The following is a 57,671-nucleotide window of genomic DNA, read 5'->3' as shown; positions in this document are numbered from 1 at the left end:
TGTACGCCAAGCGCCCGCGCATCCATCGCCTGAACGCCGCGTCGACCATGCGCGACAAGGGCGCCTGGTACAAGGAAGAGTGGCGCAAGAAGGTCGAGCGCGTGGGTAACCTGAACTACCCCGATGAAGCACGCCGACAGCAGATCTACGGCAATTTGCGCATGATGGTGTCGATCAACCGCGATGGCTCGCTGTACGAGGTGCTGGTGCTGGAATCGTCCGGGCAGCCCGTGCTGGATCAGGCGGCGCAGCGCATCGTGCGGCTGGCCGCGCCGTTTGCACCGTTTACCGGTGATCTGGCCGAGTTCGACCGGCTGGAGATCATCCGCACCTGGCGCTTTGCCCGTGGGGACCGTTTGTCCAGTAATTGAGTTCAGCCTTGGTGTAGGGCTTTCGGTGCGTGCTAGCGCGGATATCGAGCGCCGCGCGGGCGGCGCTCGATCTCAAAAGCGCCAAAAACCTCAAGCCAAGCGCCAACCTGACGACACAAATCCGCACCTTGTCAGTCTCGCCACCTGGCGCCACACTATCCCCCATGAAAACCCTCGCACCCAGCTACCTCAAGCACCAGTTCCTGATCGCCATGCCGCACATGGCCGATCCGAACTTCGCCCAGACCCTCACGTATATCGTCGAGCACAATGAGCATGGCGCCATGGGCCTGGTGGTCAACCGACCACAGGAACTGAGCCTGGCCGACATCCTCGAGCAGCTGCGCCCGGACGAAACGCCGCCGGCCAGCACCTTGCAGGTGCCGATCTACCAGGGTGGCCCGGTACAAACCGACCGCGGCTTCGTGCTGCACAGCAGCGAGTGCAGTTTCCAGGCCAGCGTGGCGCTGGAAGGGCTGTCGCTGACCACGTCACAGGACATATTGCTGGCTATCGCCGCCGGTGTGGGGCCGAAACAGAGCCTGATCACCTTGGGCTATGCCGGTTGGGAAGCGGGCCAACTGGAAGCGGAACTGGCCGACAACGCCTGGCTGAACTGCCCGTTCGACCCGGAAATCGTCTTCGGCATGGCCAGCGACCTGCGCCTTGAGGCTGCGGCCGCCAGCCTGGGGATCAACCTGCACCTGCTGACCAGCCAGGCGGGCCACGCCTGATGGCTGAACTACGCCTGCTGCTGGGCTTCGACTATGGCAGCAAACAGATCGGCGTGGCCGTCGGCCAGGTGATTACCGGCCAGGCCCGCGAACTGTGCACCCTGAAGGCGCAGAACGGCGTACCGGACTGGGCCCAGGTGGAAAAGCTGATTGCCGAATGGAAGCCAGATGCCATTGTCGTCGGCCTGCCGCTGAACATGGACGGTACGCCCAGCGAGATGAGCGCCCGCGCCGAAAAGTTCGCCCGCCGCCTAAACGGCCGCTTCAACCTGCCCGTGCACACGCACGACGAGCGCCTGACCACCTTCGAGGCCAAAGGCGAGCGCATGGCCCGTGGCGGCCAGCGTGGCAGCTACCGCGACAATCCGGTCGATGCCATTGCCGCTGCCTTGCTGCTGCAAGGCTGGCTGGAGGCCAATACCTGATCATCTTTGCCGCCGGGTCCACCCGGCGCACCCTTCCAAGGAGCCCGCAATGAGCCTACCCAATCCCGCCGAGCTGATCCGGCAGATGGCTGTCGACCTTCGTGCCCACCTGGCGCGCCGGGCAATCACCGAGCCCCGTTATATCGGTATCCGCACCGGCGGCGTCTGGGTTGCCCAGGCCCTGCAGGATGCCATGGGCGACACCAGCCCAATGGGCACCCTGGACGTGTCGTTCTACCGCGACGACTTCAGCCAGAACGGCCTGCACCCACAGGTGCGCCCGTCCGAGTTGCCGTTCGAAGTCGAAGGCCAGCACCTGGTGCTGGTGGATGACGTGCTGATGAGCGGTCGTACCATCCGCGCGGCGCTCAACGAACTGTTCGATTACGGCCGCCCGGCCAGCGTCACCCTGGTCTGCCTGCTGGACCTGGATGCCGGCGAACTGCCGATTCGCCCGAACGTGCTCGGCGCCACCCTGTCGCTGGCCGCCCATGAACGGGTAAAATTGACCGGACCCGCACCGCTCGCCCTCGAGCGCCAGGACCTCGCCTCCGCTTCCGCCCTTTAAGAGTCCCCCGCGATGACGCCAATCGACGCCAAGCGCCCGCTGCAGCTCAATGATCAGGGCCAGCTGCGCCACTTCCTCTCGCTTGACGGTTTGCCTCGCGAACTGCTCACCGAGATCCTCGACACCGCCGACTCCTTCCTGGAAGTCGGTGCCCGGGCTGTGAAAAAAGTCCCGTTGCTGCGCGGCAAGACTGTGTGCAACGTGTTCTTCGAGAACTCGACCCGTACCCGTACCACCTTCGAACTGGCAGCCCAGCGCCTGTCGGCCGACGTGATCAGCCTGAACGTGTCGACCTCCTCGACCAGCAAGGGCGAAACCCTGTTCGACACCCTGCGCAACCTCGAAGCCATGGCCGCCGACATGTTCGTCGTACGCCACTCCGACTCCGGCGCCGCGCACTTCATCGCCGAGCACGTGTGCCCGGAAGTGGCCGTGATCAACGGCGGTGACGGCCGCCACGCGCACCCGACCCAGGGCATGCTCGACATGCTCACCATCCGCCGTCACAAAGGCAGCTTCGAAAACCTGTCCGTGGCTATTGTCGGCGACATCCTGCACTCGCGTGTGGCCCGTTCCGACATGCTCGCGCTCAAAGCGCTGGGTTGCCCGGACATCCGTGTGATCGGGCCGAAAACCCTGATCCCGATCGGTATCGAGCAGTACGGCGTAAAGGTCTACACCGACCTCGCCGAAGGCCTGAAAGACGTCGACGTGGTGATCATGCTGCGCCTGCAGCGTGAGCGCATGGCCGGTGGCCTGCTGCCCAGTGAAGGCGAGTTCTACCGCCTGTTCGGCCTGACGACCGCGCGCCTGGCCGGGGCCAAGCCTGACGCCATCGTCATGCACCCGGGCCCGATCAACCGTGGCGTAGAAATCGAGTCGGCGGTAGCCGATGGCAAGCACTCGGTGATCCTCAACCAGGTCACCTACGGTATCGCCGTGCGCATGGCCGTGCTGTCCATGGCCATGAGCGGGCAGAACGCGCAACGTCAATTGGACCAGGAGAACGCCCAGTGACCATCAGTATTCTTGGCGCCCGGGTGATCGACCCCAACAGCGGCCTGGATCAGGTCACCGACCTGCACCTGGACGGCGGCCGCATTGTCGCCATCGGCGCCGCACCGGCCGGCTTCAGCGCCAGCCGCACGATCCAGGCTGATGGCCTGGTCGCTGCGCCCGGCCTGGTCGACCTGGGCGTGTCCCTGCGCGAGCCGGGTTACAGCCGCAAAGGCAACATCGCCAGTGAAACCCGCGCTGCCGTTGCCGGCGGTGTCACCAGCCTGTGCTGCCCGCCACAGACCAAGCCGGTGCTGGACACCTCGGCGGTAGCCGAACTTATTCTTGACCGCGCCCGTGAAGCCGCCAACAGCAAGGTCTACCCGGTCGGCGCCCTGACCAAGGGCCTGGAGGGCGAGCAACTGGCCGAACTGGTGGCCCTGCGTGACACCGGTTGCGTAGCGTTTGGCAACGGCCTGAAGGAAATCCCCAACAACCGTACCCTGGCCCGCGCCCTGGAGTATGCCGCCACCTTCGACCTGACGGTGGTGTTCCACTCCCAGGACCGCGACCTGGCCCAGGGCGGCCTGGCCCACGAAGGTGCCATGGCCAGCTTCCTCGGCCTGCCGGGCATCCCGGAAAGCGCCGAAACCGTGGCCCTGGCGCGCAACCTGCTGCTGGTGGAACAGAGCGGTGTGCGTGCGCACTTCAGCCAGATCACCAGCGCCCGTGGCGCGCGGCTGATCGCCCAGGCCCAGGCTTTGGGCCTGCCTGTGACCGCCGATGTAGCGCTGTACCAGCTGATCCTCACGGACGAGTCGCTGCGCGAGTTCTCCAGCCTGTATCACGTGCAGCCGCCGCTGCGCACCGCTGCCGACCGTGACGGATTGCGTGAGGCGGTGAAGTCGGGGGTGATCCAGGCCATCTCCAGCCACCACCAGCCGCACGAGCGCGACGCCAAGCTGGCCCCGTTCGGCGCCACCGAGCCGGGTATCAGCAGCGTCGAGTTGCTGCTGCCACTGGCCATGACCCTGGTGCAAGACGGCCTGCTCGACCTGCCGACCTTGCTGGCCCGCCTGAGCAGCGGCCCGGCTGCCGCCCTGCGCCTGCCGGCTGGGGAGCTGAAAGTGGGTGGCGCGGCCGACCTGGTGCTGTTCGACCCGCAAGCGTCCACCGTTGCTGGCGAACAATGGTTCTCCCGTGGCGAGAACTGCCCGTTCATCGGCCACTGCCTGCCGGGTGCGGTGCGTTATACCTTGGTCGATGGCCACGTCTGCCACGAGGCCTGAGTAACATGCTTCGCGGGCACGCCCGCTCCCACAGGATCACCACAATTCCAAGGCATGTGGTAACCCTGTGGGAGCGGGCATGCCCGCGAATGCCTTCACATAGTCCCCCCGCCAAGCGCGACCATTCATCCCCCCCGGTTGAAATCCTTCCCCCCACCCCCATATGAGTCTGCATCAGGCACTTTCGCCCCGCTGCGTGGAGACTCTCCCCTTGACCACAATCGTTTCTGTCCGCCGTAACGGCAAAGTCGTCATGGGCGGCGACGGCCAGGTATCCCTTGGCAACACCGTGATGAAAGGCAACGCCAAGAAGGTGCGCCGCCTGTACCACGGCCAGGTCATCGCGGGCTTCGCCGGCGCCACTGCCGACGCCTTCACCCTGTTCGAGCGCTTTGAAGGTCAGCTGGAAAAACACCAGGGTCACCTGGTACGCGCCGCCGTCGAGCTGGCCAAGGAATGGCGTACCGACCGCTCCCTGAGCCGCCTGGAAGCCATGCTGGCCGTGGCCAACAAGGATGCATCCCTGATCATCACCGGCAACGGTGACGTGGTCGAACCCGAAGATGGCCTGATCGCCATGGGTTCCGGCGGCGCCTATGCCCAGGCCGCAGCCCGTGCCCTGCTGAACAAGACCGACCTCTCGGCCCGCGAAATCGCCGAGACCGCCCTGAACATCGCCGGCGACATCTGCGTGTTCACCAACCACAACCTGACCATCGAGGAGCAGGACCTGGCCGACTGATTCAGCTGTTCTGGCGCCCCTTCCCGGTGAAGGGGCTTTTCCACGCTGACTCACCTGCCCAAGGACCGTATTGATCATGTCCATGACCCCCCGCGAGATCGTCCACGAACTCAACCGCCACATCATCGGCCAGGACGACGCCAAGCGCGCCGTGGCCATTGCCCTGCGCAACCGCTGGCGGCGCATGCAGCTCCCAGCCGAGCTGCGTGCCGAAGTTACCCCCAAGAACATCCTGATGATCGGCCCTACCGGCGTCGGCAAGACCGAAATCGCCCGCCGGCTGGCCAAACTGGCCAACGCGCCGTTCCTCAAGGTCGAAGCCACCAAGTTCACCGAAGTGGGCTACGTGGGCCGCGACGTCGAGTCGATCATCCGTGACCTGGCCGATGCCGCGTTGAAGATGCTGCGCGAGCAGGAAATCATCCGCGTGCGCCACCGCGCTGAAGACGCCGCCGAAGACCGCATCCTCGACGCCCTGCTGCCCCAGGCACGCGTCACCAGCTTCAGCGAAGAAGCCGCGCAGACCAGCAGCGACTCCAACACCCGCCAGCTGTTCCGCAAGCGCCTGCGCGAAGGCCAGCTGGACGACAAGGAAATCGAGATTGAAGTGGCCGATGCCGTCGGTGTCGAAATTGCTGCGCCGCCCGGCATGGAAGAAATGACCAACCAGCTGCAGAGCCTGTTTGCCAACATGGGCAAGGGCAAGCGCAAAGCGCGCAAGCTGAAGGTGAAAGAAGCGCTGAAGATGGTTCGCGATGAAGAAGCGAGCCGCCTGGTCAACGAGGAAGAACTCAAGGCCAAGGCCCTGGAAGCGGTCGAACAGCACGGCATCGTGTTCATCGACGAAATCGACAAGGTTGCCAAGCGCGGCAACGTTGGCGGCGCCGATGTGTCCCGTGAAGGCGTGCAGCGCGACCTGCTGCCGCTGATCGAAGGCTGCACCGTCAACACCAAGCTGGGCATGGTCAAGACCGATCACATTCTGTTCATTGCCTCGGGTGCATTCCACCTGAGCAAGCCGAGCGACCTGGTGCCCGAGCTGCAAGGCCGCCTGCCGATTCGTGTCGAGCTGAAGGCGCTGACCCCGGAAGACTTCGAGCGTATCCTGCAGGAGCCGCACGCGTCGCTGACCGAGCAGTACCAGGCATTGCTGAAGACCGAAGGCCTGAACATCGAGTTCCTCGCCGACGGCATCAAGCGCCTGGCCGAGATTGCCTACCAGGTCAACGAGAAGACCGAAAACATCGGTGCCCGCCGCCTGCACACCCTGCTCGAGCGCTTGCTCGAAGAAGTGTCGTTCAGTGCGGGCGACCTGGCCAGCACCCATGACGAAGCGCCGATCCAGATCGACGCGGCGTATGTGAACAGCCACCTGGGTGAGCTGGCACAGAACGAAGACCTGTCGCGTTACATCCTGTAAGACCGGTTTCGACAGTTTCGCGGGCAAGCCCGCTCCTGCACATGTCACCCCATCCCTTGGGCCTGTGGTGATCCGTGCAGGGGCGGGCTTGCCCGCGAAGAGGCCCTTGAATCCCTCCCCCATAAGCTGGAAGCTGTGCTTCATCAGCTCCCGAGAGATTCTGCCCATGGCCCGCCTGCCTACCGCCATCAACCTGCACAAAGCCTCCAAAACCCTCAGCCTCACCTACGCGCCCGGCGAGGTCTACCACCTGCCCGCCGAGTTCCTGCGCGTGCACTCTCCCTCCGCCGAGGTCCAGGGCCACGGCAACCCCATCCTGCAGTTCGGCAAGATCAACGTCGGCCTCAGTGGCCTGGAACCTGCCGGCCAATATGCACTGAAACTGACCTTCGACGACGGCCATGACAGCGGCTTGTTCACCTGGGAATACCTTGAGCAACTGTGCCTGCGCCAGGAACAACTGTGGGCGGAATACCTCGACGAGTTGCACAAGGCCGGCAAATCCCGCGACCCAGCCGAATCTGTGGTCAAGCTCATGCTCTAGCGCAAGGCCTGAGGGGTTTAGAGCGCATTTTCTAAATTCATCTGTTTGAATGACTTGCAGACAGCCCAGTGAAGGGCTGTCTTGCGCATTACACGAAAGTCGGGTAACCAATGGGTGTGGCAAGTTCCCTGCATCACTTTGCAGGTCGTCAGCACCCACGCAGCACCGCTGTTCCTTATCACTGGTCACCCGAGTAGCAGTACCGGGCTCAGGGCTGTGCACCCACCACAGCAACCGGTACTCGTCTCAGGACAACGGAGCGTCGTAGATGAGTAACAAGAACAACGATGAGCTGCAGCGGCAGGCCTCGGAAAACACCCTGGGGCTGAACCCGGTCATCGGCATCCGCCGCAAGGACCTGTTGAGCTCGGCACGCACCGTGCTGCGCCAGGCCGTGCGCCAACCGCTGCACAGCGCCAAGCATGTGGCTCACTTTGGCCTGGAGCTGAAGAACGTGTTGCTGGGCAAATCCAGCCTGGCCCCGGACAGCGACGACCGTCGCTTCAATGACCCGGCCTGGAGCAACAACCCGCTGTACCGCCGCTACCTGCAAACCTACCTGGCCTGGCGCAAGGAGCTGCAGGACTGGGTGAGCAGCAGCGACCTGTCCCCCCAGGACATCAGCCGCGGCCAGTTCGTCATCAACCTGATGACCGAGGCCATGGCGCCGACCAATACCCTGTCCAACCCGGCTGCGGTCAAACGCTTCTTCGAAACCGGCGGCAAGAGCCTGCTCGATGGCCTGTCCAACCTGGCCAAGGACATGGTCAATAACGGCGGCATGCCCAGCCAGGTGAACATGGATGCCTTCGAAGTGGGCAAGAACCTGGGCACCAGTGAAGGCGCGGTGGTGTACCGCAACGATGTGCTGGAACTGATCCAGTACAGCCCCATCACCGAACAGGTGCATGCCCGCCCGCTGCTGGTGGTGCCACCGCAGATCAACAAGTTCTACGTGTTCGACCTCAGCCCGGAAAAGAGCCTGGCGCGCTTCTGCCTGCGCTCGCAGCAGCAGACCTTCATCATCAGCTGGCGCAACCCGACCAAGGCCCAGCGCGAGTGGGGCCTGTCCACCTACATCGATGCGCTGAAAGAAGCCGTCGACGCGGTGCTGGCGATTACCGGCAGCAAGGACTTGAACATGCTCGGCGCCTGCTCCGGCGGCATCACCTGTACCGCACTGGTGGGCCACTATGCCGCCATTGGCGAGAACAAGGTCAACGCCCTGACCCTGCTGGTCAGCGTGCTGGACACCACCATGGACAACCAGGTTGCATTGTTTGTCGACGAGCAGACCTTGGAGGCCGCCAAGCGCCACTCTTATCAGGCGGGCGTGCTGGAAGGCAGCGAAATGGCCAAGGTGTTCGCCTGGATGCGCCCCAACGACCTGATCTGGAATTACTGGGTTAACAACTACCTGCTGGGCAATGAGCCCCCCGTGTTCGACATCCTGTTCTGGAACAACGACACCACGCGCCTGCCGGCCGCCTTCCACGGCGACCTGATCGAAATGTTCAAAAGCAACCCGCTGACCCGCCCCGATGCCCTGGAAGTGTGCGGCACCGCGATCGACCTGAAACAGGTCAAATGCGACATCTACAGCCTCGCCGGCACCAACGACCACATCACCCCATGGCCGTCATGCTACCGCTCGGCACATCTGTTCGGTGGCAAGATCGAATTCGTACTGTCCAACAGCGGGCATATCCAGAGCATCCTCAACCCGCCGGGCAACCCGAAGGCACGTTTCATGACCGGTGCCGACCGCCCGGGGGACCCGGTGGCCTGGCAGGAAAACGCCACCAAGCATGCAGACTCCTGGTGGTTGCACTGGCAAAGTTGGCTGGGCGAGCGTGCCGGTGCGCTGAAAAAGGCACCGACCCGCCTGGGCAACCGTGCCTACGCGGCCGGCGAAGCCTCCCCAGGCACCTACGTTCACGAGCGTTGAGTTACAGCGCCGTGGCGGCCTGCGGGGCGCCACGGTGTTTACTTCACCCAAGAGTCACGTGCATGCCGCAACCCTACATTTTCAGGACCGTCGAGCTGGACCACCAGTCCATCCGCACCGCTGTTCGCCCCGGCAAACCGCACCTGACGCCGTTGCTGATCTTCAACGGCATCGGCGCCAACCTCGAGCTGGTGTTCCCGTTCATCGATGCACTTGACCCGGACCTGGAAGTCATCGCCTTCGATGTGCCTGGGGTCGGCGGCTCGTCCACACCACGCCACCCGTATCGCTTCCCTGGGCTGGCCAAGCTGACCGCACGCATGCTCGACTACCTCGACTACGGCCAGGTCAACGTCATCGGCGTGTCCTGGGGCGGCGCCCTGGCCCAGCAGTTTGCTCACGATTACCCCGAGCGCTGCAAGAAACTGGTGCTGGCCGCCACCGCTGCCGGTGCGGTAATGGTGCCAGGCAAGCCCAAGGTGCTGTGGATGATGGCCAGCCCACGGCGTTACGTGCAGCCGTCGCATGTCATCCGCATTGCACCGATGATCTATGGCGGCGGCTTCCGACGTGACCCCGACCTGGCCATGCACCATGCTGCCAAAGTGCGCTCCGGCGGCAAGCTGGGCTACTACTGGCAGCTGTTCGCCGGGCTGGGCTGGACCAGCATCCACTGGCTGCACAAGATCCAGCAGCCCACCCTGGTACTGGCCGGTGACGACGACCCGCTGATCCCGCTGATCAACATGCGCCTGCTGGCCTGGCGGATTCCCAATGCCCAGCTACACATTATCGACGACGGCCATCTGTTCCTGATCACCCGTGCCGAAGCCGTCGCCCCGATCATCATGAAGTTCCTGCAGCAAGAACGTCAGCGTGCGGTCATGCATCCCCGTCCGGCCTCGGGGGGGTGAAACAGCTGCGGCTGACAGGGGAAATGGATCAGACGAGGGAGTGTTGCCATGAAAGACAAACCGGCCAAAGGATCGACAACGCTCCCCGCCACCCGCATGAACGTGCAGAACGCCATCCTCGGCCTGCGCGGCCGCGACCTGCTTTCCACGCTGCGCAACGTCGGCCGCCACGGTCTGCGCCACCCGCTGCATACCGCGCATCATCTGCTGGCGCTTGGCGGGCAGTTGGGGCGGGTGATGCTGGGGGACACGCCCTACCAGCCAAACCCGCGTGACGCACGCTTCAGTGACCCGACCTGGAGCCAGAACCCGTTCTACCGCCGCGGCCTGCAGGCCTACCTAGCCTGGCAGAAGCAGACACGCCAGTGGATCGATGAAAGCCACTTGAACGACGATGATCGAGCCCGCGCCCACTTCCTGTTCAACCTGATCAACGATGCGCTGGCACCCAGCAACTCACTGCTCAATCCGCTGGCGGTCAAGGAGCTGTTCAACACCGGCGGCCAGAGCCTGGTGCGCGGCGTGGCCCACCTGCTCGACGACCTGCGTCACAACGATGGGCTGCCGCGTCAGGTGGACGAGCGCGCCTTCGAAGTAGGTGCCAACCTGGCGGCGACCCCTGGCGCAGTGGTATTTCGCAACGAGCTGCTGGAGCTGATCCAGTACTCGCCGATGAGCGAAAAGCAGCACGCACGCCCACTGCTGGTCGTGCCGCCTCAGATCAACAAGTTCTACATCTTCGACCTCAGCGCTACCAACAGCTTTGTCCAGTACATGCTCAAAAGCGGCTTGCAGGTGTTCATGGTCAGCTGGCGCAACCCCGACCCACGCCACCGTGAATGGGGCCTTTCCAGCTACGTGCAAGCCCTGGAGGAAGCGCTCAATGCCTGCCGCAGTATCAGCGGCAACCGCGACCCCAACCTGATGGGCGCCTGTGCCGGCGGCCTGACCATGGCCGCACTGCAAGGCCACCTGCAAGCCAAGCAGCAATTGCGCCGGGTACGCAGTGCCACCTATCTGGTCAGCTTGCTGGACAGCAAGTTCGAAAGCCCGGCCAGCCTCTTCGCCGATGAGCAGACCATCGAAGCGGCCAAGCGCCGCTCTTATCAGCGCGGCGTGCTGGACGGTGGCGAAGTGGCGCGGATCTTCGCCTGGATGCGGCCCAACGACCTGATCTGGAACTACTGGGTCAACAACTACCTGCTCGGCAAGACGCCGCCGGCGTTCGACATCCTGTACTGGAATGCCGACAGCACGCGCCTGCCCGCCGCGCTGCATGGCGACCTGCTGGAGTTTTTCAAGCTCAACCCCTTGACCTACGCGTCCGGGCTGGAGGTGTGCGGTACACCGATTGACCTGCAGCAGGTCAATATCGACAGCTTTACCGTGGCCGGCAGCAACGACCACATCACGCCATGGGACGCGGTGTACCGCTCGGCCTTGCTGCTGGGTGGCGAGCGGCGCTTCGTGCTGGCCAACAGCGGGCATATCCAGAGCATCATCAACCCGCCAGGCAACCCCAAGGCCTACTACCTGGCCAACCCCAAGCTGAGCAGCGACCCACGCGCCTGGTTCCACGACGCCAAGCGCAGCGAAGGCAGCTGGTGGCCGTTGTGGCTGGAGTGGATCACCGCGCGCTCCGGCCTGCTCAAGGCACCGCGCACTGAACTGGGCAACGCCACTTACCCACCGCTAGGCCCCGCGCCAGGCACCTACGTCCTGACCCGATGAGCTGCTGACTGGATGAAAACCCGCGACCGTATCCTTGAATGCGCCCTGCAGTTGTTCAACCAGCAGGGCGAACCCAACGTATCCACCCTGGAAATTGCCAACGAACTCGGCATCAGCCCAGGCAACCTGTACTACCACTTCCATGGCAAGGAGCCCTTGGTACTGGGCTTGTTCGAGCGTTTTGAAGAAGCGTTGATGCCGTTGCTGGACCCGCCGCTGGAGGTGCGCCTGGACGCAGAGGACTACTGGCTGTTTCTGCACTTGATCGTCGAGCGCATGGCTCAGTACCGCTTCCTGTTCCAGGACCTGTCCAACCTGACCGGGCGCCTGCCCAAGCTCGCCCGAGGCATGCGCAGCCTGATCACTGCAGTCAAACGCACGCTGGCGGCGCTGTTGGCCAGCCTGAAGAGCCAAGGGCTGGTAGAGAGCGATACCCAGGCGCTGGGGCAACTGGTTGAGCAGATCACACTGACGCTGATGTTCTCGCTGGATTACCAGCGTGTGCTGGGGCGCGAGGGGGATGTGGGGATCGTGGTGTACCAGGTGATGATGCTGGTGGCGCCGCATCTGCAGGCCCAGGCCCGGGCGGCGGCGGAGCAGCTGGCAGTGAAGTACCTGGAGGGGTAGGCCTGCTGGAGATGTTGTGTTGCAGCCGACGCATTCGCGGGTAAACCCGCTCCTACAAGGTTTGGCGCATCTTGTGGGAGCGGGTTTACCCGCGAAGAAGGCGACGCGGTATCAGATCAGGGTACCGGTGCCGGTAGGTGCCGATGGCGTGCTGCTGGCCGGAGTAGCGGCAGGTGCCGGTGCAGTGGTCGCAGCAGGCGCAGCGCTGGCCGCTGGGGCCGCCGGCTTGGCGGCTGCCGGTTTGGCCGGCGCCTTCTTCACCACAGGTTTCTTGGCCGCTGCCGGCTTCGCCGCAGGCTTGGCTGCTGCAGGCTTGGCTGCAGGTTTTTCCGCTGCGGTTTTGGCTGCGGGTTTTGCCGCTGCGGTTTTAGCAGCAGGTTTGGCCGCCGCCGTTTTCGCCGCAGGCTTGGCTGTCGCTGCCTTGGCCAGTGGCTTGGCCGCAGCCTTGCTCGCAGCCGGCTTGGTTGCTGCAGTGCGCGACGAAATCGGCGTAACCGAAGCACCGGTCAGCTTCTCGATCTGCTTGGTCAGGCTGTCCACCTGCTGGTGCAGTGCCTTGATCTCGTTGCGGCTCGGTACACCAAGGCGCGAGATGGCACTGTTAAGGCGCTTGTCGAAGGCTTCTTCAAGTTCGCTCCACTTGCCCAGCGCACGGTCCTTCACGCCCGACACCCGCGAAGTGGTCGAGGACTTGGCAGTCTCGGCAACATCTTCAGCCGTCTTTTTCGCCTGCTTCTCGGCCTTCTCGCCATCCTTCACCAGCGAGTCGAACAGCTTCGGGCCGTCCTGGTCGATCTTCGAATAGATACCCAGCCCCGCCAGCCAGATCTTGCGGGAGTATTTCTCGATCCCGCCGACCCAGGAGCTGCTTTCTTTTTCGGTGTTCTTCTTGCCAGCCATCCTGCTCTCCTTATGGTTTGTGCGCGACGCGCTCAAGCAGCTCATGCAACTGTTCAAGCTTGATCGACAACGCCTCAACGTCATGTTTAGACGGAATACCCAGGCGATTCAAGGCGCGACCGACCCGTGCGTCGAAAGCTTTTTCGATCTTGTCGAGTTGAATTTCTACCTTGCCGCGTACGCGGTTCACTTCTTCACCGACTTCGTCAAGCTGGTGGTTGGCGGCATCGAGCTCTTTGTCGATGCGCTTCTTGCCGCGCGTCTCGACACCTTCACCCGCCCTGACCAGCTCTTTGAAGTAGTCAGAGCCTTCCTGACCGACGCGGGCGTAGGCGCCGATACCGGCCAGCCAGATCTTGCGCGCATAGCCGCGCACCTCGCCAAGCGTGCCCAGGGCTTCGTCTTTTTTCTTCACAATCACTTTGGCCATGCTGTGTACCTCATGCTCATGAGTGGTGGAAAACCGCCCATGGAGGCTGGGCTTGAGCATAAGGTAGGGAAGAAAATTAGAAACCTCACCCTAAGGTCTTCGTTGTCACATCTATATACCGCAAGCCCCTTTGACCATAGCGCTAGCGTCGCAGGCTTCACCTCACGGACATCGACGCTATGACTGCTGCAGCAATCCCACCCAGGCTGACGTTCAAGCAACGCGTGGCAGCCTGTTTCTCCAAACGACCCAGCCTGCGGGACGTTTTATCAAAAGAAGCATTCCAGATTTTCAGCGACCGGTATCCATGGGTGCACCGTAACCACCCTCACATCACATCGCTCGATCCTTTCGTCATCCTGCATGCACCGGCCAGCACCGATGACCTCTCACGTCAGAGCGGGCTGGTGGACGAGCTTCTGAGGCATTTTCTGGCCAAGGAACGTGTGCAACTGGGCGCCGCAGACAGGCTGAGCATCAGCCCTCCCCATGTGTTTCAAATTCAGGAGCAAGACCAGGACAACCTTCGCCAGCCCGAAATCATGCCGGACCTGACAAAGCTCAACGATGACTTCGATACAGTGCTTGGCGCGTTGATACCCGCCTTCCAGCAAGCCCAGATCGGCTTCTGGAACGGGCTCGACGAAGACAGCCAAGTCTCGCGCATGCTCTGGCTGGAGCACACCATCAAGGCTGCCTTGCTCGAGAACCTCCCTCGTCAAGGCCTTGAAGATGATGCAAAAGCTGCAATGTACGCCCTGCTCGACGGGGTACACGACAGCCTGACTGTCGAGGCGATACAAGTCACGCTCGGAACGGATGGCGGGGCACACACCGTTACCCTACCGGATCTGTTGCTCATCACCACAAGCGGCACCCGCAGCCTGGTTCTGCAATGCAAGCCCTGCGGTTCGGTGCGCCGCCATGTCGACCTGCCCAGCTTTGCCACGGCGCTGCAACGGCAGCTAGCGCAACGCTATCGCTTCGAAACGTTGTCCTGGGCACACACGCCAGTAATCGGACGCCCTTTCGCCTTCCAGGTCAGGCAACTGCTGAACGATATCCTGGACGACATCGGCCGCCTGCGTATTGGCGGCCTGGCAACCGTCGACGAAATGGAGCGACAACTGCGCCAGGTGAGCGACCCGTCAGCTTACTTCTTCGACCTGCCTTCGCAGGAACGAACTGCACCCGCCGTCAGTCCGCCGCGATGGCTGCTCAATGCCAGCGCTGAGGACCGCTATGCCTATCACACTGCACTGCTCGATCTGGCGGCGAACCAAGGCCGGTCGAAGGGCCGCACATCGCTGGGCGATGTCGAGGATATCCGTGATTACGCCGCTCGCCGCTTGCGTGAGACCCTGCAGACCAGCTACCCAGACAAGGCGGTACACGACCCGAACAAGGTGCACATCCGCATTTCCCAGGCCATCATCGGCGCCGCTACACAAGGGCAGTCACTGTTCTTGTACTCGGTTTCCCTGACCGACCTGGCGATTTCACGCCTGCGGCTGGAGGCTGGCGAGGTGATGAGCGGGATGAACTTCGAGGACGGCTCGCCTGTGACCGACTGGCTGAGCATCGACCAGATCAGGGGCCTGATTCATCAGGTCGACATCGGCGGTCACTACCCCTTCTACCTGAAGGACCAAGTCAACACCCAGCCGCGCAGGGCCGAGCGAATCCGCCAGCATGCCAGGGAATGGCGTTACGCCCTTCGGTTCAGCACGCTGAAGGCCAAGATCGAGCGACAGCTTGGCGAAGCGGCAAGCCAGGCAATGCTCAGGTTCTGCCAGGGCATGGACAATGGCGTGGACCTTCTGCGCATCGCCCCCCTGGCGTTCCTTTGCGCGCCTGGCGCTTCGGCAAGCGATGTGGCGCACGGGATGTTCATCATCGAAATACCGGCAAGCGGCAGCTGGGTCTTGTACCGCCCATTCTATGCTGACAGGGCGCTGCAGGAATTTCCGAACCTCGAATTGCTGATGGACGCAATCCGCAGCAGGGGCGAACTGCAAGAGAGCGTACTGGCCTGGCTCGAGGATGACGCGCGTCCGACTTACCAGAACGACGGGTTCAAGCACCCGCACCTGCACCCGAACATGACCAAGCTGACGCACCTGCTCAATGTGCCGGTCGAGCTGCTGGACCGCCTTTTGCAACGCCTCAGACGCCCGGTCCAGGCCTCGTTCCAGGCCTGGACGGATGATCTGGACACCCACCTGTTCAACGCGCGTATCGAGACCATGTTATTGGCCTCAGCCAGCAACAGCGTCTCCAATGCCCAGGAAGTGCGGGCTTTGGTGAAGGAGGCTGCGTGGGCGATCTTCAATACCGTCACCCAACTTTGGCATGGCCCGATGACCACCCTGGTGTGGCTGGTGGTGGCGCTGTCGGCAGCCAAGGAAGACGTCGAGGCGCTGATCAAGCGCAGCGGTGACGACAAGATCGTCGCAGCCATAGACCTGGTCACCAACCTGGCCTTGCTCCTTGCCCACCGCCCCGCAACGCCACCTGCCAACAGCGAAGAGCCCGCCAGGCTACGTTTTTCAGGCCCTGCGCCGAAGGAAGAGACCCCGCCCCCAGCGCTCGAGCAGCCACAGGAGAAACCCTGGCAGCCCCCCGTCGAGGCGCCGCAGCCCACGCTCGTGCGTGTAGATGGCTGGCATGACGGGCAGCGCCTGAGCAACCTGTCGGTACAGGAGCGCCAGTCACTGGCCCAACTGCAAGCCTCGCAGCCACTCGAAGGGCACACGCCACTGACAAGGGGCCGTTTGCGTGGGTTGTACAATATTGCCGGTCGTTACTACGCCAAGCTGGGCGATGGCACCTATGAGGTCATCGAGACGTGGAACGGCATGCAGATCATCGGCCCCGAGCCGAGCAGCAGCGAGTGGGTGTCCCAATGGAATGGCGCCCCGGACGGTTACCACATCGTTGGTCGTGAACGGCAAAAAGGACCATGGCTTACGCGCTGGCATGGCCAATGGTCTTTGAACCTGAACCTCTATGGCGGCATGCCAAGGAACAGGCAATCCATCAACGCCGAAAACCGCCAGCGGTTCGATACGTTGAGCGCAACCGCCACGGCGAATCAACACGCGCTGAATCAGGTGGGGCTACTCATGGAGCGCAGCAGAGTGCAACTGGAGGCTTATGACGAACTCGCGCTGCAGTACAGCCGGGCTATCGATGTATTGCCTGACCAGGAGCGCACGTCACTGCCGCCAGCATTGCAGCTTCAAAAGCAGGCACTGAAAGCCCAACGCTTACGCCAATTGCCTGAAATCAGGGCGTCCGCGCTCTACCTGGAGCGACAGAGCACGCTGTTGCATGGGAACATCGAAGTGTTCAAGGAAATGGCCGAACCACGGTTCAGCAAATGCGACAATCGCCCCCAGAGCCGACGTCAATATGGTAATTGGTACGGTGCTGCCATCGAAAACGACATGCTGCTGTGCCGCCGCTTGCTAGAGCAGGTCGACCACCAGGCATTGAGCGCACAGGCCGCAATGCTGCGCCGCTTTCCCGAAACTGCCGAAGATATTCAGCAGTACCTCGATTATCGCGAACGGGTACACGATTCCTGCCAGGCCAGCCGCCGCCTGCTTGCCGCCAGCCAGCGACTGGACCGGACGCTGGCAGAGGCCCTCGATGACCCCAAGATCGACTTTGCCAATAAAGCCACGAAGCTCGCCCAGACCAATCGGAGCAGGACCTATTCGACACTGGTGATTCGGGCACAACTGCTCAGTGACCTGGCTTACCTCGTCGTCGACAAGACGCGGCTTTCTGCGGACATGGCCGAGCACCTGCTTGCAATGCGTGCGCCGCTCAGCAACCTCGAGTTGAGCCGCACGGTATGGAGCCACGACGGGCTGGCAGCTACCGAAGAGTCACCCCAGGTCAAGGCCGAACTGCTTGACGATATCCTTCAGAAATACCGTACCGTGCTGGACCGCGCCCAGTACATGAAGACACTGGACTCGCCTGCACTGGTCACTGACGTGCTGGACGAATACATACGCGAAGTGTCAACGATGACCCAGGTCACGGAGCAGCAACTGAGCGCGATCTTGGCCAACGTCGACAGCGGCATCAGCCCACCTCCGCCTTCCCCCGGTCATCGCCCCGCGACCATCAGGCGGCGCGTCATCCGTATTGACCGAGGTCGACCGCTGCTGGTGGAAATCGACCAGGTGGGCAACCGGGCAATTCAGCGTAATGCGTTCAACCATGAGCCGGCAGGCAGTTTCGCGCAACGCGACGGGGTGTGGCATGCCGTGGCTGAGCAAGCACGGCCCGCCCAACGTGACCGGGCCCAGGTGCGCCAACGAGCAAACCGCCTGCTGGCAGAGGTGGATGGGAAAATCGCGTTCGCCGCTCACTATGCCGATGAGCCCAACAGCCTGAGCGATTTTCTGGAATGGCCGGCCGGTGACATGCGCGAAGTGCAACAGCAGCTGAGCGAGCTGAACAACCCACTGGATAACGGCCTGATCGACCTCCTGCGTGCAGCGGTAGACCGCGTCCACCACGAAAGGCTTCGGCTACTCACCGACGCCTATCTGAACACCCGCCATCCCGACGGCAAGGCGCTGCGCTTCCTGGCCGAGCAGGATCGGATACGGATCAGGCAGACCGTGATTCGCCGCCAGCTACGTCACGCCCATGATTACCTCGATGTCTACGAGGTGCGCGATGTGCAAGCGCCTCGCAGGGTACTGTGGGAGGCGCACTTTCATTATCCCAACCTGGACGCGAGCGCCCACGACTTCGTCAAGGGCCACCTCAAGTTCTGGGATGCAGGTGTAAGAGGCCGCAAGGCCATGCTCGAGCAGGCCGCAGACGCACGCGAGCGCATCGCGATCTACCGCGGCGATCTGCGCCTGGAGCAGGTGATTGGCATCATTCCTTTCCCGGCGGACGCGCCGCAGTAGCCAGACAGCGGCGCCGGCTCAGGCCAGGGCCTTGTCCAGCGCCCGCTCGATCTCGCCTTTGATGGTGCCGCTCATCATCGACAGCATCATGCCCAGCTTCAATTCGACGCGGATGCTGTCGTCGCCAATGTGCACACTGCCATTGGCGCCACTGCGCGCAACGTCCACGCGGTCACCGTTCCAGGTGGCCTTGAGGTCGTACTCGCGGCTGAGCTTGTCGACCAGCGCTTCGGCCTTGGCGCGGGCGGCATCACGGCCGAGGGAGTGTTTGCGTTCGACGCTGATCTGGGTCATGCGGGCGTTCCTGAAGATGTAGACATAATGAGCATTATGCCCGCCCCTGCCCACTGGCACACCCCGCCAAGACAAATCCGCCCGTTCGCCCTAGAATGGCGGTAATTTTTTCCGGTGAAGCGATATGAACGACCAGCGCAAAGGCGACCACGCCGAACCCACCACCCATTTCGGCTACCAGGACGTGCCTGAAAGCCAGAAGGCGAAGAAAGTCGCCGAAGTGTTCCACTCGGTAGCAGCCAAGTACGACCTGATGAACGACGTGCTTTCCGGCGGCATGCACCGCCTGTGGAAGCGCTTTACCATCGAGCTGTCGGGCGTGCGCAGCGGTAACCGCGTGCTGGACATCGCCGGCGGTACCGGTGATCTGGCGGCCAAGTTCTCGCGTCTTGTCGGGCCGACCGGGCAAGTGGTGCTGGCCGACATCAACGATTCGATGCTCAAGGTTGGCCGTGACCGCCTGCTTGACCGTGGCGTGGCCGGCAACATCGAGTTCGTCCAGGCCGATGCTGAAAAGCTGCCGTTCCCGGACAACCACTTCGACTGCGTGACCATTGCTTTCGGCCTGCGCAACGTCACCCACAAGGACGCCGCCATCCGTTCGATGCTGCGCGTGCTCAAGCCCGGTGGCCGCCTGCTGATCCTGGAGTTCTCCAAGCCGACCAACAAGCTGATGTCCAGGGCCTACGACGCCTACTCGTTCGCCTTCATGCCGCTGGCTGGCAAGCTGATCACCAATGACGCCGAGAGCTACCGTTACCTCGCCGAGTCGATCCGCATGCACCCTGACCAGGAAACCCTGAAGAGCATGATGGTCGAGGCTGGTTTCGACCGCGTCACCTACCACAACATGACCAGCGGCATCGTTGCCGTGCACCGGGGAATCAAGCCCTGATGTTGCTGGCCGGGCTGCTCGCCAGCGTCGAACATGGCCTGAACCGCGTCCTGCGCCTGGACAGCACGGCCCTGCCGCGGCTGGCCGCGCTGGAAGGCAAAGTCATCGAGATCGACTGCCGCCAACCGGCCCTGCAGGTGTTCATCCTGCCCGATGAAGAAGGCCTGATGCTCGCCGCCCATTGGGAGGGCGAGGTCGATTGCCGCCTGCGCGCCCCCGCCGGTAGCCTGGCGCAACTGGCCTTGGTCAAGGACAAGACCGCTGTGCTGCACAGCCCGCAGGTCGAGCTGCACGGCGACAGCGCCGTACTGCTCGACCTGTTCGGTGTGCTGCAGGACCTGGAGCTGGACTGGGAGCACGAGCTGCAACGCTGGCTTGGCCCGGTCGCCACGGCAATGCTGGCCGGCCATATCCGCCTGCGCGCTCGCTGGACTCGCCAAGGCCTGGCACGGTTCAGCCAGAACCTGTCCGAATACCTGGCCGAAGAATCCCGTACCCTGGTCGGCAAGCGCGAAGCCGAAGCCGCCTTCAGCGAGCTCGATGCCTTGAAGCTTGATACAGAACGCCTCGAAGCGCGCCTCAAGCGCCTCTCCCGATCCCTTGATACCAGCGATAACGCATGAAGCTGCTCGCCGTCCGACGTCTTTTTCGCATCCAGCGTGTGGTGATCCGCTACCGCCTCGATGACCTGCTGTTCGACCAGCCCTTGCTGCCCTGGTGGCTGGCCAGCCTGCGCCTGTTGATGCCGTGGCGCTGGCTGCCACGCAAGCCCACCGAACTCAGCCGTGGCGCGCGCCTGCGCCTGGCACTGCAGGACCTGGGGCCGATCTTCATCAAGTTTGGCCAGCTGCTGTCCACCCGCCGCGACCTGCTGCCCCCCGACATCGCCGACGAGCTGATGCTGTTGCAGGACCGTGTGCCACCGTTCGACCCGAAAAAAGCCGTGGCCTTGATCGAGGAACAGCTCGGTGCAAAGGTCGGCGAGGTGTTCAGCCGTTTCGACGTCGAGCCTCTGGCTTCGGCCTCGGTGGCCCAGGTGCACGCCGCACGCCTGAAAACCGGCGAAGAGGTGGTGGTCAAGGTGGTGCGCCCGGGCCTGAAGCCGGTCATCGCCCAGGACCTGGCCTGGCTGTTCCTGATCGCCAAGGCCGCCGAACGCGCCTCGGCGGATGCCCGTCGCCTGCACCCGGTGGAAATCGTCGGCGACTACGAAAAAACCATCTACGACGAGCTCGACCTGCTGCGCGAGGCTGCCAACGCCAGCCAGCTGCGGCGCAACTTCGAAGACTCCGAGCTGATGTACGTACCCCAGGTGTACTGGGACCTGTGCCGCCCCAAGGTGCTGGTAATGGAGCGCATCTACGGCGTACCGGTGACCGACATGGCCACCTTGGCCGACCAGCGCACCGACATGAAGCTGCTGGCCGAGCGCGGCGTGGAAGTGTTCTTCACCCAGGTGTTCCGCGACAGCTTCTTCCATGCCGACATGCACCCTGGCAACATCTTCGTCAGCACGGTCAAACCGTGGAGCCCACAGTACATTGCCATCGACTGCGGCATCGTCGGCAGCCTCACCGCCGAGGACCAGGACTATCTGGCGCGCAACCTGTTTGCCTTCTTCAAGCGTGACTACCGCCGCGTCGCCCAGTTGCACATCGATTCGGGCTGGGTGCCGGCAAACACCAAGGTCAACGAGTTCGAAGCAGCGATTCGCACCGTGTGCGAGCCGATCTTTGAAAAACCGTTAAAAGATATTTCCTTCGGCCAGGTGCTGATGCGCCTGTTCCAGACCGCACGGCGCTTCAACATGGAAGTGCAGCCACAGTTGGTATTGCTGCAGAAAACCCTGCTCAACATCGAAGGCCTGGGCCGACAGCTGTACCCCGATTTGGACCTGTGGAGCACCGCCAAGCCGTACCTCGAACGCTGGATGCGCGACCGCTATAGCCCCAAGGCCGTGTTCGGCAACCTGCACAGCCAGGTAGAGCAACTGCCGCACCTGGCCGGCATGACCCGCGACCTGCTCGAGCGCCTGTCGCAGCCTCACCTGCACGATCCACACCTGCCGGAACGGCGCCGCCAGGGCGACCGCTGGGCGCTGCGCCTGCTGGGCGCCGGCCTGCTTGGCGGTGGCGCAGTTTTGGCTGCAGGCGCTGCCGAAACCGCCAGCCTGGCCGCCCCGGCCGCCTGGCCAGCCTGGTTGATGCTGGCTGCGGGCCTTTACCTGATCGTGCGCCAATAGCCAGCCGCGCCTGTGGCTGGCACACTAGCGCAAAGGGCCCGGCACAGGAGCGGGCCCGTTTTGGAGTCGACGATGAAAGACTGGCTGGACGAGATCAAGTGGAACAGCGATGGCCTGGTACCGGCGATCGCCCAGGACCACAAGACCGGACGCGTGCTGATGATGGCCTGGATGAACCGTGAATCGCTGGCCCTGACCGCCGCCGAGCAGCGTGCCATCTACTGGTCGCGTTCGCGTGGCAAGCTGTGGCGTAAAGGCGAGGAGTCCGGGCATGTGCAAAAACTGCATGAGTTGCGCCTGGACTGTGACGCCGACGTGATCATCCTGATGGTCGAGCAACTGGGCCATATCGCCTGCCATACCGGTCGTGAAAGCTGCTTCTACCGCGTCTATGAAGACGGCCAGTGGAAAATCGTCGACCCGGTCCTGAAGGACCCGGATGCCATCTACAGCGCAGGACATTGACATGAGCGACACCCTCAACCGCCTGGCCGAAGTGCTTGAAGAACGCAAGCAAGCGGCGCCTGACAGCTCCTACGTGGCCAGCCTGTACCACAAGGGCCTGAACAAGATCCTTGAAAAGCTCGGCGAAGAGTCGGTCGAAACGATCATTGCTGCCAAGGATGCCCAGATCAGCAAGGATTACAGCGATGTCATCTACGAAACCGCCGACCTGTGGTTTCATAGCCTGGTGATGCTCAGTGCGCTGGGCCAGCATCCGCAAGCCGTGCTGGATGAGCTGGAACGCCGCTTCGGGCTTTCCGGGCATGATGAAAAGGCCGCACGCCAGCCTTCGGCTTGAGCACAACGCATTCTAGGAGAGCACCATGGGTATTTTTGACTGGAAACACTGGATTGTCCTGCTGGTCGTCGTGGTCCTGGTGTTCGGCACCAAGAAACTGAAGAACTTCGGCAGCGACCTGGGCGAGTCGATCAAGGGCTTCCGCAAGGCCATGAACGAAGAAGAGAGCAAGCCGGCCGAGCAGACTCCGCCACCTGCCCAACCTGTGCCACCGGTGCAAAACACCGCGCAGCCGCAGCAAGGCCACACCATCGAAGGCCAGGCCCACCCGGTCCAAGAGCCGCAGCGGAAAGACTGACCCATGTTCGGCATCAGTTTCAGCGAGCTCCTGCTCGTCGGCCTGGTCGCCCTGCTGGTGCTCGGTCCTGAGCGCCTGCCGGGTGCCGCGCGCACGGCAGGCCTGTGGATCGGCCGGCTCAAGCGCAGCTTCAACAGCATCAAGATGGAAGTGGAGCGCGAAATTGGCGCCGACGACATCCGCCGCCAGCTGCATAACGAGCACATCCTGCAGATGGAAGAGGAAGCCAAGCGCATCCTCAACCCAATGACGCCACCCGCGAAGCCGCCGGTCACCACGGCCAGCGTGCAGCCACCTGCCGGGCTCGAAGCCAGGCCGGTCGAAGCACCTGCTGCCCCGGCCGCACCGTCTGAACCGCCTCAACCGCCGCGAGCCCCATGAGCGAGAATCCGGAACACGACCAGCCGATGCCGCTGGTTTCGCACCTGACCGAACTGCGCACCCGCCTGCTGCGCTGTGTTGCCGTCATTTTCCTGATCTTTGCCGGGCTGTTCTCCTTCGCCCAGCAGATCTACACACTGGTTTCCGCGCCGCTGCGCGAGCACTTGCCGGCCAACGCAACGATGATCGCCACCGATGTGGCCTCGCCGTTCCTCACGCCGTTCAAGCTGACCATGATCGTGGCGCTGTTCCTGGCCATCCCGTTCATCCTTCAGCAGATCTGGGGTTTTATCGCGCCAGGGCTGTACCGCCATGAAAAGCGCATCGCCATTCCACTGTTGGTGTCGAGCATCTTCCTGTTCTATGCCGGCATGGCATTCGCCTACTTCCTTGTATTCCCGCTGATCTTCGGTTTCTTCGCCAGCGCCACGCCAGAAGGCGTTTCGATGATGACCGACATCGCAAGCTACCTCGACTTCGTGATGACGCTGTTCTTCGCCTTTGGCGTGGCCTTCGAAATCCCGGTGGCGGTCGTACTGCTGGTGTGGATCGGCGTGGTCGACGTGAAGTACCTGAAGAAAGTCCGCCCGTATGTGATCATCGGCTGCTTCGTGGTCGGCATGGTCCTCACCCCACCGGACATCTTCTCCCAGACCCTGCTGGCCGTGCCCATGTGGCTGCTGTTCGAGATCGGCGTGCTGTGCGGCAGCCTGATCCGCAAGCGCAGCGCCCACGACGAAACCGCCGACGACCATAACGACCAGCCACCAGCGACCCAACCGTGAACCTGCTGCTTCTTGAAGAGGCCGACTTCGTCTCGGCCAACCGCGTCGTTCTTGCTGATCGGCGCTTCACCCATATGCAGGAAATCCACCGCGTGGCAGTGGGCGACAACCTGCGCGTGGGCCGTATCAATGGCCTGATGGGCAAGGCCACGGTGCTGCGCCTGGAAAAGCACCAAGCCGAACTTGAAGTGGCCTTCGACCAGCAGCCACCGGCCAAGCTGCCGCTGACCCTGGTGCTGGCGGTGCCTCGGCCAAAAATGCTGCGACGGCTGTTCCAGACCGTGGCCACATTAGGCGTGCCGCGGCTGATCCTGCTGAACAGCTACAAAGTCGAGAAAAGCTTCTGGCAAACACCTTTTCTGCAGCCCGAGAGCATTCGCGAAAACCTGATCCTGGGCCTGGAACAGGCGCGCGACACCGTGTTGCCCGAGGTGATCATTGAAAAACGCTTCAAGCCTTTTGTCGAAGACCGCCTGCCCACCATCGCCGCCGGCACCCTGGGCCTGGTCGGCCATCCCGGCCCCTACCCAGCCTGTCCGCGCGCCGTAGAACAAACCGTTACCCTGGCCATTGGCCCCGAGGGTGGCTGGATCCCCCACGAGATCGACCTGCTGGGCAAGGCAGGCCTGGCGCCGGTACAGCTGGGTGATCGCATCTTGCGGGTGGAGACCGCCGTTACCGCGCTGCTTTCGCGTATTTTCTGACACAAACACCACTTTTTCGCCCATCAAGTTTCCCTCTCCCGGGCCGATGGCCTTGGCAACAATACAATTATTTGTGCTGCCAAGCCGCCGGGGAGTCGAACATGTATCAATGGTTAGCCCAATCGTTGGGCAATGTGAGCGTCAATCGCAAACTGGGGCTGGGTTTCGGCCTGGTGCTGCTGTTGACCTTGGCGATTACCCTGACCGGCTGGTACGGCATGGACAGCATCATCGACCGTGGCGACAAACTGGGAAACATCTCTGTTATCCAGCAATACACCCAGGAATTGCGTATAGCCCGCCAGCATTACGATCGCCGCCGCGACGACGCTTCGCTGGCAGAACTGGAAAAAGCCCTGAGCAACCTCGACCGCCAGGTGCAGCGGATGCTTGGCCAGATCGAACAACCCGCCGACCGCCAACGCCTCGAACAGCAACGCGAGGCAGTGCGCACCTACCAGCAGGCATTCAACGAGCTTAAGCAAGCCGACCAACGCCGCGAAGCCAGCCGTGATGTACTGGGTAGCAGCGCCGATAAAGCCGTGGAGTTGATAGGCCGTGTACAGCGCAGCCTGCTGCAAGACGCAGACATCAACCAGTACCAGCACGCGGTGGACGTCAGCGCCCTGCTGCAACAAGCGCGCTTCCAGGTGCGTGGCTACACCTACAGCGGCAATGCCGAATACCAGCAAACGGCACTGAACGCCATCGACCAGGCTTTGGCCGAACTGCGTGCACTGCCGGCCAAGGTGTCTGCCGAACATGCTGCCAGCCTGGATGATGCCGCCACAGCCATGGGCGGCTACCGCGATGCGGTGACCCAGTTCGGCGATGCCCAGCTCGCCAGCGAGCAAGCGTTGCAACGCATGGCTGAACAAGGCACGGTACTGCTGCAGGCCAGCCAGATGATGACTACCTCGCAAACCGAGGTGCGCGATGCCGCTGCCGCGCAGGCCAAAACACTGCTCGCAGTTGCCACCGTGCTGGCACTGGCCTTTGGCCTGCTGGCCGCCTGGGCCATTACCCGGCAGATCATCATCCCTCTGCGCCAAACACTGCGCGCCGCAGAGCGTGTGGCCAGCGGAGACCTGACCCAAAGCCTGCAGGTGCAACGTCGCGACGAACTGGGCCAATTGCAAGCCAGCATGCATCGTATGACCCAAGGCTTGCGTGAACTGATCGGCGGTATTGGCGACGGCGTGACGCAGATCGCCAGCGCTGCCGAGCAGCTGTCGGCGGTGACAGAACAGACCAGTGCCGGGGTCAACAACCAGAAGGTCGAAACCGACCAGGTGGCGACCGCGATGAACCAGATGACTGCCACCGTGCACGAGGTGGCACGTAATGCCGAACAGGCTTCGGAAGCCGCCTTGATGGCCGACCAGCAGGCCCGCGAGGGCGATCGCGTGGTGGGCCAGGCGGTGGCACAGATCGAGCGCCTGGCAAGCGAAGTGGTCAACTCCAGCGAAGCGATGAACCTGCTCAAGACCGAAAGCGACAAGATCGGCAGCGTACTCGACGTAATTAAATCGGTGGCCCAGCAAACCAACCTGCTGGCCCTCAACGCGGCAATCGAAGCCGCCCGCGCCGGTGAGGCCGGGCGTGGCTTTGCCGTGGTTGCCGACGAAGTGCGCAGCTTGGCCCAACGCACACAGCAGTCGACCGAAGAGATCGAAGAGTTGATTGCCGGCCTGCAAAGCGGCACCCAACGGGTGGCCAGCGTGATGGACAACAGCCGCCAACTGACCGACAGCAGCGTCGAGCTGACCCGCCGCGCCGGCAGCTCGCTGGAAACCATCACCCGCACGGTGTCGTCGATCCAGGCAATGAACCAGCAGATTGCCACGGCGGCCGAGGAGCAGACGGCGGTGGCCGAAGAAATCAACCGCAGCGTGATGAATGTGCGTGATATTTCCGACCAGACCTCGGCGGCGAGTGAGGAGACGGCCAGCTCCAGCGTGGAACTGGCGCGGTTGGGTACCCATTTGCAAGGGCTGGTTGGGCGGTTCCGGCTGTGATCTGAACCAGCGGTCGCCCGGTCGGGCCTCTTCGCGGGTAAACCCGCGCCTACACACATGCACAGGCCGTCGTAGGAGCGGGTTCACCCGCGAATGGGCCGGCCCTGCTGGCCAATTTCCACCCGCCGTTCACCGTTGCCGCCGCCACCGTATTCGCGGGTAAACCCGCTCCTACACGCATGCACAGGCCGTCGTAGGAGCGGGTTTACCCGCGAATGGGCCGGCCCTGCTGGCCAATTTCCACCCGCCGTTCACCGTTGCCGGCACCACCGTATTCGCGGGTAAACCCGCTCCTACACGCATGCACAGGCCGTCGTAGGAGCGGGTTCACCCGCGAATGGGCCGGCCCTGCTGGCCAATTTCCACCCGCCGTTCACCGTTGCCGGCACCACCGTATTCGCGGGTAAACCCGCGCCTACACACACGCACAGGCCGTCGTAGGAGCGGGTTTACCCGCGAATGGGCCAGGCCGGCTGGCCAATTTCCACCCGCCGTTCACCGTTGCCGCCGCCACCGTATTCGCGGGTAAACCCGCGCCTACACACACGCACAGGCCGTCGTAGGAGCGGGTTCACCCGCGAAGAGGACGGCACAGGACGAAATATATCCTACTGTTCGCGGCGAACTTTCCTACCTGATTATCAGGTCAAGTCCTACAGCTCCGCTGCCGATGGGCAGAGATGTGATGCCAGCCATGCGCCTGCATCCTTTCTCTCACTCGCTCGGAGATTCCCCATGCTTGGCTCCCTCAACCGCAAGCTCGGCAACATCAGTGTCGCCGCCAAGCTGGCCCTCGGCTTCGCCGTGGTCCTGCTGCTCACCCTGGCCACCACCATCAGCGGCTGGCGTGCCCTGGATGGTGCCATCGTGCGCTCACAGCAACTCAGCGAAATAGGCCTGATCAACGACCTGACAAAAGACCTGCGCGCGGAACGCATCACCTACCGCGTGCTCAACGACGATGCCAGCAGAGCACGCATCAGCAACATCCTCGACCAGCTCAACAGCATGCTGACCACCCTGCAACAACGCAGCAACGTCGATGAGTCACGGCAGTTGCTGACAGAAAAAATGGCATTGTTGCAGAACCTGCGCGACACCTTCAGCGAACTGCAGCGCAGCGTCGCCAGCCGTGTAGCCCTGCGCGAAGCCCTTCAGTCACAGGAGCATGCACTCAGCGAGGCGATTGACCAACTGCAGACCCAGGCCTTGCTGAAAATGCCTGACGACAGTCAGCAAAGTGGTGTGCTGGGCCTGATGGATACCCTCAGCCGGCATGTCGAAGGTGCCAACCAGCAAAGCCTGGTTCCCGCCTACACCTTCGCCCCGGTCGAGGATTTTGCCAAAGTCGGTGATAACGCCCTGGATGCCGCCGACAATAGCCTTGCGCAACTGCTTGAAGGCCTTGCGCCGCTGGGCTTGCCACGCGCCATCAGTGAGCAACCCGGTGTCGAGCTGAGCAAGTACCGCACCAGCCTGGATCAGTATCGCCGCGCCGCCGTACGTGTGGAGCAGTTGCAGAACAACATGGAAAACATGGGCAACGAGCTGCGAACGGTGAGCCTCGAACTGGGCAAACGCAAGGTCGAACAACGCGACAGAGAGGCCTTGGCCGCCCGGTCGCTGCTGACCAGTGTGGCGCTGCTGGCCATGGTGGTAGGGGCGCTGGCCGCTTGGCTGATCACCTTGCAGATCACCCAGCCGTTGCGCCAGACACTGGCCGTGGCTGCCCGCATCGCCAAGGGTGACCTGAGCCAGGTCGACACCGTGCAACGTCGCGACGAAATGGGCCAGCTGCAAACCAGCATGCGCGAGATGACCTTGAGCCTGCGCGAGCTGATCGGTGGCATTGATCAGGGTGTCGGCCAGCTGTCACAGGCCGCCACACAGTTGGCGGCCAGTAGCGAAGACACCAAGCTGCGCATCAATCAGCAGCGCGAGGAAACTGACCAGGTGGCGACTGCCATGAACCAGATGAGCGCCACCGTGCAGGAAGTGGCACAGAACGCCGAGCAAGCCTCGCTGGCCGCGACCAGCGCTGACCAGCAGGCCCAGGTGGGTGACCAGGTCGTCGCCGAAGCCATCGGCCGTATCGAACAGCTGGCCGGGCAGATGGACCATTGCCTGGCGGCCATGCAGCACCTGGCAGGCGAGAGCCAGCGGATTGGCAGCATTCTCGATGTGATCAAGTCGGTGTCCGAACAGACCAACCTGCTGGCGCTGAACGCAGCGATCGAAGCGGCACGGGCCGGTGAAGCCGGGCGCGGTTTTGCCGTGGTGGCCGATGAGGTGCGTGGCCTGGCACAGCGTACGTCGACGGCGACCGAAGAGATCGGCCAACTGATCGACAGTCTGCACAACGGTACCGACGAAGTGACCCGCTTGCTGGACAGCAGCAAGAGCCTGACCGAACAGAGTGTGGAGCTGAGCCGCAGGGCCGGGCACGCACTGAGCCAGATCACCGACACGGTGTCGAGCATTCAGGGCATGAACCAGCAGATCGCCACCGCCAGTGAAGAGCAGAGCGTGGTGGCCGAGCAGATCAACCGAAGTGTGATCAATGTGCGGGATGTTTCGGATCAGACCAGCGCGGCCAGTGAGCAGACGGCAGCCTCGAGTGGAGAACTGGAGCATCTGGGGCAGCAATTGCGGGGGATGGTGGGGCGGTTCAGCCTCTGATTTCGCCTCGCCCTCTTCGCGGGCAAGCCCGCTCACACAGGTACATCACCCCTATCAAGGCAGTGGTGGACATGCAGGAGCGAGCTTGCCCGCGAAGAAGCCAGCGCGGTTACAGCACCTGGCGCAGGAATGCCTGCGCACGCGGGTCTTTCGGCGCAGCGAAGAACGCGGCCGGGGCCGAATCTTCCAGCAGTTTGCCGTGGTCGAAGAACAGCACGCGGTCAGCCACTTCGCGGGCGAAGCCCATTTCGTGGGTGACGCAAACCATGGTCATGCCTTCCTGGGCCAGGGTCTTCATCACGTCCAGCACCTCACCGACCATTTCCGGGTCGAGCGCCGAGGTGGGCTCGTCGAACAGCATCACTTTCGGATCCATCGCCAGGGCCCGGGCAATCGCTACCCGCTGCTGCTGGCCGCCAGAAAGCCGTGACGGGAATTCGTTGGCCTTTTGCGCGATACCGACCTTTTCCAGCAGCGCCCGGGCCTTGGCTTCGCGGTCAGCCTTGTTGCGCTTGCGCACCACCTTCTGCGCCAGGCACAGGTTTTCCAGCACAGTCATGTGCGGGAACAGGTTGAAGTGCTGGAACACCATGCCAACTTCGCGGCGGTAGGCATTGATGTCGGTCTTGGGGTCGGCCAGTTGCAGGCCATCGATGGCCACATGGCCTTGGTCGAAATGCTCCAGGCCGTTGAGGCAGCGCAGGAACGTCGATTTGCCCGACCCCGACGGGCCGAGCACGACCACCACTTCGCCCTTGGCGACCTGAGTGGTGACGTTATCCACAGCCCTTACCACCTGGCCACGGGTGTCGAAGACTTTCAGCAAATCACGGACTTCAATCACTTTGCGCAAGCCTCCGCTCGAGCCGGCTGGCAATGTGCGACAGCGGCAGGTTGATCAGCAGGTACAGGCCTGCCACGCAGAACCAGATCTCGAAGGTAGAGAACGAGGTGGTGATGGCCTCACGGCCACTCTTGGTCAGCTCGGTGATGGCGATCACCGACACCAGCGAGGTGTCCTTGACCAGGCTGATGAACTGGCCGGCCAGGGGCGGAAGCACGCGCTTGAAGGCCTGCGGCAAGATCACATGGCGCATCGACTGGCCAGCGTTCAGGCCCAGCGACCGCGCAGCCTCGTTCTGGCCCTTGGCGATCGACTGCACGCCAGCACGGACGATTTCGGCCACGTAAGCACCAGTAAACAATGCCAGCGCCGCTACCCCGGCAAACTCGCGGGACAGGTTGAGCACGGTGCCGATGAAGAAGTAGAAGATGAAGATCTGCACCAGCAGCGGCGTGCCGCGCACCAGTTCGACATAGACGGTCGACAGGTCGCGCAGGGTCGGGTTGTTCGACAACCGGCACAATCCGGCGAACAGGCCGATCACCAGGCCCAGCGCCCCGGACACCACCGAGATCCACAAGGTGGTCCACAGGCCCCATGCCAGCGGGCCAGCGGCCCAATGGCGGGTTACCCCAATCTGGTCGCCTTCGGCAACATCGTCGCCGCGGCTCAGTTGCAGGCTGTCCTTGGCCACATCGAGCACTTGCTCGGCACCACTTTCGTCCTTCAGCGTGACGCGAGCGTTGTCACCGGAGATGACGATTTCCTGCACAGTGCCGTAGCCGGCAGCGCGTTGTGTTTCCTCGGCCTTGTAGGCGAAGTACTGCGGTACGCGGTTCCAGCGCCACTCGTAGGAAATCATCGAGGTGGCCATGTAAAGGCTGAGCGCCAGGCCTACCAGGACCAGGGCAGTCAACCCATGCCAAGGCCACTGGGCTTTCTTGTGTTTGATCACGTGGGGTACTTCCGTAAATGCGAACGCGCAGGGTTTGCCTGCGCGTCGGGGTCATAAAGCCGGGCTTGTGGCCTGAGCCTTATTCCATTTCCTTCAGCCAGTCCTTGTTCTTGAACCACTTATCGTGAATACGATCGTAGGTCCCGTCGTGCTTGATCTGGTGCAGGAAGTTGTTGATGAAGTTGATGCTGTCGTAGTCGCCTTTCTTCAGGCCGAAGGCCAGCGGCTCGTAGGTGAAGGGTTCTTCGAGGAACAGCAGCTTGCCGGCGCCGGCTTTCTCTACCGCCACCACGTTGTAAGGCGCGTCATAGACAAAGGCGTCGGCCTTGCCATTGACCACGTCCATCACCGCTTCCTGCTCGTTGTCGTAACCGTGGTACTTGGCTTTGCTGATCAGCTTCTTGGACACCATTTCGCCGGTGGTGCCAAGCTTGGAGGTCAGGCGATACTTCTCGTTGTTCAGGTCCTTGTACGACTTGATCTCGCCAGCCAGCTCCTTGCGGATCAGCAGGGTCTGGCCAACCACGATGAAGGGTTCGCTGAAGTTCAGGCGCAGGTTGCGCTCCTGGGTCAGGGTCATGCCGCTGCCGATCATGTCGAACTTGTCGGTCAGCAAGGCCGGGATGATGCCGTCATAGGCGGTGGACACTGCCTCGAACTTCACGCCCATGGACTTGGCCATGGCTTTGAGGATATCGACTTCGAAGCCGATGATCTCGCCACGTTTGTTGGTCATCTGGAACGGCATGTAGGTTGGGTCCATGCCCACCCGCAAGGTGCCGCGCTTGACCGCGTCATCGATGGCGCCCGCCTGGGCCGCGGTCACGGCGACCAGGGCGGTCACACCGACCAGCAGTCGCGAAAGGTATTTCTTGATCATCACCAAGTCCCCTAGCAAGAAAAGTAGCGAATCTTATTGTGTTGGCACGGCCGTACTGGCCGAAGCGTCGTATCGGAGAAGGATGCTAACGCATGGCGGCCCGAGGACCTAGAGCCGCGGGGGGACTTTGTTGGCCAAAATGAGGGGGCTAGGCCAAAAAGCTTCGCGGGTGAACCCGCGCCTACAAGGGAATGTGTATCCCTGGTAGGAGCGCGTTCACCCGCGAAGAGCCCCGATCAGGCGTCCTGTAGGAGCGGGTTCACCCGCGAAGAGGCCCTGTCAGGCGCCCCGTAGGAGCGGGTTCACCCGCGAAGAGGCCCTATCAGGCGCCCCGTAGGAGCGGGTCCATCGGGGCGCCGAACCGCCGCGAACAGGCCCGATCAGGCGCCGACGAGTGCCGGTTGGCCTGCGTTTTCCGGGTGCAACGGCAACAGCGGCGAATGCGGGTCATTGTTGATCGACGCACGCCACACATCGATCCAGGCCGCATTGTGCTCGGCCCACACCTGCTCGTGCAGGCGGCTCAGTGCCACCGGGTCGCTGAGCAGGGCCAGGCGAGTATTGAGGTCCAGGCCTTTTGGCCCGACTTCAATTGCCTTGGCAACGCGCTCGGCACGCAACGCTTCGATCGGTGCCGCCTGGCCATGGCGGGCAGTGGCCATGGCGCAGGCCAGGGCGTTCTGCCGCGGGTCGACCACGGCCCGCACGAAACCATCATGCAAGGCATGCCAGCGGTTTTCGTGGGTGTACTGGTCGGTAGCCAACAGCTCTTGTGGGGTGGCGTATTCCTCTGGGATGAGGAACAGCTTCTCGTCCTTGGCCGCCAGGCCCAGGCGGGTGCGGCTGGAAATCACCGATACCGGGATCGACAGCACCAGCGAACCGACGATAGGCGCCAGCCACCACAGGAAGCTCGGGTTCAACCACGCCACCAGTGCGGCCCAGGCAACGCCCAGCAGCGTCTGCGGGCCATGCCGGCGCACGGCTTCGCCCCACGGCGTGGAGTCGTCGTCACGCTGCGGCGAGTTCCAGGTCGCAGCCCAGCCGAGGAACGCGGCCAGCACGAAGCGGGTGTGGAAGATCATGCGTACCGGTGCCAGCAACATGGAGAACAGCATCTCCATCAGCATCGACAAGGTGACCTTGACGCGTCCACCGTACTCGACGGCGCCCTTGGCCCAGATCAGGATGACGCTAAGCAGCTTGGGCAGGAACAGCAGCACAATGGTGGTGGAGAACAGCGCCACAGCCTTCTCCGGGTGCCACTGCGGCCACAGCGGGTAAAGCTGGTACGGCTCGATGAAATACTGCGGCTCCATCAGCGTGTTGGTCGCCAGCAGCGCGGTCGACAGCACCAGGAACAGGAACCACAGCGGCGCCGACAGGTAAGACATCACCCCGGTGAGAAACACCGCACGGTGAACCGGGTGCATGCCCTTGACCAGGAACAGGCGGAAGTTCATCAGGTTGCCGTGGCACCAGCGGCGGTCGCGCTTGAGCTCGTCGAGCAGGTTTGGCGGCAGTTCTTCGTAGCTGCCCGGCAAGTCGTAGGCAATCCACACACCCCAGCCGGCACGGCGCATCAGCGCGGCTTCGACGAAGTCGTGGGAAAGGATGGCACCGGCGAACGCGCCCTTGCCCGGCAACGGCGCCAGGGCGCAGTGCTCGATGAACGGCTTCATGCGGATGATCGCGTTGTGGCCCCAGTAGTGCGACTCACCCAACTGCCAGAAGTGCAGACCGGCAGTGAACAGTGGGCCGTACACGCGGGTAGCGAACTGTTGCATGCGTGCATACAGGGTATCCATGCCCGAGGCTTTCGGCCCGGTCTGGATGATGCCGGCATCCGGGTTGGCCTCCATCAGGCGCACCAGGCTGCTCAGGCACTCGCCACTCATGACGCTGTCGGCGTCGAGCACAACCATGTACTTGTACTCGCCACCCCAGCGACGGCAGAAGTCGTCGAGGTTGCCGCTCTTGCGCTTCACACGGCGCCGACGGCGGCGGTAGAAGATGCGGCCAAAGCCTTTGGTTTCGCGGCACACATCCAGCCAGGCCTGTTGCTCGGCCACGGCAATGTCGGTGTCGTTGGTGTCGCTGAGCACAAAGAAGTCGAACCGGTCGAGGTTGCCGCTGGCAGCCACCGACTCGAACGTTGCGCGCAGGCCGGCGAACACCCGCGGCACGTCTTCGTTGCAAATCGGCATCACCAGCGCGGTACGCGCCTCGGGCGCGATCGGCTCGTTGCCTGCGCTGCTACCGGAAATCTTGTATTTGTCACGCCCGGTGAGCAGCTCGAGGAAGCCCATCAGCGCGGTCCAGAAGCCCGCCGACACCCAGCAGAACAGGATGCCGAAGAGGATCAGGATGGAAGTTTGCAGGGCATACGGCCACACCTGCACCACCGTGTCCCACAGCGGCTGGTTGACGATTTCGTCAAAGTCCACGAACGACCAGCCCTGGTACGGCAGGATGCCTTTCATGTACCAGCCAGCGACGATGGTCTGGCCGATCATGAGCGTCAGCAGGATGTACCGGCGGATCGAGCCAACCGTGCGCCAGCGGGCCGGCGGCAGCTCGCGCTTGGGCGGCTGCGGGGCGTTGGGGCGGCCGGTCATGCGTCGCCACATGCGGATCAGCACATTGGTGCGCCATGGCTCGGGCACGACCTTGGTGCGCTTGATCGGTGGGGCGATCTTCAGGCACAGGCGACCGCTGCCGTCGACGCCGAGCATTTCAGCATCTTCCAGCTCGGCGGCGCTGCCCACGGTCAGGCGCGGGCCCACCGAGGCCTGCACGGCCTCGGCAGAGCTGGCGGCCGGGTTGGCCGCCAAGCGTTGGTGTAGCTCACTGAACGAGGTGCAGCTGGCAAGTTCAGCCCGCTGCTCGTCGCTCAGGGGTAGGTGGGCCAGGTACTCGCCAAGCGATTCCGGCCTTGCGCTTGAGTTACTCATCGGCAGGCAACTGATAGCTCCAGGTCTCGGTCAGCACCTTCTCGGTGGTGGCCGGGGCCGCGTTGGTGGGCGCCGCATCGGCGGCAGGTTGTTCGGCCTTGGCAGATTGCTCAGCCTTGACGGCTTTCTCGGCCTTGGCATGCTTGGCTGCGGCCTTGTCCTGCTTGGCGTCCTGGGCAGGCTTGGCGGGCTCGACCGGTACATCACGCACCAGTGCGGCGCGCATTTCGGTCGACTTGTTGGCTTCCTTGACCTTCAGGCGCAGGGTCAGGCGCCAGCCCTTGGTCTCAGGGTTATAGCGCAGATTGTTCTCGACCACCTCGGCGTTGTCGCCCACGCTGATCTGGCTGCGCACGGCGGTGTCTTCCGGCAGGGCGGCAAGCGCCGGGCCGGCGAAGTCGACCAGGAATGCCACGCTGCCATCTGGCTGGCGGATCAGGTTGGACTGCTTGACGTCACCCGTGGAACGCAGGGTCTGCTTGACCGAGCCCAGGTCAGGGGCCTGGAACTTCGGCTCGTCGATGGTCCAGTGCAGGCGGTAGGCGTACTCGAACGGCTTACCTGGCTCAGGCAGTTTCTCCGGGCTCCAGAAGGCCACGATATTGTCGTTGGTCTCGTCGGCGGTCGGGATTTCGACCAGGTCGACGCTACCCTTGCCCCAGTCACCCTTCGGCTCGATCCAGGCGCTTGGGCGCTTCTGGTAGTTGTCGTCGAGGTCTTCGTAGTCGCTGAAAGCACGCTGACGCTGCATCAGGCCGAAACCACGCGGGTTCTCGACGCTGAAGTTACTTACAGCCAGGTGTTTCGGGTTGTTCAGCGGGCGCCACAGCCACTCGCCGTTGCCGGCATGGATCGACAGGCCTTCGGAGTCGTGCAGGGCCGGGCGGTAGTTGAGCACCTTGGACGGCTGGTTGGGGCCGAACAGGTACATGCTGGTCAGCGGCGCAATGCCCAGGCGGCTGACATGGTCACGCAGGAACACGCGGGACTGCACGTCGACCACGGTGTCGTTGCCTGGACGCAAGGTCAGCTTGTAGGCGCCGGTAGAGCGCGGCGAATCCAGCAGCGCGTAGATCACCAGGTGCTTGTCGGCTGGCTTGGGCTTTTCAACCCAGAACTCGGTGAAGCGCGGGAATTCTTCGCCCGACGGCAGGGCGGTGTCGATGGCCAGGCCACGGGCAGACAGGCCGTACACGTGGCCCTTGCCGACTACGCGGAAATAGCTGGCGCCAAGCAGGGTCATGATCTCGTCCTGCTTGTCGGCCTTGTTGATCGGGTACAGCACGCGGAAGCCTGCATAACCGAGGTTTTTCGTGGTTTCCGGGTCGTGCGGCACGTCACCGAACTCGAAGCGGTCCGGGTCGTACTTGATTTCCTCGACCTTGGTGGCGGTGACCTCGTTGATTTTCACCGGGGTGTCGAAGTGCATGCCCTGATGATAGAACGACAGTTTGAACGGGGTCTTGTCCTTCGCCCACTCGGCCTTTTCCTGCAGGAAACGGATTTTCTGGTAGTCCGCGAACTTCATGTCGCGGAACACGGCCGGCAGGTTGCTTTTGGGCGCGTCGTACTTCTGGCCGGCCAGATCCTTTGCCTTGGCAGCAACATCGTCAAGATTGAATGCCCACAGCTGGCCCGCGCTCATCAGGCCGACCAGAGCCACACTGGCCATCAGCGCCTTGCGTAGCCCGACGCTGGGGATTCTTGATGCTTTTTGGGGACTAACAATCACGAGCAACCCTCGCCGAAAACAGATCATGAAACCAACGGCCAGCGACAAATGCCGGGTTGGCGAGCACTGTTCGGACCCCGCGAGGGCGTAATGATTCCCCAAACGGATCCAGACAATGCTCGAGTCAGAGTGAAACGGACCTACGAACGCAGGTCCATGCAGCGCGCGATTATCCAGCAGGTTGCGTGACAACGCATCAGGCTGGAGCAACTATTTATCGTACAAAACCCCTTGTTTTCCTGTGAACAAAGGGTTTTTTGACCTCATATTTGTAACATAAATGTTACCGGGCCATCATTGACCAGGTGCACCTGCATATCTGCACCAAAACGGCCGCTGGCTACGTCGGCGTACTGTGCTTTTGCCTGTTGCAAAAGATAGTCGAACAACTCGGCGCCGAGGGCCGGTGGCGCTGCGGTCGAGAAGCTTGGGCGCATGCCGTTGCGGGTGTCGGCCGCCAAGGTGAACTGTGACACCAGTAGCAGGCCACCCCCGACATCCTTGAGCGACAGGTTCATCTTGCCCTGCTCGTCACTGAACACACGGTAGTTCAGCAGCTTGTGCAACAGCTTATCGGCCTGTTCACGGGAATCTTCAGGCTCGACCGCGACCAGCACCAGCAACCCTTGGTCGATGGCGCCGACCACCTCCCCCGCCACTTCAACCCGCGCACCGCGCACGCGCTGCAGCAGGCCCCTCATGCTTCTTCCAGGGGCAGGTCGAGCAGGCGCCGGGCCATCTGGTCGGCGGCACGCACCAAGGCATCGGTGATGCCAGGCTCGGAAGCCGCGTGACCGGCGTCACGGATCACTTTCAACTCACTGTTCGGCCAGGCCTGGTGCAACGCCCAGGCGTTGTCCAAGGGGCAGATCACATCGTAGCGCCCATGCACGATCACCGCCGGCAGGTGGGCGATTTTGGGCAGATCACGGATCAGCTGGTCCGGTTCGAGGAAGGCGTTGTTCATGAAGTAGTGGCATTCGATGCGGGCGATCGACAACGCCCGCTGCGGTTCGGAAAAGCGGTCGACCACCAGCGGGTTGGGGCGCAGGGTGGCGGTACGGCCTTCCCAGGTGGACCACGCCTTGGCGGCGTGCATCTGGGCGATCTGGTCGTTACCGGTCAGGCGCTTGTGGAAGGCCCTGACCAGGTCGCCGCGTTCCTCCGGTGGAATCGGTGCGATGTAGTCCTGCCAGTAGTCGGGGAACAGGCGGCTGGCGCCTTCCTGGTAGAACCACTCGATTTCCTGCGGCCGGCACAGGAAGATGCCGCGCAGGATAAGGCCGTGCACGCGTTCTGGGTGAGCCTGAGCGTAGGCCAGGGCCAGGGTCGAGCCCCAAGAGCCACCAAACAGCACCCACTTGTCTATGCCAAGGTGTTCGCGAATGCGCTCCAGGTCTTCGACCAGGTGCCAGGTGGTGTTGTTCTCCAGGCTCGCATGGGGCGTGGAGCGGCCACAGCCGCGCTGGTCGAAGGTGATGATGCGGTACAGGTTGGGATCAAAGTAGCAGCGGCTCTGGGCGTCGCAGCCAGCGCCAGGGCCTCCGTGGATGAACACCACGGGCAGACCTTCCGGCGAGCCGCTTTCGTCGACATAAAGCACATGCGGCGCTTCCACGGCCAGATCGTGCCTGGCGTAGGGTTTGATCTGCGGGTAGAGGGTCTGCATTGCGCACTCCGTGTGAGGATTATTCGGCCGTGGGCCATCATAAACCTGAATTGCGCTTTCAGCACCGTCCTTGCTGACGCGTTCGAACGGCGCGAATTGACCCTTGCGCAGATTTCCGGCAACTGCCTCCCACGGTGCCTGGCGACGCCGATAGCGTCGCCGCCTCCACTCAACGCTTGTAACGCGCGTCGCCCCAGGCCAGCAGCGCTTGCAGAAGCTGCCTCAATACCGCTTGCGTCGGTTGCGCCAAGTCCTCCCGGTAGGCAAACGGCTCGACTTCCTCCATATAGGTGCTTTGCGCCAGCTCCAGTTGCACAGCATGGATATGGTTGGCCGGGTCGCCATAATGCCGGGTGATGTGACCGCCTTTGAACCGACCATTAAGCACATGGCTGTAACCTTGCACCTCGGCGCACACACCCTGCAGCCGCTCAGCCAGTGCCGGATCGCAACTGGCGCCGTTGAAAGTACCCAGGTTGAAGTCCGGTAGCTTGCCGTCGAACAGGTGCGGGATCAGCGAACGGATCGAATGGGCATCCCACAGCAGCGCATAGCCAAACTGCTCACGCAAGCGGTCCAGTTCACGACGAATGGTCGCGTGATAAGGGCGCCAGATTTGCTCGAGATAGCGTTTGCGCTCTTCGCCAGACGGCGCCAGCCCGTCTTTGAAGAGGGGTTCGCCGCCGAACAAGGTCGCCGGGTACAAGCCCGTGGTAGCGCCGGCGTACAGCGGCTTGTCGTCGTCCGGACGGTTCAGGTCGATGACGAAGCGTGAGTACTCTGCGGCTACCACGCTGGCACCCAAGTCACGGGCAAAGTCGTACAACTGCGGGATGTGCCAGTCGGTGTCCGGCAAGCTTTGCGCCTGGTCGACCAGGCCGTCGCGCACGGCGTCGGTCAGACGCAAGCCAGCGTGCGGCATGCTGATCAGCAGCGGCAGGCGACCTTGGTGAAAACTCAATACCTTGTCCATCGTGCCTCGCTCAGTTGGAGATTTCGTGGCCAATGCGCACTACGCGCTTGGGCAGGTCGCCACCCAGCCAGTAGGCCAGGTCGGCGGGGCGTTCGATTTGCCAGGCAACGAAGTCGGCCACCTTGCCCACTTGCAGCGAGCCGTGACTGTCACCCAGGCCCAGCGCCGTGGCGGCGTGCACCGTAACGCCTGCCAGGGCCTCTTCCGGTGTCATGCGGAAGCAGGTGCAGCCCATGTTCAGCATCAACCGCAGCGACAAGCCTGGCGAGGTGCCGGGGTTGAGGTCGCTGGCCAGGGCAATCTTTACCCCGTGGCGGCGCAATGCATCCATTGGCGGCAGCTGGGTTTCACGCAGGAAGTAGAAAGCACCCGGTAACAGTACGGCGACCGTGCCGGCGTTTGCCATGGCCACGGCGTCTTCCTCTGTCATGAACTCCAGGTGGTCAGCCGACAGTGCCTGGTAACGCGCGGCCAGGCTTGAGCCGTGCAACGATGACAGCTGTTCGGCATGCAACTTGACCGGCAGGCCCAGTTCGCGCGCCTTGATGAACAGCCGCTCGACCTGGGCCGGCGAGAACGCGAGGTGTTCGCAGAAGGCATCCACCGCATCCACCAGGCCTTCGCCGGCCAGGGCAGGCAACATCTGGTCACAGATGTGCGCGATGTAGTCGTCGGCCCGACCCGCGTACTCCGGGGGCAAAGCGTGCGCCGCCAGGCAGGTGGCACGCACCGTCAGCGGCAGCTCGTCAGCCAGGCGCCGGGCCACTCGCAGCATCTTGCGCTCATTGGCCAAGTCCAGGCCGTAGCCGGACTTGACCTCGAGGGTGGTCACGCCATCGCGCATCAGTGCCTGAACGCGCTGGCGAGCACTGGCGAACAACTCGTCTTCGCTGGCCGCACGGGTAGCCCGCACAGTGCTGGCGATACCGCCGCCCTGTGCGGCGATTTCGGCATAGCTCACGCCCTGCAGGCGTTGCTCGAACTCGCCGCTGCGGTTGCCACCGAACACCGCATGGGTGTGGCAGTCGATCAGGCCGGGGGTGACCCAGGCACCCCCCAGGTCAACCGTGCGGTCAGCTTCGACCGGTGCCAGCTCGGCGCGTGGGCCTATCCACTCGATCAGCCCGGCGCTGGTGACGATCGCCGCGTCCTCGATGGCCGAGTAACGGCCATCGGCCATGGTTGCAACATGGCAATGCTGCCAGAGGGTTCTCATGCACAATCTCCTTTGCTAGCGGTGCAACTCGGCCGGCTCCGCTACCGGCTGGCCCTGCCCTGCGCGCGGCTTGCACCACAGCAGGTAGGACGCCACCAGGAACACCACCCAGATCACGCCGACGATCAATGCCGCCTGGGTGTCCGGGAAGTAACCGAGCACGCCAAAGATGAACACCATGAACGCAATGGCCATGGCCGGGCCGTATGGCCAGAACGGTACCGGGAACTTGAGCTGGGCCACTTCCTCGCGGCTCATGCTGCGGCGCATGGCTACCTGGGTGAGCAGGATCATCAGCCACACCCACACCGTGGCGAAGGTGGCGATCGAGGCAATCAGCAGGAACACATTTTCCGGGATCAGGTAGTTGAGCAATACGCCGATCAGCAGCGCAGCCCCCATCACCACGACGGTCATCCACGGTACGCCATGTTTCGACAACTTGCTGAAGCCGCGCGGGGCGTGGCCTTGCTGGGCCAGGCCATACATCATGCGGCCAGCGCCAAAGATGTCGCTGTTGATGGCAGAGATGGCAGCGGAAATCACCACGACGTTCAGCACGGCAGCGGCAGAACCAATGCCCAGGTTGCTGAAGATCTGCACGAACGGGCTGCCCTGGCTACCGATCTGCGGCCAGGGGTACAGGCACATCAGCACGAACAGGGTGAGCACGTAGAACAGCAGGATACGCAGTGGCACCGCGTTGATCGCTTTGGGAATGACGCGCTGCGGGTCTTTTGCCTCACCGGCGGTGACGCCGATGATCTCGATACCGCCGAAGGCGAACATCACCACGGCAAACGACGCAATCAAGCCCCCCACGCCGTTAGGCATGAAGCCGCCGTGGTCGAACAGGTTGCTCATGCCTACGGCATGCCCGGTACCCACCTGGCTGAAACCGAAGGCCATGATGCCGAGGCCGGCCAGGATCATCGCCACGATGGCGCCGACCTTGAGCAGCGACAGCCAGAATTCCATTTCGCCGAATACCTTGACGTTGCACAGGTTGAGGCCGCCGATCAGGAAAACGATGCCCAGCACCCAGATCCAGCGGGCTACCTCCGGGAACCAGAAGCCCATGTAGATACCGAACGCGGTGACGTCCGCGATGGCGACGATGACCATCTCGAATGCGTAGGTCCAGCCGAGGATGAAACCGGCCATTGGGCCGAGGTAGGTCGTGGCGTAGTGGCCGAAGGAGCCGGCCACCGGGTTGTGCACGGCCATTTCGCCAAGGGCGCGCATGACCATGAACACGGCGGCGCCGCCGATCAGGTAGGCCAGCAGCACGGCCGGGCCTGCCATCTGGATGGCCGAGGCAGAGCCGTAGAACAGGCCGGTGCCGATGGCGGAGCCGAGGGCCATGAAACGGATGTGGCGGGCACTTAGCCCGCGCTTGAGACCTTGAGCTTGTTGCATGTCACGTCCTTGAATTGTTTTTGTGGTCGTGAGATTGAGCGGCTGCTGCGCAGCCCCTTCGCGGGCAAGCCCGCTCCTACATGGATAGCGTTTGCAGATCGCAAGCTGTGTAGGAGCGGGCTTGACCGCGAAGGGCCGCCAAGCGGCCCCAAGGGGCATTACAGGCTTGGCAGCACACCCGCCGGCAGCAAGCCGGTCAGACTACCCTTGGCCAACAGGTCCACGGCCTTTTCGATATCCGGCGCGAAGAAACGGTCACGGTCGTAATGCGGCACCTCGCTGCGCAGCGCCTGGCGCGCCTGCTCCAGCTTGGCCGAAGTCTTCAGGCCTTTGCGCAGGTCCAGGCCCTGGCACGCGCCCAGCCATTCGATGGCCAGCACGCCACGGGTGTTTTCGGCCATTTCCCACAGGCGCTTGCCGGCAGCCGGGGCCATCGACACGTGGTCTTCCTGGTTGGCCGAAGTTGGCAGGCTGTCGACACTGTGCGGGTGCGACAAAGCCTTGTTCTCGCTGGCCAGTGCGGCAGCGGTGACCTGGGCGATCATGAAGCCAGAGTTGACCCCACCGTTTTCCACCAGGAACGGCGGCAATTGGGACATGTGCTTGTCCATCATCAGCGAGATGCGACGCTCGCTGAGCGAACCGATTTCGGCGATGGCCAGGGCCAGGTTGTCGGCGGCCATGGCCACCGGTTCGGCGTGGAAGTTGCCGCCGGAGATCACATCACCTTCGGCAGCGAACACCAGCGGGTTGTCCGACACGGCGTTGGCTTCGATGCCCAGTACCTCGGCGGCCTGGCGCAGCTGGGTCAGGCAGGCACCCATGACCTGAGGCTGGCAGCGCAGCGAGTACGGGTCCTGGACCTTGTCGCAGTTCTTGTGCGACAGCGACACTTCGCTGGAGTCGCCCAGCAGGTCGCGGAAGCAGGCGGCGGTGTCGATCTGGCCGCGCTGGCCACGCACTTCGTGGATACGCGCATCGAACGGCGAACGCGAGCCCAGCGCAGCTTCGACGCTCAGGCCACCGCAGGCGATGGCAGCGGCATACAGGTCTTCGCCCTGGAACAGGCCACGCAAGGCATAGGCGGTGGAGGCCTGGGTACCGTTGAGCAGGGCCAGGCCCTCTTTGGCGGCCAGGGTCAGCGGCTCGAGGCCGGCAATCGCCAAGGCCTCGGTGGCCGGCAGCCACTGGCCCTTGTAGCGGGCCTTGCCTTCACCCAGCAGCACCAGCGACATATGCGCAAGCGGCGCAAGGTCACCGGATGCGCCGACCGAGCCTTTCAGCGGGATGTGCGGGTAGACTTCGGCGTTGACCAGGGCAATCAGCGCGTCGATGACTTTGCGGCGGATGCCGGAGAAGCCACGGCTGAGGCTGTTGATCTTCAGCACCATGATCAACCGCACCAAGTCGTCATCCAGCGGCGCGCCGATACCGGCGGCGTGGGACAGCACCAGCGAACGCTGCAGGTTCTCCAGGTCATGGCTGGCGATGCGGGTCGAGGCCAGCAGGCCGAAACCGGTGTTGATGCCGTAGGCAGTACGGTCTTCGGCAATGATCTGTTCGACACAGGCGACGCTGGCGTCGATGGCCGGTGCGGCGCTGGCATCCAGTTGCAGGCGCACGGGCGCGGCATGGATCGCGCGCAGCTGGGCCAGGGTCAGGGTGCCAGGCTTGAGGGTGAGTTCGGTCACGTTACTACTCCAAATCGCGTGGAGCCGCAGGCCCGCTTGTGGGTGCCTGCGCGCTCCTTCTTGTTGTTCAGTATCACCCCTTGCAGGGTGCGATCCAAAGCGTGGTGATCAGCCAGTGATCATCGGCAGGTCCAGGCCCTGCTCCTTGGCGCAGTCGATGGCGATGTCATAACCGGCATCGGCGTGACGCATGACGCCAGTCCCTGGGTCGTTGGTCAGTACCCGGGCGATGCGCTCGGCGGCCTCATCGGTACCGTCGCAGACGATGACCATGCCCGAGTGCTGCGAGAAGCCCATGCCCACGCCACCGCCATGGTGCAGCGATACCCAGGTGGCGCCGCCTGCGGTGTTCAGCAGGGCGTTGAGCAGCGGCCAGTCGGAAACAGCGTCCGAACCATCACGCATGGCCTCGGTTTCGCGGTTCGGGCTGGATACCGAGCCGGAGTCGAGGTGGTCACGGCCGATCACCACCGGTGCCGACAGCTCGCCGCTGCGGACCATTTCGTTGAAAGCCAGGCCCAGCTTGGCGCGAAGGCCCAGCCCCACCCAGCAGATACGTGCCGGCAGGCCCTGGAAGCTGATGCGCTCGCGGGCCATGTCCAGCCAGCGGTGCAGGTGGGCGTCGTCGGGGATCAGTTCCTTGACCTTGGCGTCGGTCTTGTAGATGTCCTCGGCTTCACCGGACAGCGCCGCCCAGCGGAACGGGCCGACCCCGCGGCAGAACAGTGGGCGGATGTAGGCCGGGACGAAGCCTGGGAAGTCGAAGGCATTGGCCACGCCCTCTTCCTTGGCCATCTGGCGGATGTTGTTGCCGTAGTCGAAGGTCGGGATGCCCTGCTTCTGGAAGTCCAGCATGGCCTGCACGTGCACGGCCATCGACTGCTTGGCAGCCTTGACCACTGCAGCCGGTTCGGTCTGCGCACGGTCGCGGTACTGTTCCCAGGTCCAGCCGGCAGGCAGGTAGCCGTTCAGTGGGTCGTGGGCGCTGGTCTGGTCGGTGACCATGTCCGGGCGCACGCCACGTTTGACCAGCTCTGGGAGGATTTCGGCGGCGTTGCCATGCAGGGCGATGGAGATGGCCTTGCCTTCGGCGGTGTACTTGGCGATGCGTGCCAGGGCGTCGTCGAGGTCAGTGGCCTGCTCGTCGACGTAGCGGGTTTCCAGGCGGAAGTCGATACGGCTCTGCTGGCATTCGATGTTGAGCGAGCAAGCCCCGGCCAGGGTCGCGGCCAGTGGCTGGGCGCCGCCCATGCCGCCCAGGCCAGCGGTGAGTACCCACTTGCCTTTCAGGCTGCCGCCGTAGTGCTGGCGACCGGCTTCGACGAAGGTTTCATAGGTGCCCTGGACGATGCCCTGGCTGCCGATGTAGATCCAGCTGCCGGCGGTCATCTGGCCGTACATGGCCAGGCCTTTGGCGTCCAGTTCGTTGAAGTGTTCCCAATTGGCCCAGTGTGGCACCAGGTTGGAGTTGGCGATCAGCACGCGCGGTGCGTTGCTGTGGGTCTTGAACACACCGACCGGCTTGCCCGACTGCACCAGCAGGGTTTCGTCGTCTTCCAGGCGGGTCAGGGTTTCGACGATCTTGTCGTAGCAGGCCCAGTTGCGCGCGGCGCGGCCGATACCGCCGTATACCACCAGCTCTTTCGGGTTTTCCGCGACCTGTGGATCGAGGTTGTTCATCAGCATGCGCAGTGGCGCTTCGGTCAGCCAGCTTTTGGCGGTCAGCTTGTTGCCACGTGGGGCACGGATTTCAACGTCACGGTATTTGTTGTTGTCGGTCACGGGAAAGGTCCTCTGCGGTCGTCCGCGGGCGGGTATGTCGTGGTCAATATACAAACACACCTTTACTTGTATGTACAAGCATGGACAACCAAAATAATTGGACCTTGCCGTTCCTGGCTTGACTTCTTGGGGGGGGTGAAGCGAGCGCCGGTCCGGCTTGAGTTCTGCGGCGGTGCGTAGATCGAGCGCCCACCCGGCTTGAGTTCTGCGGCGGTGCGTAGATCGAGCGCCCACCCGGCTTGAGTTCTGCGGCGGTGCGTAGATCGAGCGCCGCCCGCGCGGCGCTTCGCGGGTAAACCCGCTCCTACGTTTGTTTCGGGCCAATTATGCCTGTGGGATTCGCGCGCGAACGCCTTGGTGCCTATCTCGATATCGCGTCGTACCAACAAGGCGGTCGCGCGCGCCAGGCACAGGATGGACTGGCCTGAAACAAACGTAGGAGCGGGTTTACCCGCGAAGCGCCGCGCGGGCGGCGCTCGATCTCACAGGCGACAAAAACCTACAGCCAGGCCCTCAGCACTCAACCAGTTCGATCAGGCAGAACCGCCCCTGAACCTCCAACCCCAGCAATTCATCATTGCCTTCCAGACGCAAGCAGTCGAACAACCCCAACCGCTGCGTCTCGCGCCCGGCAATAGTGACTTCGACCAGGCTGCTGGCAGCAAACAACAACACCGTCGACGCCGAGCTGTACACCCGGCTGGTGCCATCCAGCCACTGCAGCCGCGCCCGATATCGCTCAGGTGCATAGATCAGGTTGAAATCGCGGATCGCCCCGCCCAGCAACTTGCAGCTGACCTGGCTCTCGCCGCTGAACGCAAACGCATCGAACGCCAGCAATGGCCGACTGGCCTGGCCGTCGACCAGCAGGCGCATGCCGTCGCCCTGCAGCACGGTGATGATCCGCTGGTAGCCGGCGAAGGTGGAAAAGCCGCCCGACTCTTCGATGTCGGCAATCGACAGACGCCAGCCAAAACCGTCCAGGCCCTCGCCACTGTCGCGGGTGATCTCTTCGGTGAAACCACCACCGTTCTTCCACGGCATGCGCGGGTAATCGTGCGCACGCAACAACTGCAGCTGACTCATTTGCTGAAACGTCCTTCCAGGCGATGACGGGAACCGGGGTGGATCAGCCGTGCAGCGGTCACCGGCTGGCGGCCGGACCAGGTGCGACGACGAATCAGCAGGCAAGGCTCGCCCCGCTCGATCTGCAACAGGCGGCATTCTTCCGGCTCGGCCAGGATCGCCTCGACCACATGCTCACCTTCGGTCAACGGCGCCACCTGGGACAGGTAGGCGTAAGGCGTCTGCCGAGTAAAGTCCTGCTTGAGGTAGTCGGGGGCGATGGCCGCGTTAACGTAGCGGTCCTCGATCTGCACCGGCACGCCGTTCTCGAAATGCACGATCAGCGAATGGAACACCCGCTGACCTTCACGCATGTCCAGAGCCAGCGCCCGCTCGGAGCCGGCCGCTTCTTCGGCAAGCGTGATCACCTGGCAGCTATGCTGGTGCCCGCGCGCGGCAATTTCATCGGCAATGTTATTGACCTCGAACAGCGCCGAACGGCCCTTGGGCTCGGCCACGAAGGTGCCGACCCCTTGCATGCGCACCAGCAGGCCCTCGGCGGTGAGTTCACGCAGGGCGCGGTTGATGGTCATGCGGCTGAAACCCAGCTCGTTGACCAACTCGCTCTCGGAAGGTACCCGGTGATGCGGTGGCCAGCTGCCGTTGTCGATCTGCTGGATGATCATCTGTTTGACCCGGGCGTAGAGCGGCGCCGGGCCCTCGCCCATCTGGGCAACCAGCACGGAGACAGGAGGTGTCGGCACGGCGATGGATCCTTGTGCAAATGAAATGAGCGGTAGCTTGCCGCAGTTTACCCGGCAGGCAAACGCCTGTATATGTATATACAAGTTAACAATAACAGGATTCCACCGATGTCAGCCTACTTCGCCGAACGCGCCCTGCTACCTACGGGCTGGGCCAGCCATGTGCGTATTGAGGTCGCCAGCGATGGCCGTGTGGCCAGCATCGAGCCTGGCGCTTCGGCCGAAGACGCCGAGCGCCTGGCCGGCCCGCTACTGCCCGGCATGCCCAACCTGCACTCGCACGCTTTCCAGCGCGCCATGGCAGGCCTGGCGGAAGTTGCCGGCAACCCCAACGACAGTTTCTGGACCTGGCGAGACCTGATGTACCGCCTGGTCGGGCAGATCAACCCAGAGCAGCTTCAGGTCATCGCCCGCCAGCTGTACATCGAGATGCTCAAGGCCGGTTATACCTCGGTGGCGGAGTTCCACTACGTGCACCACGACCAGGCCGGCAAGCCCTACGCCGACCCCGCCGAGCTGTCGCGACGCATCAGCGCGGCCGCAGCCGACAGCGGCATCGGCCTGACCTTGCTGCCGGTGCTGTACAGCCATGCAGGCTTTGGCGGCCAGGCGCCGAACGACGGGCAGCGGCGCTTCATCAACTCCACCGGGCAGTACCTGCAGCTGCAAGCCCAGCTCGCCCCGCTGCTGGCCGCGCAACCGGCGCAGCAACTGGGCCTGTGCTTCCACTCACTGCGGGCGGTAACGCCTGGGCAGATCGCCGAAGTGTTGGCGGCCAGCGACAGGCAGTGCCCAGTGCATATCCACATCGCCGAACAGCAGAAGGAAGTCGACGACTGCCTGGCCTGGAGCGGCCTGCGCCCGCTGCAGTGGCTGTACGAGCACGTGGACGTGGACCGCCGCTGGTGCCTGGTACACGCTACCCACGCCGAACCGGACGAAGTCACTGCCATGGCCCGCAGCGGCGCGGTGGCCGGGTTGTGCCTGACCACCGAAGCCAACCTGGGCGATGGGATCTTCCCGGCAGTGGATTTCCTGGCACAGGGCGGGCGTATGGGCATTGGCTCGGACAGCCATGTGTCGTTGAGCGTGGTGGAGGAGCTGCGCTGGCTGGAATATGGCCAGCGCCTGCGGGACCAGCGGCGCAACCGCCTGTATCGCGGCGACCAACCGATGGTCGGGCGCACGCTGTATGACGCGGCGTTGGCCGGTGGTGCACAGGCGCTGGGGCAGGCGGTCGGCGAGTTGGCGGTGGGCAAGCGTGCCGACTGGCTGGTGCTCGATGGGCAGGACCCCTACATCGCCATGGCGGAGGGTGATGCCATTCTCAACCGTTGGCTGTTTGCCGGCGGCGATCGCCAGGTGCGCGATGTGATGGTGAATGGGCAGTGGGTGGTGCGCCAGGGGCGGCATGCGCAAGAAGAAGAAAGCGGGCGGGCGTTTGCCGAGGTGTTGCGCCAGCTTCTGGGCTGAGTGTATCGGGGCTGCATTGCAGCCCTTCGCGGGCTTGCCCGCGAAGGGTTGCAAAGCAACCCCAAAAAAACTCAGTGCATTTTTACTATTTGCTGATCGGACGCCCGCCAGATCAAGCGGCTGGTGTCATACCCCTGCTGCCGCGCCCTGGACAGCAGGTTCTCACGCTCCCAGGCCGGCAGTGTCGGCGTACGCGACAGAATCCAAAGGTATTTGCGGTCCGGGCTGCCGACGATGGCCGTACGGTAGTGGTCGTCCACATAAAGAATCCAGTACTCACCCCGCGCCACGCCTGGCACCAGCCTGGTGAACCAGTTATCGAACTCGACCCACAGCTTGTCGGTGTGCCCCGGCTCCTGGATATTCGCATGCCCTTCGGCGCGAAGCCATTCATCACCCATGGTGCGGCAGCGGTTGAGCACGCCATAACTGCCATCAGGCCTGAGGTTGTAATGGGCCTCGGACTGCTCGCAGCCTTCCTGGAAGCGCATGGGCAGGCGCGCCAGCTCGTACCATTTGCCCTGGTAGCGCTTGAGGTCGACATGGCCGGCGGTTTTCGGCGCCAGCGGGTCGTGCACGGAACCTGCACAACCGCCCAGCAGCAACGCCAGGCATACCCCCATCAGCAGGTACGCACGCCTCATTTGAGGCCCTGCCCGGAATACATCAGCACCTTGTCAGCTGCGTACTGCACGCTGATGAAGCTCTTCTCGTCCCCCCAGGTGCAGCTGCTCATGCCCAACGCGCCAGAACACTCGGTCGGCGTGCCGAGCAACTGCTCGACCTCGGCCTTGTTCATACCGGCCTTGATCTTGGAATAGTTTTCCTGATTGATCTTGCTGCAGGCAGTCAGCACGACGCACAGCGACAACAGGGCGAGGGAACGCAACGACATGAAGGGACACTCCTGAAAGATGATACAGGCGAGTGGCCTGCAGTGACCTTCGACGTGAAAATCCCTCCCAGGTTCCCTGCCCCACCCCCTATGTCCCTACACCATTGGTCGGATGGCCACTACTGTGCGATTAATTACAAAGCATTAATCATGCACCCAATAAAAAAGGCCGCCCCCAATGGGAGCGGCCTTGCGTCGCGATGCCTGCACAGCAGGCCCCTTGGGCCTCAGAATCGGGACCCAGGCTCCAGCAAAAAGTCCATCTCTTCGCTGGTGCTCGGCCGCTCCAGCACCAGGTTGCGGTGCGGGAAGCGCCCGAAGCGGGCAATTACCCGCTGGTGCTGCTCGGCATAGTCGAGGAAGCCTTCAAACAGCCGGCGGTTGGCCTCGGGCTGTTCATCCAGCAACATTCGATAACGCTCCACGCACAGGTTCTGCCAGTCCAGCACTTCGGCATGCTCCAGTACCAGCAGCACGAACACGCGTTGGATCGGCAGCAACTGGTAATCCCAGCCCTTCTGCAGGCCCTGCATGGCCACCACCTGGGCACGCCGGTCGCCCTCGAAGGCACGCTGCGTGTCGCGGTAGATCATGCGTGGCAGCTGGTCGAGCAAAATCAGCAGGCCCAGCCAGCCCTGCGGGCTTTGCTGCCACTCTTCGAGCCCACCCGCCAGGGCATGCTCGACCAGGTCGCCAAACAGCGCATGGGCCTCGGCATCGTAATGTTTGCCGAACCACAGCGTGCTCTTCTCGTCAGCCACGGCCTGGGCACTGGTGCCCCAACCGAACCACCACTCCAGCAACGGCTGCCAAGGTGCGAGCATGACTTACTCCTTGTGGTAAGCGGTGACGCGCTCGACCTCTTCCTTCGAGCCGAGAATCACCGACACGCGCTGGTGCAGGCTTTCTGGCTTGATGTCGAGGATGCGATCGTAACCGTTGGTGGAAGCGCCACCGGCCTGTTCGATGATGAACGACATCGGGTTGGCTTCGTACATCAGGCGCAGCTTGCCCGGCTTGCTTGGTTCGCGGGCGTCACGTGGGTACATGAACAGGCCGCCACGGGTCAGGATGCGGTGCACGTCGGCCACCATCGAGGCGATCCAGCGCATGTTGTAGTTCTTCTTCAGCGGGCCGGTCTCGCCTGCCAGCAGTTCGCCCACATAGCGCTGTACCGGGGCTTCCCAGTGGCGCTGGTTGGACATGTTGATGGCGAACTCGGCGGTGGTCTCCGGTACGCGGATGTTTTCGTGAGTCAGCACGAAGCTGCCCAGTTCGCGATCCAGGGTGAAGCCCTTGACGCCGTTGCCCAGGGTCAGGATCAGCATGGTCTGCGGGCCGTAGATGGCATAACCGGCAGCAACCTGCTCGGTACCTGGCTGCAGGAACGCTTCTTCGTTGAGGCTTTCGTTCTGGCTCAGGTACTGGTTAGGGCAACGCAGAACCGAGAAGATGGTACCGACCGACACGTTGACGTCGATGTTCGACGAACCGTCCAGCGGGTCGAAGACCAGCAGGTAGGCGCCTTTCGGGTACTTGCCCGGGATCTGGTACGCGTTGTCCATTTCTTCGGAAGCCATGCCAGCCAGGTGACCGCCCCACTCGTTGGCTTCCAGCAGGATATCGTTGGAAATCACGTCCAGTTTCTTCTGGACCTCGCCCTGCACGTTTTCAGTGCCCATGCTGCCCAGCACACCGCCGAGGGCGCCTTTGGACACGTGATGGCTGATTTCCTTGCACGCACGCGCTACCACTTCGATCAGGAAGCGCAGATCGGCAGGGGTATTGTTGCTGCGGGTCTGCTCAATCAGATAGCGACTCAGGGTAACGCGGGACATGTATGGCTCCGAACGGATTGGGGGGGATGAAAAACCCCCGCAGTTTACAGGGAGAGTGACGGGCTAGCGAGTGATGAGACTCGCCACGGCTCTCAGACGGCACAATAGGTCGGTAGTTCAGCCTTCGCCAGGCCGGTGGTCTGGTTGTGGGGCCATTCGCGGACGCGCCCGCGCCTACAGGTGGATAAGGGCCCTGTAGGCGCGGGTTTACCCGCGAACAAGCCAGCACAGGCCCGCCTCAGTCCAGCGCCTTCCAGATCTCGGTCGCATACTCGCGAATGGTCCGATCCGAGGAGAACCAGCCCATCCGCGCGGTATTGAGCACCGCCTTGCGCCACCACTCCTGCGGTGTGTGCCACAGATCCTCGACCCGCCGCTGGGCATCCCAGTAGGCATCGAAATCGGCACACACCAGGAAGCGATCGTAGGCCACCAGGCCGTCGATCAACCCGGTGTACCGAGAAGGGTCGTCTGGCGAGAACACACCACTGCGAATGGCCTGCAACACATCGGTCAAGCGGTTGGAAGCAGCGATGGCGGCACTGGCGCCAAAATCACCGGCACGCTTGCGCGCTTCAACCTGCTGCGCGGTCAGGCCAAAGATGAACATGTTGTCGGCCCCCACCTGTTCGCACATCTCCACATTGGCGCCATCCAGGGTGCCGATGGTCAGCGCACCATTGAGGCCGAACTTCATGTTGCTGGTACCGGAAGCTTCGTAACCTGCGGTGGATATCTGCTCGGAAAGGTCCGCCGCCGGGATGATGCTCTCGGCCAGGCTGACGTTGTAGTTGGGCAGGAACACCACCTTCAGCAGGCCGCGCACCGTCGGGTCGTTGTTCACCACCCGGGCGATGTCGTTGGCCAGCTTGATGATCAGTTTGGCCTGGTGGTAACTGGCCGCAGCCTTGCCAGCGAAGATCTTCACCCGCGGCACCCAGTTGGTGCCAGGGTCGTTGCGTATGGCCTGGTACAGTGCAACGGTGTGCAGCAGGTTGAGCAACTGGCGCTTGTATTCGTGAATACGTTTGACCTGAACGTCGAATAGCGCCTCGGGATTGACCGTGACGCCGAGGCGATCCTGAATGATGCTGGCCAGGGCGCGCTTGCTGTGCAGCCGCTGGGCAGCGAACTGCTTGCGGAAACCGGGTCTGTCAGCGAACGGCACCAGGCCCGCCAAAAGCGTCTGCGGGTCGTCCTTGAGTTCCGACCCAAGCGCCTCGACCAGCATCTCGGTCAGCTGAGGGTTGGACTGGTACAACCAGCGGCGGAAGGTAATGCCGTTGGTCTTGTTGTTGATCCGTTGCGGGTAGAGCTTGTGCAGTTCGGAGAACACCGTGCTTTTCATCAACTTGCTGTGCAGCGCCGACACGCCGTTGACACTGTGCGAACCAAGAAACGCCAGGTTGCCCATGCGCACCCGTCGGCCGTTGTCTTCCTCAATCAGCGAAACCGCGCGCAGCACGTCGAAGTCGTGCAGGCCTTTGGCCCGCAACGCATCGATATGGTAGGCATTGATCAGGTAGATAATCTGCATGTGCCGCGGCAGCATGCGCTCCATCAGCGCTACCGGCCAGGTTTCCAGGGCTTCTGGCAACAGGGTATGGTTGGTGTAGGCGAGCGTGCCGACGGTCAGCTCCCAGGCCTTTTCCCAAGGCACTTCGTGCTGATCCACCAGCAACCGCATCAGCTCCGCCACCGCAATCGAGGGATGGGTGTCGTTTAGCTGGATGGCCGCTGCATCAGGCAGGTTGAGCAGGTCCTTGTGCATGTTCAGGTGGCGCCGCAGCAAGTCCTGCAGCGAAGCCGAGACGAAAAAGTACTCCTGGCGAAGGCGCAGTTCCTGACCGGCCTCGGTACTGTCGGCGGGGTAAAGCACACGCGAAATGCTCTCGGCACGCGCCACTTCAGCCACAGCCCCCAAATGGTCACCGGCGTTGAAGCGCTCCAGGTGCAGCTCTTCCAGCGCGCGCGCGCGCCACAGGCGCAGGGTGTTGACGCTGGATCCGCGCCAGCCGACTACCGGCGTGTCGTAGGCCACCGCCCGCACCGTCTCGCCAGGCCACCATACCTGGCGCTGGCTACCGCTTGCATCGTGCACCGTTTCGACACTGCCGCCAAAGCTGATCGGGTAGATCACCTCGGCGCGCTCGAACTCCCAGGGGTTGCCGAAATCCAGCCAGTTCTCGGTCTGTTCCTGCTGCCAGCCATCGACCACGGCCTGACGGAACAGCCCGTGCTCGTAGCGGATGCCGTAACCATGGGCAGCGATACCCAGGGTAGACATGCTCTCCATGAAGCACGCAGCCAGACGGCCAAGGCCACCATTGCCCAGCGCGGCGTCCGGCTCGAGCAGGCGAATGCGTTCGAGGTCCACATTCAGCCCTTCCAGCGCATCGCGGGCGACGTCCAGCAGGCCCAGGTTGCTCAGGCTGTCGTACAGCAAGCGGCCGATGAGAAACTCCAGGGAAAGGTAGTAGACACGCTTCTGGCTGCGCCGATAGGCCTGCCGGGTGTGATCCATCCAGTGGTCGACCATGTGATCGCGCGCAGCCAGGGCAATGGCTTCGAACCAGTCATGGTCGAAGGCGTGCTCGGGGTCCTTGCCGACCGCGTAGGTCAGCTTGTTCAGTACAGCAGCGCGAAAATCCGCGACTTCGGCGTCACGTGCTTTGGGTTCCTGGGACATGCGGCATCCTCGGGCAAGTTGACGAAAGCGGAGGGAGAGTGTTGAGACTAGACCCTTCGACAGAGAGCGACAGTTACGGTTCGCAGTTTTCATGCCCACTCTGCGATTCCGGCAAAAGGTTGTTCATAAATTGAACAATTCCGGTATCATCGCGCGCCCCAAGACCGTGATCCACCCTATAAAGATGAAAACGACCCTGATCGCCGCGGCCGAAGTCGACCGCCTGGAGACCTGGCAGCGCTATACCAGCAACATGTGCCATGGCTGCCATTCGACCTGCTGCACCCTGCCGGTGGAGGTGAAGATCAAGGATCTGATCCGTATCGGCGTGGTCGACGAGTTCGAAAAAGACGAACCCCCCAAGAACGTGGCCAAGCGCCTGCAAAAAGAAGGCATCATCGAGCGCTTCAACCAGAAGTCCGGGATCTTCACCCTGACCCGGATGAGCAACGACGATTGCATGTACCTGGATCGTAAAAGCCGGCTGTGCACCATTTATGACAAGCGCCCGGATACCTGCCGCAACCACCCCAAGGTCGGGCCGCGGCCGGGGTATTGCGCCTACAAGCCCAAGGTGGTTGGGCGCTGATCTATTGCCTGCAGCGGCCTCTTCGCGGGTAAACCCGCTCCTACAGGTCTTGACCTTTGTGGATATCCTGTAGAAGCGGGTTTACCCGCGAAGAGGCCGGTACTACCAGCACAAAAAACCCAGACAAACAAAAACGCCCCCGGCCTTTCGACCGGGGGCGTTTTCATTCAGCCTGAGCTAACTCAGTTCTTGGCTTTCTTGGCTGCGCGGGTACGCTCGCCTTCGTCCAGGATCTTCTTGCGCAGACGGATCGACTTAGGCGTCACTTCGCACAGCTCGTCGTCCTGGATGAATTCCAGGGCCTGCTCGAGGGTGTGGCGAACTGGTGGCACCAGGGCGATGACTTCGTCTTTGCCCGAAGCACGCATGTTGTCGAGCTTCTTGCCTTTGGTCGGGTTCACGCCCAGGTCGTTGTCACGGCTGTTCAGGCCGATGATCTGACCGTTGTAGATCTCCTGGCCGTGTTCAACGAACAGCTTGCCGCGAGCCTGCAGGGTTTCCAGCGAGTAGGTCAGTGCCTTGCCGGTCTCGACCGAAACCAGTACGCCGTTGAGGCGGCCGGACATCTGGCCCGACTTCATGGTGTCGTAGCGATCGAAGATCGAGGTCAGGATGCCTGCACCGTTGGTCAGGGTCAGGAACTGGTTACGGAAACCGATCAGACCACGGGCTGGAATGTTGTACTCCAGACGAACACGGCCCTTGCCATCCGGAACCATGTTGGTCAGGTCGCCTTTACGCAGACCCATCTCTTCCATGACCTTGCCCTGGGATTCTTCAGGGATGTCGATGGTGACGTTCTCGAACGGCTCCTGCTTCACGCCGTCGACTTCGCGGATGATCACTTCAGGACGGCCCACGGCCATTTCGAAGCCTTCACGACGCATGGTTTCGATCAGCACCGACAGGTGCAGCTCACCACGGCCCGAAACCTTGAACTTGTCTGGGGAGTCGGTCTCCTGAACGCGCAGGGCAACGTTGTACAGCAGCTCCTTGTCCAGACGGTCCTTGATGTTACGGCTGGTGACGAACTTGCCTTCTTTACCGCAGAACGGCGAGTCGTTGACCTGGAAGGTCATCGAAACGGTCGGCTCGTCAACGGTCAGCGGCTTCATCGCTTCTACCGCATCCGGGGCGCACAGGGTGTCGGAGATGAACAGCTCATCGAAACCGCTGATGCAGACGATATCGCCAGCCTGGGCTTCTTCGACGTCAACGCGGTGCAGACCGTGGTGACCCATCAGCTTCAGGATACGGCCGTTACGCTTCTTGCCGTTGGTGTCGATGGCGACAACCGGGGTGTTCGGCTTGACGCGGCCACGGGCGATGCGGCCAACACCGATAACGCCGAGGAAGCTGTTGTAGTCCAGTGCGGAGATCTGCATCTGGAACGGGCCGTCGCGGTCAACAGACGGTGCTGGTACGTTGTCGATGATCGACTGGTACAGCGGGGTCATGTCTTCGGCCATGGCAGTGTGGTCCAGGCCGGCAATGCCGTTCAGGGCCGAGGCGTAGACCACTTTGAAGTCCAGCTGTTCGTCGGTGGCACCGAGGTTGTCGAACAGGTCGAAGATCTGGTCCAGAACCCAGTCAGGACGTGCGCCCGGACGGTCAACCTTGTTGATCACGACGATTGGCTTCAGGCCGGCTTCGAAAGCCTTCTTGGTCACGAAGCGAGTTTGCGGCATCGGGCCGTCCTGGGCGTCGACCAGCAGCAGCACGGAGTCGACCATCGACATTACACGCTCAACCTCGCCACCGAAGTCGGCGTGGCCGGGGGTGTCGACGATGTTGATGTGGTAGCCGTTCCAGTTGATGGCGGTGTTTTTCGCCAGAATGGTAATACCGCGCTCTTTTTCCTGGTCGTTGGAGTCCATGACGCGCTCGTCATTGAGCTCGTTACGCTCCAGAGTGCCGGACTGACGCAGGAGTTTGTCGACCAGAGTGGTTTTACCATGGTCAACGTGGGCGATGATGGCGATGTTACGCAGATTTTCGATCACAAGTGTATCTCGATCAGAGGATTCGGTTGCCGCCCAGTGTAGGCGGCCAATATGTACTGTTTAAGGCTCAGCGGGCCCGGCGGTCGGGAGGGCGATGGCGGATACTGCCGCCATACAGCCCCGGCGTCTTATGTCGGACGATAAACACGCACATTGGCATGTCCCTCACTGAGCAGGTGGTGTGCGTGCAAACGGCTCATCACACCCTTGTCGCAATACAGCAAGTACTGGCGCGTGGGGTCCAGGTGCTTGAACTTGCTGTTGATGGCGTAGAACGGCATGGCCTGGACTTCGATACCTTCCAGCACCAGAGGTTCGTCTTCCTGGGCATCGGGGTGGCGAATGTCGATGACGATCTGGCCTGGCAGCGCCTCGGCCACTTCCTCGATTTCGATGTCCTTGCCCAGCTCATCGATCACATGGTCGATGGAAATGAACTTGGCGCGCTCAAGAGCGCGCTCCAGCACGGCCATGTCGAACTGCTTTTCTTCGTGCTCCATGCGGTGACGCTTGGCATGGGTGGTCGGGTTTACCGAGATCACGCCGCAGTATTCCGGCATGTG

Annotated in this window: 51 protein-coding genes and 2 pseudogenes (2 of these 53 cut by a window edge); 29 read left to right on the top strand and 24 right to left on the bottom strand. The window is 62.8% G+C overall.

Going from position 1 to position 57,671, the window contains the following annotated elements; all coding sequences use genetic code 11:
- The 13 genes from AA098_RS02000 to AA098_RS01940 form a co-directional block, all read left to right on the top strand.
- Window positions 1-371: the final stretch of an energy transducer TonB gene (locus AA098_RS02000; RefSeq protein ID WP_003249319.1), read on the top strand. It extends 535 nt beyond the left edge of the window; only the last 371 of its 906 coding nucleotides appear in the window; the start codon falls outside the window, past its left edge; it ends in the stop codon at window positions 369-371.
- A gap of 164 nt (window positions 372-535) precedes the next feature.
- Window positions 536-1,105: a YqgE/AlgH family protein gene (locus AA098_RS01995; RefSeq protein ID WP_003249318.1), complete on the top strand. Its 570-nt coding sequence runs from the start codon at window positions 536-538 to the stop codon at window positions 1,103-1,105.
- Complete coding sequence (gene ruvX, locus AA098_RS01990) at window positions 1,105-1,530, top strand: Holliday junction resolvase RuvX (RefSeq protein ID WP_003249316.1); 426 nt, start codon at window positions 1,105-1,107, stop codon at window positions 1,528-1,530. The genes AA098_RS01995 and ruvX overlap by 1 nt, the downstream gene beginning before the upstream one ends.
- Window positions 1,531-1,579: 49 nt before the next feature.
- Complete coding sequence (pyrR, locus tag AA098_RS01985) at window positions 1,580-2,098, top strand: bifunctional pyr operon transcriptional regulator/uracil phosphoribosyltransferase PyrR (protein WP_020191541.1); 519 nt, start codon at window positions 1,580-1,582, stop codon at window positions 2,096-2,098.
- A 12-nt stretch (window positions 2,099-2,110) separates the two neighbouring features.
- Window positions 2,111-3,115 carry an aspartate carbamoyltransferase catalytic subunit gene (locus AA098_RS01980; RefSeq protein ID WP_003249311.1) on the top strand — a complete coding sequence of 335 codons (1,005 nt, stop codon included), beginning with the start codon at window positions 2,111-2,113 and terminating at the stop codon, window positions 3,113-3,115.
- The gene (locus AA098_RS01975; protein WP_012053915.1) at window positions 3,112-4,383 is read left to right on the top strand and encodes a dihydroorotase; all 1,272 of its coding nucleotides are present in this window, start codon (window positions 3,112-3,114) and stop codon (window positions 4,381-4,383) included. The genes AA098_RS01980 and AA098_RS01975 overlap by 4 nt, the downstream gene beginning before the upstream one ends.
- 211 nt (window positions 4,384-4,594) lie before the next feature.
- The gene (hslV, locus tag AA098_RS01970) at window positions 4,595-5,125 is read left to right on the top strand and encodes an ATP-dependent protease subunit HslV (RefSeq protein ID WP_003249309.1); all 531 of its coding nucleotides are present in this window, start codon (window positions 4,595-4,597) and stop codon (window positions 5,123-5,125) included.
- 76 nt (window positions 5,126-5,201) lie between these two features.
- A complete protein-coding gene (hslU, locus tag AA098_RS01965) occupies window positions 5,202-6,545 on the top strand; it encodes an ATP-dependent protease ATPase subunit HslU (protein WP_003249308.1) in 1,344 nt (447 codons plus the stop codon).
- A 166-nt stretch (window positions 6,546-6,711) separates the two neighbouring features.
- The gene (locus tag AA098_RS01960) at window positions 6,712-7,089 is read left to right on the top strand and encodes a gamma-butyrobetaine hydroxylase-like domain-containing protein (RefSeq protein WP_003249306.1); all 378 of its coding nucleotides are present in this window, start codon (window positions 6,712-6,714) and stop codon (window positions 7,087-7,089) included.
- Between the two features lie 268 nt (window positions 7,090-7,357).
- Entirely contained in the window at window positions 7,358-9,037 is a 1,680-nt protein-coding gene (gene phaC, locus AA098_RS01955) for a class II poly(R)-hydroxyalkanoic acid synthase (protein ID WP_004576724.1), read from the top strand.
- A 62-nt stretch (window positions 9,038-9,099) separates the two neighbouring features.
- Window positions 9,100-9,951, top strand: coding sequence for a poly(3-hydroxyalkanoate) depolymerase (gene phaZ / locus AA098_RS01950; RefSeq protein ID WP_004576725.1), 852 nt, complete (start codon window positions 9,100-9,102; stop codon window positions 9,949-9,951).
- 48 nt (window positions 9,952-9,999) lie between these two features.
- Window positions 10,000-11,682, top strand: coding sequence for a class II poly(R)-hydroxyalkanoic acid synthase (gene phaC, locus AA098_RS01945; RefSeq protein ID WP_004576726.1), 1,683 nt, complete (start codon window positions 10,000-10,002; stop codon window positions 11,680-11,682).
- Window positions 11,683-11,694: 12 nt separating this feature from the next.
- Window positions 11,695-12,309 carry a TetR/AcrR family transcriptional regulator gene (locus AA098_RS01940; protein WP_003249297.1) on the top strand — a complete coding sequence of 205 codons (615 nt, stop codon included), beginning with the start codon at window positions 11,695-11,697 and terminating at the stop codon, window positions 12,307-12,309.
- Between the two features lie 111 nt (window positions 12,310-12,420).
- On the opposite strand, the gene AA098_RS01935 is transcribed toward AA098_RS01940, so the two are convergent.
- Window positions 12,421-13,209, bottom strand: coding sequence for a phasin family protein (locus AA098_RS01935; protein WP_064613770.1), 789 nt, complete (start codon window positions 13,207-13,209; stop codon window positions 12,421-12,423).
- A 10-nt stretch (window positions 13,210-13,219) separates the two neighbouring features.
- Window positions 13,220-13,639, bottom strand: a complete 420-nt coding sequence (locus AA098_RS01930) for a phasin family protein (protein ID WP_003249293.1) — start codon at window positions 13,637-13,639, stop codon at window positions 13,220-13,222.
- Between the two features lie 179 nt (window positions 13,640-13,818).
- Here AA098_RS01930 and AA098_RS01925 point away from each other — a divergent pair, with 179 nt between their 5' ends.
- Window positions 13,819-18,579 (top strand): DUF6543 domain-containing protein, encoded by a 4,761-nt coding sequence (locus AA098_RS01925; RefSeq protein WP_256545170.1) that lies wholly within the window; start codon window positions 13,819-13,821, stop codon window positions 18,577-18,579.
- Window positions 18,580-18,597: 18 nt separating this feature from the next.
- Here the strand turns inward: AA098_RS01925 and AA098_RS01920 are convergent, their stop codons facing one another.
- On the bottom strand, window positions 18,598-18,873 hold the full coding sequence (locus AA098_RS01920) for a polyhydroxyalkanoic acid system family protein (protein ID WP_003249289.1): 276 nt from the start codon (window positions 18,871-18,873) through the stop codon (window positions 18,598-18,600).
- Between the two features lie 124 nt (window positions 18,874-18,997).
- On the opposite strand from AA098_RS01920, the gene ubiE reads away from it, so the two are divergent.
- The 13 genes and pseudogenes from ubiE to AA098_RS30055 all read left to right on the top strand — a co-directional run bounded on the left by ubiE (window position 18,998) and on the right by AA098_RS30055 (window position 29,677).
- A complete protein-coding gene (gene ubiE / locus AA098_RS01915; protein WP_003249287.1) occupies window positions 18,998-19,768 on the top strand; it encodes a bifunctional demethylmenaquinone methyltransferase/2-methoxy-6-polyprenyl-1,4-benzoquinol methylase UbiE in 771 nt (256 codons plus the stop codon).
- A complete protein-coding gene (locus AA098_RS01910; RefSeq protein ID WP_003249286.1) occupies window positions 19,768-20,391 on the top strand; it encodes an SCP2 domain-containing protein in 624 nt (207 codons plus the stop codon). Before ubiE ends, AA098_RS01910 begins: the two co-directional genes overlap by 1 nt.
- A complete protein-coding gene (gene ubiB, locus AA098_RS01905; RefSeq protein ID WP_003249285.1) occupies window positions 20,388-22,010 on the top strand; it encodes a ubiquinone biosynthesis regulatory protein kinase UbiB in 1,623 nt (540 codons plus the stop codon). The genes AA098_RS01910 and ubiB overlap by 4 nt, the downstream gene beginning before the upstream one ends.
- A gap of 72 nt (window positions 22,011-22,082) precedes the next feature.
- Complete coding sequence (gene hisI, locus AA098_RS01900) at window positions 22,083-22,475, top strand: phosphoribosyl-AMP cyclohydrolase (protein WP_003249284.1); 393 nt, start codon at window positions 22,083-22,085, stop codon at window positions 22,473-22,475.
- A gap of 1 nt (window position 22,476) precedes the next feature.
- On the top strand, window positions 22,477-22,812 hold the full coding sequence (locus AA098_RS01895) for a phosphoribosyl-ATP diphosphatase (protein ID WP_003249283.1): 336 nt from the start codon (window positions 22,477-22,479) through the stop codon (window positions 22,810-22,812).
- A gap of 25 nt (window positions 22,813-22,837) precedes the next feature.
- On the top strand, window positions 22,838-23,110 hold the full coding sequence (locus tag AA098_RS01890; protein WP_003249282.1) for a twin-arginine translocase TatA/TatE family subunit: 273 nt from the start codon (window positions 22,838-22,840) through the stop codon (window positions 23,108-23,110).
- Between the two features lie 3 nt (window positions 23,111-23,113).
- Window positions 23,114-23,491, top strand: coding sequence for a Sec-independent protein translocase protein TatB (gene tatB, locus AA098_RS01885; RefSeq protein ID WP_003249280.1), 378 nt, complete (start codon window positions 23,114-23,116; stop codon window positions 23,489-23,491).
- On the top strand, window positions 23,488-24,276 hold the full coding sequence (gene tatC, locus AA098_RS01880; RefSeq protein ID WP_003249278.1) for a twin-arginine translocase subunit TatC: 789 nt from the start codon (window positions 23,488-23,490) through the stop codon (window positions 24,274-24,276). The genes tatB and tatC overlap by 4 nt, the downstream gene beginning before the upstream one ends.
- The gene (locus AA098_RS01875) at window positions 24,273-24,980 is read left to right on the top strand and encodes a 16S rRNA (uracil(1498)-N(3))-methyltransferase (RefSeq protein WP_064613768.1); all 708 of its coding nucleotides are present in this window, start codon (window positions 24,273-24,275) and stop codon (window positions 24,978-24,980) included. Before tatC ends, AA098_RS01875 begins: the two co-directional genes overlap by 4 nt.
- Before the next feature lie 101 nt (window positions 24,981-25,081).
- A pseudogene (locus AA098_RS30070) lies at window positions 25,082-26,143 on the top strand (methyl-accepting chemotaxis protein); the annotation flags it as partial.
- Window positions 26,126-26,998: a methyl-accepting chemotaxis protein gene (locus tag AA098_RS30065; RefSeq protein WP_370626950.1), complete on the top strand. Its 873-nt coding sequence runs from the start codon at window positions 26,126-26,128 to the stop codon at window positions 26,996-26,998. The pseudogene AA098_RS30070 and the gene AA098_RS30065, both read left to right, overlap by 18 nt.
- Before the next feature lie 459 nt (window positions 26,999-27,457).
- A pseudogene (locus AA098_RS30060) lies at window positions 27,458-28,822 on the top strand (methyl-accepting chemotaxis protein); the annotation flags it as partial.
- Window positions 28,805-29,677, top strand: a complete 873-nt coding sequence (locus AA098_RS30055) for a methyl-accepting chemotaxis protein (RefSeq protein WP_370626949.1) — start codon at window positions 28,805-28,807, stop codon at window positions 29,675-29,677. The pseudogene AA098_RS30060 and the gene AA098_RS30055, both read left to right, overlap by 18 nt.
- A 109-nt stretch (window positions 29,678-29,786) precedes the next feature.
- On the opposite strand, the gene AA098_RS01860 is transcribed toward AA098_RS30055, so the two are convergent.
- The 14 genes from AA098_RS01860 to hutC all read right to left on the bottom strand — a co-directional run bounded on the left by AA098_RS01860 (window position 29,787) and on the right by hutC (window position 47,585).
- Window positions 29,787-30,521, bottom strand: coding sequence for an amino acid ABC transporter ATP-binding protein (locus AA098_RS01860; RefSeq protein ID WP_003249271.1), 735 nt, complete (start codon window positions 30,519-30,521; stop codon window positions 29,787-29,789).
- Window positions 30,514-31,476, bottom strand: a complete 963-nt coding sequence (locus AA098_RS01855; RefSeq protein ID WP_003249268.1) for an amino acid ABC transporter permease — start codon at window positions 31,474-31,476, stop codon at window positions 30,514-30,516. Before AA098_RS01855 ends, AA098_RS01860 begins: the two co-directional genes overlap by 8 nt.
- A 79-nt stretch (window positions 31,477-31,555) precedes the next feature.
- Window positions 31,556-32,353, bottom strand: a complete 798-nt coding sequence (locus tag AA098_RS01850; protein WP_029380729.1) for a transporter substrate-binding domain-containing protein — start codon at window positions 32,351-32,353, stop codon at window positions 31,556-31,558.
- 383 nt (window positions 32,354-32,736) lie between these two features.
- Window positions 32,737-35,310 carry a glucans biosynthesis glucosyltransferase MdoH gene (mdoH, locus tag AA098_RS01845; RefSeq protein ID WP_003249265.1) on the bottom strand — a complete coding sequence of 858 codons (2,574 nt, stop codon included), beginning with the start codon at window positions 35,308-35,310 and terminating at the stop codon, window positions 32,737-32,739.
- Window positions 35,303-37,042: a glucan biosynthesis protein G gene (locus tag AA098_RS01840; RefSeq protein WP_218188646.1), complete on the bottom strand. Its 1,740-nt coding sequence runs from the start codon at window positions 37,040-37,042 to the stop codon at window positions 35,303-35,305. The genes mdoH and AA098_RS01840 overlap by 8 nt, the downstream gene beginning before the upstream one ends.
- A gap of 263 nt (window positions 37,043-37,305) precedes the next feature.
- Entirely contained in the window at window positions 37,306-37,743 is a 438-nt protein-coding gene (gene dtd / locus AA098_RS01835) for a D-aminoacyl-tRNA deacylase (RefSeq protein WP_003249262.1), read from the bottom strand.
- Window positions 37,740-38,711, bottom strand: coding sequence for a prolyl aminopeptidase (gene pip / locus AA098_RS01830; protein WP_003249260.1), 972 nt, complete (start codon window positions 38,709-38,711; stop codon window positions 37,740-37,742). Before pip ends, dtd begins: the two co-directional genes overlap by 4 nt.
- Before the next feature lie 169 nt (window positions 38,712-38,880).
- Window positions 38,881-39,684, bottom strand: coding sequence for an N-formylglutamate deformylase (gene hutG / locus AA098_RS01825; protein ID WP_003249258.1), 804 nt, complete (start codon window positions 39,682-39,684; stop codon window positions 38,881-38,883).
- 10 nt (window positions 39,685-39,694) lie between these two features.
- Window positions 39,695-40,900, bottom strand: coding sequence for an imidazolonepropionase (gene hutI, locus AA098_RS01820; RefSeq protein WP_064613766.1), 1,206 nt, complete (start codon window positions 40,898-40,900; stop codon window positions 39,695-39,697).
- Window positions 40,901-40,915: 15 nt separating this feature from the next.
- The gene (locus AA098_RS01815; RefSeq protein ID WP_003249253.1) at window positions 40,916-42,319 is read right to left on the bottom strand and encodes an amino acid permease; all 1,404 of its coding nucleotides are present in this window, start codon (window positions 42,317-42,319) and stop codon (window positions 40,916-40,918) included.
- Window positions 42,320-42,477: 158 nt separating this feature from the next.
- Window positions 42,478-44,010 carry a histidine ammonia-lyase gene (gene hutH, locus AA098_RS01810; RefSeq protein WP_003249248.1) on the bottom strand — a complete coding sequence of 511 codons (1,533 nt, stop codon included), beginning with the start codon at window positions 44,008-44,010 and terminating at the stop codon, window positions 42,478-42,480.
- 108 nt (window positions 44,011-44,118) lie between these two features.
- Window positions 44,119-45,792: a urocanate hydratase gene (hutU, locus tag AA098_RS01805; protein WP_004577162.1), complete on the bottom strand. Its 1,674-nt coding sequence runs from the start codon at window positions 45,790-45,792 to the stop codon at window positions 44,119-44,121.
- 513 nt (window positions 45,793-46,305) lie between these two features.
- Window positions 46,306-46,878 (bottom strand): HutD family protein, encoded by a 573-nt coding sequence (locus AA098_RS01800; RefSeq protein ID WP_014861510.1) that lies wholly within the window; start codon window positions 46,876-46,878, stop codon window positions 46,306-46,308.
- Entirely contained in the window at window positions 46,875-47,585 is a 711-nt protein-coding gene (gene hutC / locus AA098_RS01795; protein ID WP_173881450.1) for a histidine utilization repressor, read from the bottom strand. The genes AA098_RS01800 and hutC overlap by 4 nt, the downstream gene beginning before the upstream one ends.
- A gap of 144 nt (window positions 47,586-47,729) precedes the next feature.
- Here hutC and AA098_RS01790 point away from each other — a divergent pair, with 144 nt between their 5' ends.
- Complete coding sequence (locus AA098_RS01790) at window positions 47,730-49,094, top strand: formimidoylglutamate deiminase (protein ID WP_064491074.1); 1,365 nt, start codon at window positions 47,730-47,732, stop codon at window positions 49,092-49,094.
- A gap of 71 nt (window positions 49,095-49,165) precedes the next feature.
- On the opposite strand, the gene AA098_RS01785 is transcribed toward AA098_RS01790, so the two are convergent.
- The 5 genes from AA098_RS01785 to AA098_RS01765 form a co-directional block, all read right to left on the bottom strand.
- Window positions 49,166-49,738 (bottom strand): lipocalin family protein, encoded by a 573-nt coding sequence (locus tag AA098_RS01785; protein WP_004576931.1) that lies wholly within the window; start codon window positions 49,736-49,738, stop codon window positions 49,166-49,168.
- Window positions 49,735-49,989, bottom strand: a complete 255-nt coding sequence (bamE, locus tag AA098_RS01780) for an outer membrane protein assembly factor BamE (RefSeq protein WP_003249234.1) — start codon at window positions 49,987-49,989, stop codon at window positions 49,735-49,737. Before bamE ends, AA098_RS01785 begins: the two co-directional genes overlap by 4 nt.
- Before the next feature lie 227 nt (window positions 49,990-50,216).
- Entirely contained in the window at window positions 50,217-50,813 is a 597-nt protein-coding gene (locus tag AA098_RS01775) for a DUF924 family protein (RefSeq protein WP_003249232.1), read from the bottom strand.
- Between the two features lie 3 nt (window positions 50,814-50,816).
- On the bottom strand, window positions 50,817-51,827 hold the full coding sequence (locus AA098_RS01770; protein ID WP_003249230.1) for a class 1 fructose-bisphosphatase: 1,011 nt from the start codon (window positions 51,825-51,827) through the stop codon (window positions 50,817-50,819).
- A gap of 238 nt (window positions 51,828-52,065) precedes the next feature.
- Entirely contained in the window at window positions 52,066-54,516 is a 2,451-nt protein-coding gene (locus AA098_RS01765) for a glycogen/starch/alpha-glucan phosphorylase (protein WP_064613765.1), read from the bottom strand.
- Between the two features lie 184 nt (window positions 54,517-54,700).
- Here AA098_RS01765 and AA098_RS01760 point away from each other — a divergent pair, with 184 nt between their 5' ends.
- Window positions 54,701-55,105, top strand: coding sequence for a YkgJ family cysteine cluster protein (locus AA098_RS01760; RefSeq protein ID WP_003249225.1), 405 nt, complete (start codon window positions 54,701-54,703; stop codon window positions 55,103-55,105).
- A gap of 182 nt (window positions 55,106-55,287) precedes the next feature.
- On the opposite strand, the gene typA is transcribed toward AA098_RS01760, so the two are convergent.
- Window positions 55,288-57,108, bottom strand: a complete 1,821-nt coding sequence (typA, locus tag AA098_RS01755; protein WP_003249222.1) for a translational GTPase TypA — start codon at window positions 57,106-57,108, stop codon at window positions 55,288-55,290.
- 128 nt (window positions 57,109-57,236) lie between these two features.
- Window positions 57,237-57,671, bottom strand: the 3' end of a protein-coding gene (thiI, locus tag AA098_RS01750) for a tRNA uracil 4-sulfurtransferase ThiI (protein ID WP_003249221.1). It continues 1,020 nt past the right edge of the window; the window shows 435 of its 1,455 coding nt (coding positions 1,021-1,455); its start codon lies beyond the right edge, outside the window; the stop codon is at window positions 57,237-57,239.

The organism is Pseudomonas sp. JY-Q (assembly GCF_001655295.1).
Classification (GTDB): Bacteria; Pseudomonadota; Gammaproteobacteria; order Pseudomonadales; family Pseudomonadaceae; genus Aquipseudomonas; species Aquipseudomonas alloputida.
This window is presented reverse-complemented; position numbering and strand designations above follow the sequence as displayed.

Excerpts from the sequence above, each read along its gene's own strand:
- AA098_RS01995 (WP_003249318.1), top strand. The coding sequence starts at position 536 with ATGAAAACCCTCGCACCCAGCTACCTCAAGCACCAGTTCCTGATCGCC.
- ruvX (WP_003249316.1), top strand. The coding sequence starts at position 1,105 with ATGGCTGAACTACGCCTGCTGCTGGGCTTCGACTATGGCAGCAAACAG.
- pyrR (WP_020191541.1), top strand. The coding sequence starts at position 1,580 with ATGAGCCTACCCAATCCCGCCGAGCTGATCCGGCAGATGGCTGTCGAC.
- AA098_RS01980 (WP_003249311.1), top strand. The coding sequence starts at position 2,111 with ATGACGCCAATCGACGCCAAGCGCCCGCTGCAGCTCAATGATCAGGGC.
- hslU (WP_003249308.1), top strand. The coding sequence starts at position 5,202 with ATGTCCATGACCCCCCGCGAGATCGTCCACGAACTCAACCGCCACATC.
- AA098_RS01960 (WP_003249306.1), top strand. The coding sequence starts at position 6,712 with ATGGCCCGCCTGCCTACCGCCATCAACCTGCACAAAGCCTCCAAAACC.
- phaC (WP_004576724.1), top strand. The coding sequence starts at position 7,358 with ATGAGTAACAAGAACAACGATGAGCTGCAGCGGCAGGCCTCGGAAAAC.
- phaZ (WP_004576725.1), top strand. The coding sequence starts at position 9,100 with ATGCCGCAACCCTACATTTTCAGGACCGTCGAGCTGGACCACCAGTCC.
- phaC (WP_004576726.1), top strand. The coding sequence starts at position 10,000 with ATGAAAGACAAACCGGCCAAAGGATCGACAACGCTCCCCGCCACCCGC.
- AA098_RS01940 (WP_003249297.1), top strand. The coding sequence starts at position 11,695 with ATGAAAACCCGCGACCGTATCCTTGAATGCGCCCTGCAGTTGTTCAAC.
- AA098_RS01935 (WP_064613770.1), bottom strand. The coding sequence starts at position 13,209 with ATGGCTGGCAAGAAGAACACCGAAAAAGAAAGCAGCTCCTGGGTCGGC.
- AA098_RS01930 (WP_003249293.1), bottom strand. The coding sequence starts at position 13,639 with ATGGCCAAAGTGATTGTGAAGAAAAAAGACGAAGCCCTGGGCACGCTT.
- AA098_RS01925 (WP_256545170.1), top strand. The coding sequence starts at position 13,819 with ATGACTGCTGCAGCAATCCCACCCAGGCTGACGTTCAAGCAACGCGTG.
- AA098_RS01920 (WP_003249289.1), bottom strand. The coding sequence starts at position 18,873 with ATGACCCAGATCAGCGTCGAACGCAAACACTCCCTCGGCCGTGATGCC.
- ubiE (WP_003249287.1), top strand. The coding sequence starts at position 18,998 with ATGAACGACCAGCGCAAAGGCGACCACGCCGAACCCACCACCCATTTC.
- AA098_RS01910 (WP_003249286.1), top strand. The coding sequence starts at position 19,768 with ATGTTGCTGGCCGGGCTGCTCGCCAGCGTCGAACATGGCCTGAACCGC.
- ubiB (WP_003249285.1), top strand. The coding sequence starts at position 20,388 with ATGAAGCTGCTCGCCGTCCGACGTCTTTTTCGCATCCAGCGTGTGGTG.
- hisI (WP_003249284.1), top strand. The coding sequence starts at position 22,083 with ATGAAAGACTGGCTGGACGAGATCAAGTGGAACAGCGATGGCCTGGTA.
- AA098_RS01895 (WP_003249283.1), top strand. The coding sequence starts at position 22,477 with ATGAGCGACACCCTCAACCGCCTGGCCGAAGTGCTTGAAGAACGCAAG.
- AA098_RS01890 (WP_003249282.1), top strand. The coding sequence starts at position 22,838 with ATGGGTATTTTTGACTGGAAACACTGGATTGTCCTGCTGGTCGTCGTG.
- tatB (WP_003249280.1), top strand. The coding sequence starts at position 23,114 with ATGTTCGGCATCAGTTTCAGCGAGCTCCTGCTCGTCGGCCTGGTCGCC.
- tatC (WP_003249278.1), top strand. The coding sequence starts at position 23,488 with ATGAGCGAGAATCCGGAACACGACCAGCCGATGCCGCTGGTTTCGCAC.
- AA098_RS30065 (WP_370626950.1), top strand. The coding sequence starts at position 26,126 with ATGCATCGTATGACCCAAGGCTTGCGTGAACTGATCGGCGGTATTGGC.
- AA098_RS30055 (WP_370626949.1), top strand. The coding sequence starts at position 28,805 with ATGCGCGAGATGACCTTGAGCCTGCGCGAGCTGATCGGTGGCATTGAT.
- mdoH (WP_003249265.1), bottom strand. The coding sequence starts at position 35,310 with ATGAGTAACTCAAGCGCAAGGCCGGAATCGCTTGGCGAGTACCTGGCC.
- dtd (WP_003249262.1), bottom strand. The coding sequence starts at position 37,743 with ATGAGGGGCCTGCTGCAGCGCGTGCGCGGTGCGCGGGTTGAAGTGGCG.
- pip (WP_003249260.1), bottom strand. The coding sequence starts at position 38,711 with ATGCAGACCCTCTACCCGCAGATCAAACCCTACGCCAGGCACGATCTG.
- hutG (WP_003249258.1), bottom strand. The coding sequence starts at position 39,684 with ATGGACAAGGTATTGAGTTTTCACCAAGGTCGCCTGCCGCTGCTGATC.
- hutI (WP_064613766.1), bottom strand. The coding sequence starts at position 40,900 with ATGAGAACCCTCTGGCAGCATTGCCATGTTGCAACCATGGCCGATGGC.
- AA098_RS01815 (WP_003249253.1), bottom strand. The coding sequence starts at position 42,319 with ATGCAACAAGCTCAAGGTCTCAAGCGCGGGCTAAGTGCCCGCCACATC.
- AA098_RS01800 (WP_014861510.1), bottom strand. The coding sequence starts at position 46,878 with ATGAGTCAGCTGCAGTTGTTGCGTGCGCACGATTACCCGCGCATGCCG.
- hutC (WP_173881450.1), bottom strand. The coding sequence starts at position 47,585 with ATGGGCGAGGGCCCGGCGCCGCTCTACGCCCGGGTCAAACAGATGATC.
- AA098_RS01790 (WP_064491074.1), top strand. The coding sequence starts at position 47,730 with ATGTCAGCCTACTTCGCCGAACGCGCCCTGCTACCTACGGGCTGGGCC.
- AA098_RS01785 (WP_004576931.1), bottom strand. The coding sequence starts at position 49,738 with ATGAGGCGTGCGTACCTGCTGATGGGGGTATGCCTGGCGTTGCTGCTG.
- bamE (WP_003249234.1), bottom strand. The coding sequence starts at position 49,989 with ATGTCGTTGCGTTCCCTCGCCCTGTTGTCGCTGTGCGTCGTGCTGACT.
- AA098_RS01775 (WP_003249232.1), bottom strand. The coding sequence starts at position 50,813 with ATGCTCGCACCTTGGCAGCCGTTGCTGGAGTGGTGGTTCGGTTGGGGC.
- AA098_RS01770 (WP_003249230.1), bottom strand. The coding sequence starts at position 51,827 with ATGTCCCGCGTTACCCTGAGTCGCTATCTGATTGAGCAGACCCGCAGC.
- AA098_RS01765 (WP_064613765.1), bottom strand. The coding sequence starts at position 54,516 with ATGTCCCAGGAACCCAAAGCACGTGACGCCGAAGTCGCGGATTTTCGC.
- AA098_RS01760 (WP_003249225.1), top strand. The coding sequence starts at position 54,701 with ATGAAAACGACCCTGATCGCCGCGGCCGAAGTCGACCGCCTGGAGACC.